General features: G+C 66.0%; 54 protein-coding genes and 3 pseudogenes (2 of these 57 running past the window's edge). 35 read left to right on the forward strand and 22 right to left on the reverse strand.

Going from position 1 to position 55,464, the window contains the following annotated elements; genetic code table 11:
* A protein-coding gene (locus AC3WLE_RS09215) for a LysR substrate-binding domain-containing protein (RefSeq protein ID WP_492317206.1) crosses the window boundary here: on the reverse strand, positions 1–884 show its 5' portion. It extends 19 nt beyond the left edge of the window; the window shows 884 of its 903 coding nt (coding positions 1–884); it begins with the start codon at positions 882–884; its stop codon lies off the left edge, out of view.
* 103 nt (positions 885–987) lie between these two features.
* Here AC3WLE_RS09215 and dkgB point away from each other — a divergent pair, with 103 nt between their 5' ends.
* On the forward strand, positions 988–1,791 hold the full coding sequence (dkgB, locus tag AC3WLE_RS09220) for a 2,5-didehydrogluconate reductase DkgB (RefSeq protein WP_492317207.1): 804 nt from the start codon (positions 988–990) through the stop codon (positions 1,789–1,791).
* 7 nt (positions 1,792–1,798) lie between these two features.
* The gene (locus AC3WLE_RS09225; protein ID WP_492317208.1) at positions 1,799–2,920 is read left to right on the forward strand and encodes an alkene reductase; all 1,122 of its coding nucleotides are present in this window, start codon (positions 1,799–1,801) and stop codon (positions 2,918–2,920) included.
* Positions 2,921–2,981: 61 nt separating this feature from the next.
* On the opposite strand, the gene AC3WLE_RS09230 is transcribed toward AC3WLE_RS09225, so the two are convergent.
* Positions 2,982–6,398, reverse strand: coding sequence for an adenylate/guanylate cyclase domain-containing protein (locus AC3WLE_RS09230; RefSeq protein ID WP_492357094.1), 3,417 nt, complete (start codon positions 6,396–6,398; stop codon positions 2,982–2,984).
* A 100-nt stretch (positions 6,399–6,498) separates the two neighbouring features.
* Positions 6,499–7,704 (reverse strand): CaiB/BaiF CoA transferase family protein, encoded by a 1,206-nt coding sequence (locus tag AC3WLE_RS09235; RefSeq protein ID WP_492352139.1) that lies wholly within the window; start codon positions 7,702–7,704, stop codon positions 6,499–6,501.
* A gap of 90 nt (positions 7,705–7,794) precedes the next feature.
* Here AC3WLE_RS09235 and AC3WLE_RS09240 point away from each other — a divergent pair, with 90 nt between their 5' ends.
* The 6 genes from AC3WLE_RS09240 to AC3WLE_RS09265 all read left to right on the forward strand — a co-directional run bounded on the left by AC3WLE_RS09240 (position 7,795) and on the right by AC3WLE_RS09265 (position 13,619).
* The gene (locus tag AC3WLE_RS09240; RefSeq protein WP_492352138.1) at positions 7,795–8,934 is read left to right on the forward strand and encodes an acyl-CoA dehydrogenase family protein; all 1,140 of its coding nucleotides are present in this window, start codon (positions 7,795–7,797) and stop codon (positions 8,932–8,934) included.
* Between the two features lie 8 nt (positions 8,935–8,942).
* Complete coding sequence (locus AC3WLE_RS09245) at positions 8,943–10,088, forward strand: acyl-CoA dehydrogenase family protein (protein WP_492352137.1); 1,146 nt, start codon at positions 8,943–8,945, stop codon at positions 10,086–10,088.
* The gene (locus AC3WLE_RS09250; protein ID WP_492352136.1) at positions 10,081–10,863 is read left to right on the forward strand and encodes an enoyl-CoA hydratase/isomerase family protein; all 783 of its coding nucleotides are present in this window, start codon (positions 10,081–10,083) and stop codon (positions 10,861–10,863) included. The genes AC3WLE_RS09245 and AC3WLE_RS09250 overlap by 8 nt, the downstream gene beginning before the upstream one ends.
* Positions 10,864–10,908: 45 nt before the next feature.
* Positions 10,909–11,871: a tripartite tricarboxylate transporter substrate binding protein gene (locus AC3WLE_RS09255; protein ID WP_492352135.1), complete on the forward strand. Its 963-nt coding sequence runs from the start codon at positions 10,909–10,911 to the stop codon at positions 11,869–11,871.
* 279 nt (positions 11,872–12,150) lie between these two features.
* Positions 12,151–12,759, forward strand: coding sequence for a TetR/AcrR family transcriptional regulator (locus tag AC3WLE_RS09260; protein ID WP_492352134.1), 609 nt, complete (start codon positions 12,151–12,153; stop codon positions 12,757–12,759).
* Between the two features lie 134 nt (positions 12,760–12,893).
* Complete coding sequence (locus tag AC3WLE_RS09265) at positions 12,894–13,619, forward strand: IclR family transcriptional regulator (RefSeq protein ID WP_492352133.1); 726 nt, start codon at positions 12,894–12,896, stop codon at positions 13,617–13,619.
* A gap of 22 nt (positions 13,620–13,641) precedes the next feature.
* On the opposite strand, the gene AC3WLE_RS09270 is transcribed toward AC3WLE_RS09265, so the two are convergent.
* Positions 13,642–14,544 (reverse strand): HpcH/HpaI aldolase/citrate lyase family protein, encoded by a 903-nt coding sequence (locus AC3WLE_RS09270; protein ID WP_492357093.1) that lies wholly within the window; start codon positions 14,542–14,544, stop codon positions 13,642–13,644.
* 250 nt (positions 14,545–14,794) lie between these two features.
* On the opposite strand from AC3WLE_RS09270, the gene AC3WLE_RS09275 reads away from it, so the two are divergent.
* The 7 genes from AC3WLE_RS09275 to AC3WLE_RS09305 all read left to right on the forward strand — a co-directional run bounded on the left by AC3WLE_RS09275 (position 14,795) and on the right by AC3WLE_RS09305 (position 21,783).
* Positions 14,795–16,165, forward strand: coding sequence for an MmgE/PrpD family protein (locus AC3WLE_RS09275; RefSeq protein ID WP_492363567.1), 1,371 nt, complete (start codon positions 14,795–14,797; stop codon positions 16,163–16,165).
* Positions 16,162–16,698 (forward strand): MaoC family dehydratase, encoded by a 537-nt coding sequence (locus tag AC3WLE_RS09280; RefSeq protein ID WP_492352130.1) that lies wholly within the window; start codon positions 16,162–16,164, stop codon positions 16,696–16,698. The genes AC3WLE_RS09275 and AC3WLE_RS09280 overlap by 4 nt, the downstream gene beginning before the upstream one ends.
* Before the next feature lie 26 nt (positions 16,699–16,724).
* Positions 16,725–17,939: an acyl-CoA dehydrogenase family protein gene (locus tag AC3WLE_RS09285; protein WP_492352129.1), complete on the forward strand. Its 1,215-nt coding sequence runs from the start codon at positions 16,725–16,727 to the stop codon at positions 17,937–17,939.
* A complete protein-coding gene (locus tag AC3WLE_RS09290; RefSeq protein ID WP_492352128.1) occupies positions 17,936–18,424 on the forward strand; it encodes a MaoC family dehydratase in 489 nt (162 codons plus the stop codon). The genes AC3WLE_RS09285 and AC3WLE_RS09290 overlap by 4 nt, the downstream gene beginning before the upstream one ends.
* Before the next feature lie 14 nt (positions 18,425–18,438).
* Positions 18,439–19,686, forward strand: a complete 1,248-nt coding sequence (locus tag AC3WLE_RS09295; protein WP_492352127.1) for a CaiB/BaiF CoA transferase family protein — start codon at positions 18,439–18,441, stop codon at positions 19,684–19,686.
* A gap of 62 nt (positions 19,687–19,748) precedes the next feature.
* Positions 19,749–20,660 (forward strand): HpcH/HpaI aldolase/citrate lyase family protein, encoded by a 912-nt coding sequence (locus tag AC3WLE_RS09300; protein WP_492352126.1) that lies wholly within the window; start codon positions 19,749–19,751, stop codon positions 20,658–20,660.
* A gap of 85 nt (positions 20,661–20,745) precedes the next feature.
* Entirely contained in the window at positions 20,746–21,783 is a 1,038-nt protein-coding gene (locus tag AC3WLE_RS09305; RefSeq protein WP_492363568.1) for a Bug family tripartite tricarboxylate transporter substrate binding protein, read from the forward strand.
* An 88-nt stretch (positions 21,784–21,871) separates the two neighbouring features.
* On the opposite strand, the pseudogene AC3WLE_RS09310 reads toward AC3WLE_RS09305, so the two are convergent.
* From AC3WLE_RS09310 to AC3WLE_RS09320, 3 genes and pseudogenes are all read right to left on the reverse strand, one after another.
* A pseudogene (locus AC3WLE_RS09310) lies at positions 21,872–22,162 on the reverse strand (carboxymuconolactone decarboxylase family protein); the annotation flags it as partial.
* Between the two features lie 182 nt (positions 22,163–22,344).
* The gene (locus AC3WLE_RS09315; protein ID WP_492317209.1) at positions 22,345–23,118 is read right to left on the reverse strand and encodes a helix-turn-helix domain-containing protein; all 774 of its coding nucleotides are present in this window, start codon (positions 23,116–23,118) and stop codon (positions 22,345–22,347) included.
* Positions 23,102–23,440, reverse strand: a pseudogene (locus tag AC3WLE_RS09320) (EamA family transporter); the annotation flags it as partial. The pseudogene AC3WLE_RS09320 and the gene AC3WLE_RS09315, both read right to left, overlap by 17 nt.
* Here AC3WLE_RS09320 and AC3WLE_RS09325 point away from each other — a divergent pair.
* Positions 23,341–24,321 (forward strand): Bug family tripartite tricarboxylate transporter substrate binding protein, encoded by a 981-nt coding sequence (locus AC3WLE_RS09325; RefSeq protein WP_492357091.1) that lies wholly within the window; start codon positions 23,341–23,343, stop codon positions 24,319–24,321. The pseudogene AC3WLE_RS09320 and the gene AC3WLE_RS09325 overlap by 100 nt on opposite strands.
* Before the next feature lie 88 nt (positions 24,322–24,409).
* Here AC3WLE_RS09325 and AC3WLE_RS09330 read toward each other — a convergent pair.
* The 3 genes and pseudogenes from AC3WLE_RS09330 to AC3WLE_RS09340 form a co-directional block, all read right to left on the reverse strand.
* Positions 24,410–24,700 (reverse strand): annotated as a pseudogene (locus AC3WLE_RS09330) (carboxymuconolactone decarboxylase family protein); the annotation flags it as partial.
* A gap of 182 nt (positions 24,701–24,882) precedes the next feature.
* Positions 24,883–25,656 carry a helix-turn-helix domain-containing protein gene (locus AC3WLE_RS09335; RefSeq protein ID WP_492317209.1) on the reverse strand — a complete coding sequence of 258 codons (774 nt, stop codon included), beginning with the start codon at positions 25,654–25,656 and terminating at the stop codon, positions 24,883–24,885.
* Complete coding sequence (locus tag AC3WLE_RS09340; RefSeq protein ID WP_492357090.1) at positions 25,640–26,563, reverse strand: DMT family transporter; 924 nt, start codon at positions 26,561–26,563, stop codon at positions 25,640–25,642. The genes AC3WLE_RS09335 and AC3WLE_RS09340 overlap by 17 nt, the downstream gene beginning before the upstream one ends.
* Before the next feature lie 198 nt (positions 26,564–26,761).
* On the opposite strand from AC3WLE_RS09340, the gene AC3WLE_RS09345 reads away from it, so the two are divergent.
* Positions 26,762–28,351 (forward strand): DUF1800 domain-containing protein, encoded by a 1,590-nt coding sequence (locus AC3WLE_RS09345; protein WP_492317432.1) that lies wholly within the window; start codon positions 26,762–26,764, stop codon positions 28,349–28,351.
* A gap of 13 nt (positions 28,352–28,364) precedes the next feature.
* The gene (locus tag AC3WLE_RS09350) at positions 28,365–29,687 is read left to right on the forward strand and encodes a DUF1501 domain-containing protein (protein WP_492363569.1); all 1,323 of its coding nucleotides are present in this window, start codon (positions 28,365–28,367) and stop codon (positions 29,685–29,687) included.
* 29 nt (positions 29,688–29,716) lie between these two features.
* Here AC3WLE_RS09350 and AC3WLE_RS09355 read toward each other — a convergent pair whose 3' ends face one another.
* The gene (locus AC3WLE_RS09355; RefSeq protein ID WP_492363570.1) at positions 29,717–32,296 is read right to left on the reverse strand and encodes a penicillin-binding protein 1A; all 2,580 of its coding nucleotides are present in this window, start codon (positions 32,294–32,296) and stop codon (positions 29,717–29,719) included.
* Between the two features lie 310 nt (positions 32,297–32,606).
* Between AC3WLE_RS09355 and AC3WLE_RS09360 the strand changes: the two genes are divergently transcribed.
* A complete protein-coding gene (locus AC3WLE_RS09360) occupies positions 32,607–33,677 on the forward strand; it encodes a porin (RefSeq protein ID WP_492317213.1) in 1,071 nt (356 codons plus the stop codon).
* Positions 33,678–34,500: 823 nt separating this feature from the next.
* On the opposite strand, the gene AC3WLE_RS09365 is transcribed toward AC3WLE_RS09360, so the two are convergent.
* Entirely contained in the window at positions 34,501–34,986 is a 486-nt protein-coding gene (locus tag AC3WLE_RS09365; protein ID WP_492357423.1) for a DM13 domain-containing protein, read from the reverse strand.
* A 153-nt stretch (positions 34,987–35,139) separates the two neighbouring features.
* Here AC3WLE_RS09365 and AC3WLE_RS09370 point away from each other — a divergent pair, with 153 nt between their 5' ends.
* The gene (locus AC3WLE_RS09370; protein ID WP_436224843.1) at positions 35,140–35,373 is read left to right on the forward strand and encodes a CDP-diacylglycerol pyrophosphatase; all 234 of its coding nucleotides are present in this window, start codon (positions 35,140–35,142) and stop codon (positions 35,371–35,373) included.
* Positions 35,361–36,170: a CDP-diacylglycerol diphosphatase gene (locus AC3WLE_RS09375; RefSeq protein ID WP_492317215.1), complete on the forward strand. Its 810-nt coding sequence runs from the start codon at positions 35,361–35,363 to the stop codon at positions 36,168–36,170. The genes AC3WLE_RS09370 and AC3WLE_RS09375 overlap by 13 nt, the downstream gene beginning before the upstream one ends.
* A gap of 22 nt (positions 36,171–36,192) precedes the next feature.
* Here AC3WLE_RS09375 and AC3WLE_RS09380 read toward each other — a convergent pair whose 3' ends face one another.
* Positions 36,193–37,755: a TAXI family TRAP transporter solute-binding subunit gene (locus AC3WLE_RS09380; RefSeq protein ID WP_492317216.1), complete on the reverse strand. Its 1,563-nt coding sequence runs from the start codon at positions 37,753–37,755 to the stop codon at positions 36,193–36,195.
* A gap of 1 nt (position 37,756) precedes the next feature.
* Complete coding sequence (gene gltS, locus AC3WLE_RS09385; RefSeq protein WP_492340405.1) at positions 37,757–38,947, reverse strand: sodium/glutamate symporter; 1,191 nt, start codon at positions 38,945–38,947, stop codon at positions 37,757–37,759.
* 384 nt (positions 38,948–39,331) lie between these two features.
* Here gltS and AC3WLE_RS09390 point away from each other — a divergent pair, with 384 nt between their 5' ends.
* The 14 genes from AC3WLE_RS09390 (at position 39,332) to AC3WLE_RS09455 (ending at position 48,292) form a co-directional block, all read left to right on the forward strand.
* Positions 39,332–40,648, forward strand: a complete 1,317-nt coding sequence (locus AC3WLE_RS09390; RefSeq protein WP_492357422.1) for a tyrosine-type recombinase/integrase — start codon at positions 39,332–39,334, stop codon at positions 40,646–40,648.
* Positions 40,649–40,833: 185 nt separating this feature from the next.
* Entirely contained in the window at positions 40,834–41,136 is a 303-nt protein-coding gene (locus AC3WLE_RS09395) for a hypothetical protein (RefSeq protein WP_492357421.1), read from the forward strand.
* Positions 41,137–41,203: 67 nt separating this feature from the next.
* Positions 41,204–41,578 carry a hypothetical protein gene (locus AC3WLE_RS09400; RefSeq protein WP_492357420.1) on the forward strand — a complete coding sequence of 125 codons (375 nt, stop codon included), beginning with the start codon at positions 41,204–41,206 and terminating at the stop codon, positions 41,576–41,578.
* 3 nt (positions 41,579–41,581) lie between these two features.
* On the forward strand, positions 41,582–42,310 hold the full coding sequence (locus AC3WLE_RS09405; RefSeq protein ID WP_492357419.1) for a hypothetical protein: 729 nt from the start codon (positions 41,582–41,584) through the stop codon (positions 42,308–42,310).
* A gap of 4 nt (positions 42,311–42,314) precedes the next feature.
* A complete protein-coding gene (locus AC3WLE_RS09410) occupies positions 42,315–42,671 on the forward strand; it encodes a hypothetical protein (protein WP_492357418.1) in 357 nt (118 codons plus the stop codon).
* Complete coding sequence (locus AC3WLE_RS09415; RefSeq protein ID WP_492357417.1) at positions 42,659–43,045, forward strand: hypothetical protein; 387 nt, start codon at positions 42,659–42,661, stop codon at positions 43,043–43,045. Before AC3WLE_RS09410 ends, AC3WLE_RS09415 begins: the two co-directional genes overlap by 13 nt.
* A gap of 22 nt (positions 43,046–43,067) precedes the next feature.
* Positions 43,068–43,388: a hypothetical protein gene (locus AC3WLE_RS09420; RefSeq protein ID WP_492357416.1), complete on the forward strand. Its 321-nt coding sequence runs from the start codon at positions 43,068–43,070 to the stop codon at positions 43,386–43,388.
* Between the two features lie 75 nt (positions 43,389–43,463).
* Entirely contained in the window at positions 43,464–43,688 is a 225-nt protein-coding gene (locus tag AC3WLE_RS09425) for a hypothetical protein (protein ID WP_492357415.1), read from the forward strand.
* Entirely contained in the window at positions 43,685–43,996 is a 312-nt protein-coding gene (locus AC3WLE_RS09430; protein ID WP_492357414.1) for a hypothetical protein, read from the forward strand. The genes AC3WLE_RS09425 and AC3WLE_RS09430 overlap by 4 nt, the downstream gene beginning before the upstream one ends.
* Positions 43,997–44,009: 13 nt before the next feature.
* Positions 44,010–44,996, forward strand: a complete 987-nt coding sequence (locus AC3WLE_RS09435; protein ID WP_492357413.1) for a phage major capsid protein — start codon at positions 44,010–44,012, stop codon at positions 44,994–44,996.
* A 10-nt stretch (positions 44,997–45,006) separates the two neighbouring features.
* Positions 45,007–45,279, forward strand: a complete 273-nt coding sequence (locus tag AC3WLE_RS09440; RefSeq protein ID WP_492357412.1) for a hypothetical protein — start codon at positions 45,007–45,009, stop codon at positions 45,277–45,279.
* Entirely contained in the window at positions 45,228–45,506 is a 279-nt protein-coding gene (locus AC3WLE_RS09445) for a hypothetical protein (RefSeq protein ID WP_492357411.1), read from the forward strand. Before AC3WLE_RS09440 ends, AC3WLE_RS09445 begins: the two co-directional genes overlap by 52 nt.
* A gap of 118 nt (positions 45,507–45,624) precedes the next feature.
* The gene (locus AC3WLE_RS09450) at positions 45,625–45,903 is read left to right on the forward strand and encodes a hypothetical protein (RefSeq protein WP_492357410.1); all 279 of its coding nucleotides are present in this window, start codon (positions 45,625–45,627) and stop codon (positions 45,901–45,903) included.
* A gap of 697 nt (positions 45,904–46,600) precedes the next feature.
* The gene (locus tag AC3WLE_RS09455; protein ID WP_492357409.1) at positions 46,601–48,292 is read left to right on the forward strand and encodes an AIPR family protein; all 1,692 of its coding nucleotides are present in this window, start codon (positions 46,601–46,603) and stop codon (positions 48,290–48,292) included.
* 28 nt (positions 48,293–48,320) lie between these two features.
* Here the strand turns inward: AC3WLE_RS09455 and AC3WLE_RS09460 are convergent, their stop codons facing one another.
* The 8 genes from AC3WLE_RS09460 to AC3WLE_RS09495 all read right to left on the reverse strand — a co-directional run.
* Positions 48,321–48,875 (reverse strand): hypothetical protein, encoded by a 555-nt coding sequence (locus AC3WLE_RS09460; RefSeq protein ID WP_492357408.1) that lies wholly within the window; start codon positions 48,873–48,875, stop codon positions 48,321–48,323.
* Between the two features lie 400 nt (positions 48,876–49,275).
* Positions 49,276–50,442 carry an ABC transporter permease gene (locus AC3WLE_RS09465; protein ID WP_492352363.1) on the reverse strand — a complete coding sequence of 389 codons (1,167 nt, stop codon included), beginning with the start codon at positions 50,440–50,442 and terminating at the stop codon, positions 49,276–49,278.
* A gap of 15 nt (positions 50,443–50,457) precedes the next feature.
* Positions 50,458–51,612, reverse strand: a complete 1,155-nt coding sequence (locus tag AC3WLE_RS09470) for an ABC transporter permease (RefSeq protein ID WP_492317219.1) — start codon at positions 51,610–51,612, stop codon at positions 50,458–50,460.
* Between the two features lie 6 nt (positions 51,613–51,618).
* Complete coding sequence (locus tag AC3WLE_RS09475) at positions 51,619–52,311, reverse strand: ABC transporter ATP-binding protein (protein WP_492317220.1); 693 nt, start codon at positions 52,309–52,311, stop codon at positions 51,619–51,621.
* 10 nt (positions 52,312–52,321) lie between these two features.
* Complete coding sequence (locus tag AC3WLE_RS09480; RefSeq protein WP_492317221.1) at positions 52,322–53,536, reverse strand: efflux RND transporter periplasmic adaptor subunit; 1,215 nt, start codon at positions 53,534–53,536, stop codon at positions 52,322–52,324.
* A gap of 99 nt (positions 53,537–53,635) precedes the next feature.
* Positions 53,636–53,992: an ArsR/SmtB family transcription factor gene (locus AC3WLE_RS09485; RefSeq protein ID WP_492317222.1), complete on the reverse strand. Its 357-nt coding sequence runs from the start codon at positions 53,990–53,992 to the stop codon at positions 53,636–53,638.
* Complete coding sequence (locus AC3WLE_RS09490; RefSeq protein WP_011617667.1) at positions 53,973–54,437, reverse strand: SRPBCC family protein; 465 nt, start codon at positions 54,435–54,437, stop codon at positions 53,973–53,975. Before AC3WLE_RS09490 ends, AC3WLE_RS09485 begins: the two co-directional genes overlap by 20 nt.
* Before the next feature lie 103 nt (positions 54,438–54,540).
* Positions 54,541–55,464: the 3' portion of a PDR/VanB family oxidoreductase gene (locus tag AC3WLE_RS09495; RefSeq protein WP_492356069.1), read on the reverse strand. Its footprint extends 30 nt past the window's final position; the window shows 924 of its 954 coding nt (coding positions 31–954); the start codon falls outside the window, past its right edge; the stop codon is at positions 54,541–54,543.

Here is a 55,464-nt window from a genome sequence, read left to right on the forward strand (position 1 = left end):
TGCCCGAGCACCTTGACCACATACTCGACAAAGCAGGTGATGCGGGACGCCAACGCGGTGTTGCGATAGTAGACCGCGTTGATCGACTGGCGCACATCGAGGGTCTGTTTCGCAAACAGCTGCACCAGCCGCCCGTCCTGCCGATCGTCGCGCGTCATGAAGTCCGACAGGCAGGCAATGCCCTGGCCGTTCAGGGCCAGGCTCCTGAGGGTCTCGCCGCTGGACGAGGCGATGGTTGGCTTGATATGCAGCACGCTGCCGTCGTCGTCGCGCAGCGGCCAGTCGTTCAGCGATTCCGGTTGCGTGAAGCCCAGCAGCGCATGCTGCGCGAGCTGCGCCGGTTTGGTGGGCGTGCCGTGGCGCTTCAGGTAGCCGGGACTGGCCAGGATGCGGATGCGGCTGGTGCCGATGGGGCGCGCATGCAGCGTTGAGTCCTTCAGCTGGCCGATGCGGAACGCCACATCGGTGCGCTTTTCGATCAGGTCGATGATGCCTTCGTTCGAGTTGAGTTCCAGTTCCACTTCCGGGTAGCTGGCGCGAAAGCCCTCCAGCAGCGGCACGATCACATGCAGCATGAACGGCGTTGCCGCATCCACCCGCAAGCGCCCAACCGGCCGCAGGCGGCGCGCCGCGATCTGCTCTTCCGCCTCGTCAACCATCGCCAGGATGGCGCGGGCGTGTTCCAGGAATGCCGCCCCTTCCTCGGTCAGCTCCAGCCGCCGCGTGGTTCGCCGCAGCAGCGTGGTCTGCAGCTTTTCCTCCAGCCGGCCCAGGGTGCGGCTGGCGGCGGAGACCGTCAGCTTGAGCTGCTCGGCGGCCGCCGTGATCGAGCCGGTGTCCACCACGGCGGCAAAGGCCAGCAGTTCGTCGATGGTCGTCTTCATTGTTGATTTTAAATCAAATGAATTTCCCTTATACACGGCTTTATCCGCAAAGGTAAGGGCGGCAAACTGCGTGCATTCGAGTTTCCTTCAGAGGTGTTGCACCATGAGCGTTCCTTCATTTGGTGTTGGTACTTTCCGCCTGACCGGCCAGGCCGTGATCGATTCGGTGCGCAACGCGCTGGACCTGGGCTATCGCGCCGTCGATACGGCACAGATCTATGGCAACGAGGCCGACGTCGGCCAGGCTATCGCCGAGGCCGGTGTGAAGCGCGACGAACTGTTTGTGACCACCAAGATCTGGACGGCGAACTACGCCGCCGGCAAGCTTGTGCCAAGCCTGCGCGAAAGCCTGGACAAGCTGCGCACCGACTACGTCGACCTGACCCTGATCCACTGGCCGGCGTCGGGCAATGGCGTGGCGCTGCCCGAATACATGGCGGCGCTGGCCGAAGCCAAGGCGCTGGGCCTGACGCGGCAGATCGGTGTTTCCAACTTCAATATCGCGCTGACGAAGCAGGCGCTCGATGCGGTCGGCAAGGGCGAAATCGCCACCAACCAGATCGAACTGAGCCCCTATCTGCAGAACCACAAGCTCACCGCGTTCCTGAAGGAGCAGGGCATCGCCGTGACGTCGTACATGACGCTGGCCTACGGCAAGGTGCTGAAGGACCCGGTGCTGGCGCAGATCGCGGACAAGCACCGCGCTACCGTCGCGCAGGTTGCGCTGGCATGGGCGCTGCAACTCGGCTATGCGGTGATTCCGTCGTCGACCAGGCGCGAGAACCTGGCCAGCAACCTGCTGGCGCGCGACCTGAAGCTCGACGCCGACGACATGGCGCAGATCGCCGCGCTGGAGCGCAACGGCCGCGAGGTCAGCCCCGAGGGCCTGGCCCCGGCCTGGGACTGAGGAGGCCATGATGTCCGATACACGCAATCCGCTGTTCCGGCCGCATTCGCTGGGTGCCCTCTCGCTGCCCAATCGTATCGTGATGCCGCCGATGACGCGCTCGCGCGCAAGCCAGCCCGACGACGTGCCGAACGAACTGATGGCCGAGTACTACGCGCAACGCGCCAGCGCCGGCCTGATCGTCAGCGAGGGCACCTGGATTTCGCCGCTCGGCAAGGGTTATGCGTGGACGCCCGGCATCCACACGCCGGCGCAGGTCGCCGGCTGGCGCAAGGTCACCGCTGCCGTGCATGAAGCGGGCGGGCGCATCTTCGCGCAGCTCTGGCACGTGGGCCGCCTGAGCCATGTCAGCCTGCTCGATGGCCACGCGCCGGTGTCGTCGTCCGCCATCCAGGCGCACGGTGTGAACGTGTTCGTTGCCGAACCGGATGGCAAGCCGGGCTTCGTGCAGGCATCCCGGCCGCGCGCGCTCAAGGTGGAAGAGATCCACGCCATCGTCGACGAATTCCGCCAGGCCGCGCGCAACGCGATGGCGGCCGGCTTCGACGGTGTGGAACTGCACGCGGCCAACGGCTATCTGGTCAACCAGTTCATCGACTCGGAAGCCAACAACCGTACCGACGAATATGGCGGCTCGCTCGCAAACCGCCTGCGGTTCCTGGGCGAGGTGACGCAGGCGCTGATCGAGGGCACGGGCAGCAAGGACCGGGTCGGTATCCGCCTGGCGCCGCTGACCACGCTCAATGGCTGCGTCGACGCCGATCCGGAAACCACCTATACGGCCGCGGCAAAGCTGCTCGGCGAGCTGGGCGTGGGCTACATCCATATCGCCGAGGCCGACTGGGACGATGCGCCGCATATGCCAGCCGCATTCAGGCAGCGGCTGCGCGAGGTGTATCGGGGCACGCTGATCTACGCCGGCAAGTACACCGCGGAACGCGCGCAGGCCGCGCTGAACGAGGGATGGGCCGATCTGATTGCCTTCGGCCGGCCGTTCGTGGCCAACCCCGACCTGCCGGAGCGCCTGCGCGCTGGCGCGACGCTCAACCCCCATGACCGCGACACGCTGTTTGGTGGTGGCGCACGCGGGCTGACCGACTATCCCGCACTGGCCGCCAACGCGGCCTGAGTGGAAATCAGGAGATTCAGAATGAAAACACTGGCGCAAAGCGCCCCTGGCCGCGAAATCGTCATCGACGGCATGCCGCCACGACGTCGCGCATGTCCGCGCTGTCCAGCCCTTCGGTAAACGCGCTGCGGATCTGGTCCAGCAGTTGCCTGGCCGGCTCGGGCCTGCCCTGGCGTTGCCAGAGCCGTGCAAGGCTCAGTGAGGCCCGCAACTCCAGCGACCTGGCATTCTGCTTGCGGGCTACCGCGATCGCCTGGTGAAAGCACGCTTGCGCGTCATCTTCAGACAGAAGGCCATCAGAACGGCAGCCGTGAAGGATCATCTCGCCCTTGATCCGATGCCACTCAGCTTCGCAATAGTGCTCACCGGTCCCTTGCACCGCGTCTTGCGCTTCGGCTAGCGCGTCCAGGGCCGCATCGACCTGTCCCATGCGTGCGTAGATCTGCGCCAACAATTGCTGGAAGTGCGATTGCCCCAGCGCCGCGCCCGTGGCGCGGTACGCCGCCAGCCCCTGGCGCATCTGCGCGATGCCTTGCTCATGCTGCCCTTGCTCGGCCAGCGCCCAACCGCGCAGGAAGGTCGACCAGGCAAGCCACACGGGGAAGCCCTGCTCGCCTGAGAGCGCGATGGCCGCGTCGGCGCACTCGAGCGTGAGCCTTGGGTCGCAGCGGAACTGGTGCAGCTCGGCCGCCAGGCAGAGGCCATGCGCGAGACTGAAGGGATGGCACAGCTGCCGGGCCAGTGTGAGCGAATTCCGTGCTCGCTTGCAGGCCTGGTCCGGATAGCCGAGATTCCACAGGACCAATGCCGAAAAGGATAGCGCCCGTGACTCCGGCTCGACGCCATGCATATTCACATGGACGTGATCCGGTTTGGCGCCATAGAGGGCGAGCGCATCTCGCAGGTGGCCATCGGAGGCCCTGAACTTCCCGCAGTAATACAAGGTCGTGGCGAGCGAGACATGGGCCTCGCCCAACAGCTCCGGGTCCTGCGACTTCCTGGCCTGGGCAAGCAGTTGCTTGCCCAGCTGGTAAGCCTTGCGATGCTCGGCGCGCAGGGAGAAATACGTGCGCAGGCCGACTAGCGTGGGAAAGAGCTGTGGGGTCTCCCCAACCTCGCCGCACAGCGCCAGGGCACGGCTGTAAGTGGCTTCGACCTCGGACGAGGCAAAGCCCCTGGCGGCGATCAGCGCCGGCCCGATGGCAAGGCGCAGCGTGAGTTCCTGGCGGGCGCGTTCGGGCGAATCGGGCTGGCGCTGGAGCAATTCCAGCGCGGCATTCAGGTGGCGGATCGCTTCGTGGTACGCGGAGCGCTGCACTGCCTGCTGGCCGGTGCACTGCAGGTACTCGACCGCCTTCGGCTCATTGCCGCTCAGGCTGTAGTGCCGGGCCAGCTCGCTGTAGTGATCCTTCAGCTGATGCTGGAACAGGGCTTCGATTGCCTGCGCCGTGCGCTGGTGCAGCGCGGTGCGCTCTTCGGTCAGCAGCGAGCTGCCGGCGACTTCCTGGGTCAGCGCATGCTTGAACATGTACTCCGTATCCGGGAATGCGGGCCGCTCGTAGATGAATTCGCCGGCCTCCAGCCTGGCCAGCAGCGGCTGCAACTGTTCCTCCGGCTGGGAGACCACGCGCTGGATCAGGCTCAGGGAAAACTCCTTGCCGATCACGGCAAGGCTCTGCAGCAAGTCTTTCTCGGCGCTGGGCAGCCGGTCGATGCGGGCGGCCAGCACGCCCTGGACCGTGGTGGGAATATGCAGCGCGATCGGGGTCTGCTCGATGCGGTAGTGGCCAGGTACGCCGAGCAGGGCCTTCTCCTCGGACAAGGTCTGCACCACTTCCTCCATGAAGAAAGGATTGCCCTCGGTCTTGTCCAGGATGAGCCGCTTGAGCGGCATCAGCGCGGGATCGTCGCCAAGCAGCGCGGCGAGCAGTTCCTGGGCCTCGGCCTGGCCCAACGGATCGAGCCGGAGCTCGGTGTAGCCGTCCAGCTGATGCCGGCCATGCTGGTACTCGGGCCGATAGTTGAGCAGCAGCAGGATCCTGGCACCTGGCAGGTGGCTGGCGAGGACATCCAGGAACGCCTCGGTCTCGCTGTCCAGCCATTGCAGGTCCTCGAAGACCAACTCGAGCGGCTGGTTGTGGCTCTCGCGGACCAGCAGGCGCGTGATCGCGTCGAACGTGCGCTGGCGCCGGATGCGGGGATCCATGTTCGGCAATGCCGAACCCGGCTCGCTGATGCCCAGCAGGAAGAGCAGGTAAGGCAGCAGCTCTTCCAGCGTGCGGTCCAGCATCAGCATCCTGCCTGCGACCTTCTCGCGGCACCTGCGCTCATCATCGAGCGGCTCGATCTGGAAATAGTTCTTCACCAGGTCGATCAGCGGCAGGTACGCGAACGACTTGCCGTGCGACACCGAGAAGGTCTCAAGCACCATGCAGCCGCGCTGCGACAGCACCTTGAACTCATGGAACAGCCGTGACTTGCCGACCCCGGCCTCGCCGACCACGCCCACGATCTGCCCGTGTCCCGCCTTGGCCCGCTCCAGCGCGTCACGCAATTGCGCCAGCTCGCCCTCGCGGCCTACGAACTGCGCCAGGCCTCGGCGTTGCGCCACCTGCAGGCGCGTGCGCAACACGCCCAGGCGCAGCACCTCATACACGGCAAGCGGCTCCCGAATGCCCTTCACCTGGGTCGCGCCCAGGGCCTTGAAGTCGAAATACCCCTCCGTCAGCTTGCAGGTCGCCTCGCTGACCAGAATGGAAGACGGCGTGGCGATGCTTTCCATCCGCGAGGCGATGTTGATCGTGTGTCCTACCGGATCGTAGTCGGTATGCAGGTCGTCCCGGCGGATGGACCGCACCACCACCTCGCCGGTGTGGATGCCCACCCGGATCTGGAGCGGTATGCCTTGCTCCAGGCGGATGCGGTCGCCGTGGCGGCGCATCGCTTCCTGCATCCGCAGCGCCGCATACAGCGCGCGCTGCGGGTGATCTTCATGCGCGATGGGCGCACCGAACAGGGCCAGTATGCCGTCGCCCAGCGACTTGGCGACATAGCCTTCGTAGTGGTGCACGGCCTCCATCATCAGCGCGATCACGGGATCGATCAGGCGGCGCGCTTCTTCCGGGTCCAGGTCATGGATCAGCGCCGTGGAGCCCGCCATGTCGGCGAACAGCGCCGTGATGGTCTTGCGCTCGCCGGCGGTCGCGCCGCTGGCTTCCATTGCCGCCTGCTGCGCCAGGATGCGTTCGACCAGGTGGCGTGGGGTGTAGTCGATGGGAGCGGGCGCCGCCGTCGGCTGGTTTTCATCGGAAGGGCCGGCAGTCGGTAAGGTCAGCGATGCGCCGCATGCGGTACAAAACCTGTCGGCCGAACCCGAGTCGTGGCCACAGTGCGGGCAGCGTCGGCCCAGTCGCGATCCGCAATCCTTGCAGAACCTCGCGTCAGGAGGGTTCTCGGAACCGCAGTTTGTGCAATGCATATTGACCTCGTCACTTCAGGTCCCTTCTCTGGATGATTAGACGCTTTCTCCACTTTGGGATCAATGGGCGGCAGCCTGGCCGTGTTTTTCAGGTTCGGCTTCAATTCGAACATTTCACGGACCTGGAACCCAAGACCCGCTCGGTATCCTCGCCGAGACGAGGGGCAGGCTTATGGATGGAAGCAGGCGTCCTGGAGAACAGGGCCGTCGGGCGGGTGGTTACCACGTCGCCTTCGGTGGGGTGCGTCATGGTCTGGAACAGCCCGGTGCTTTGTACCTGGGGATGGGTCTGGATGGTGTGGATGGAATACATTTCCGCGACCGGGATATCCATCTCGCGGCACACGTCCATCATCTCCTTTGTGGTGTACTGCGCGGTAATGTTGCGCAGCTCCGCATAGATCGCCTGGATGTTCTTGTTGCGCTCGATCCGGCTGCTGATGTTGAACTGTTCGATGAATTCGCCGCGCCCGAAGCGGTGAAAGAAGGCCTTCCAGTGCTGCTCCGTATAGGGCAGCAGGGCGATGTACCCGTCCCTGGTGGGCGAGGGCTTGCGGCCGCCCTTGAGCAGGCGCGCATAGCCGGCGTCGCCAATGGGCGGCTGAAAGCCGTGGCCGCCCAGATGCTCCGTCATCGTGAAAGCGACCATGGTCTCGAACATCGGCACTTCGACGTACTGGCCTTCGCCGGTGCGGACCTTGTGGACGATCGCGCCCAGGATGGCGTTGGCCGTGGCCAGGCCCGCGATCTTGTCGGCCAGCAGGGTGGGCGGGTAGTCAGGGACGCCGCTTTCGTGTCCCACCAGATGGGCCAGTCCGCAGGCGCCCTGGATGATGTCGTCGAATGCGGGCTGGCCGGCAAACGCGCCGCCCTCGCCAAAGCCGGTGGCGGCGCAGTAGACGATGCCCGGGTTGATCTGCGCCACCGCATCGTAGCCGAACCCCAGCCGCTCGATCGCCTTGACGCGGATGTTGTGCACCAGCACGTCGCAGCGGCCGATCAGCTGGCGTAGCTGCGCCTTGCCTTCTTCCGTCTTGAGGTCGATGCACACCGAACTCTTGTTGCGGTTGATATTCATGAAGGTGGAACTCATGCCGGGCGTGCGGCTCACGCCGTTCGCACGCATCAGGTCGCCCTCGGGCGGTTCAACCTTGATCACCTCGGCGCCATAGTCCGCCAGCACCTGGGTGGCGACGGGACCCAGTACCACCGCGGTCAGATCCAGTACGCGGATACCGGCAAGAGGGCCTCGGGGAGCGGTGGCGTCCGGCTCCTTCTGGTCGTTCGTCATGTCGCTTGCGTTCATGGTTGCCTCGCTTCTCATCGTTATTACCTAGAGCAGATTCGTTGTATCCACTCTATAGTTTTGCTTGTCAGCAAGCAAGTAAGGATAAACATGGATACGTTGCACATCACGGTCGGGGACCTGCCACCCAAATGCGAGGCGCTCCGGCAGGAGGCACGAGCCTTTGCCAGGGAGCACATCACAAAGTATTCACGCGTCGAGCGGGCGCACAACTGGGCCGGCCGCGACCCGGATTTCTCCAGGAAGATGGGCGAAAAGGGGTGGCTCGGCATGACCTGGCCAACCGACATCGGCGGCGGCGGAAAGAGCATGCTGGAGCGCTATGTGATGCTGGAGGAACTGCTGGCCGTAGGTGCCCCGATGGGCGCGCACTGGGCCGCCGACCGCCAGATGGGGCCGCTGCTCATCCGCTACAGCCGCGACCAGCTTGCTCCCAAAATCATTCCGCAGATCCGCCGGGGCGAGGCCTTCATTTGCATCGGCATGAGCGAGCCGGACTCGGGCTCGGACCTCGCTTCCATCCGTACCCGCGGCACCAAGGTTGAAGGCGGCTGGAAGATCAACGGCCGCAAGGTGTGGACCTCGGGCGCGCACCATGCGCACTACATGGTGGCCCTGGTGCGCACCAGCGAACGTGGCGATGACCGCCACGCCGGCATGAGCCAGATCTTCATCGAGATGGACCGCCCCGGCGTGACGGTGCGGCCCATCGTCTCGCAACTCGGCACGCGCATCTTCAACGAGGTGATCCTCGACGATGTGTTCGTGCCCGATGACCACCTGGTGGGCGAGGAGGGCAAGGGCTGGAGCCAGGTGATCAATGAACTGAAGTACGAGCGATCGGGCGCGGAGCGCTTCCTGAGCAGCACGCAACTGCTGCTGGAGATGCTCGATGCGGCGCAGGCAGGCAACCGCCAGCAGGCCGTGGCCATCGGCAAGGTGATCGCGCGCTATGCCACCTTGCGCCAGATGTCGCAGGGCATCGCGCTGATGATGGCCGAGGGGCAGGACCCGTCGCTGGCCGCCTCCATCGTCAAGGACCAGGGGGCGCTGCTGGAGCAGTCGCTGCCCGACATTGCCTACGAGGTATTCCCCGACCGGCTGGGGGATGGAAGCGAGTTCGACCAGGTGCTGAACCTGGTGACGCTGGCGGCGCCATCGTTCTCGCTGCGAGGAGGGACGAGAGAGATTTTGCGCGGAATTATTGCGAAAGGACTGGGGCTGCGATGAGCGACAACATGATTGAAGAAACCGTCAAGCGACTGCTGGCCAACGAGGTGAGCCGCGAGCTGCTGACCGCTGTCGAGGCCGGTGAATTTGCCGGCGCACTGTGGCAAGCCATCGCCGACGCCGGCATGACCAAGATTCTCTGCCGCGAGGCGCATGGCGGCATCGAGGCCTCGTGGCCGGAAGCGTTGTCCCTGTTCTACCAGGTCGGCTATACCCAGGCGCCGGTGCCGCTGTCGCAGGCGGTGGTGGGGCAGTACCTGGCATCGCGCAGCGGGCTGGACCTGGCGGCCGACGGCGTGTTCGCGCTGGCCGCCGGCGCGCAGACGCGGGCACTGGCACTGACCGGCAATGAGGCGGGGACGCCCGCCACCCTCACCGGCACGATGACAGCGGTGAAGTGGGCGCGCCATGCCCATTGGCTGGTGGTGGAGGCGGCAGGCCACGTCTGCCTGGTGGATGCCAGGGGGACTGGCGTGCGGGTGGAGCCAAAGGCCGATGCCGCATCGCTGCCGGCCGACACGGTGGTGCTTGACCATGCCCCCGTGGCGCATGTGCTGCCTGCTGGCATTTCCGGGCTGAGCCGGCCGCTGGAAGTGTTCTACGCTGCCACCACCGCCGCGCAGCTGACCGGCGCGCTGGAATACGCGCTGGACCTGGCGGTGCAGTATGTGAAGGACCGCGTGCAGTTTGGCAAGCCCATCGGCAAGAACCAGGCTATCCAACAGCAGCTTGCCGTGCTGGCCGGCGAGGTGGCCTGCAGCTACGCGGCTGCGACCACGGCGCTGCGCGATCTGCCCGCCATGCAGGAGGACAGCGCGCCCCAGGCTGAATTCAGCGCCGCCGTAGCCAAGGTGACGGCCAGCGACGCGGTGCGCACGGGTGCCTCGATTGCGCACCAGGTGCATGGCGCCATTGGCTTTACCCACGAATACCCGCTGAACTTTGCCACCCGGCGCTTGTGGGCCTGGCGTGCCGAGGCCGGCAGCAGCACCGAATGGGCAGAGCGCCTCGGCCAGGCGTTCATCCAGGCAGGCTCGGATCAGTTCTGGCCGCACCTGACCGCGCGCACCCTGCCGTCGGCGGATGCCCCGGCAACGCCGGCTGACCCCCAAGCCCGACCCACGCATGCAGAAAGGACCGCCACCCATGTCTGAGACGCCGAACCAGGCCATCCTGACCAGCCGCGACGGCCATGTCGCCATCATCGAGCTGAACCGCCCGCCGCACAATTTCTTTGATGTGGAAATGATTGCCCGGATTGCCGACGAGCTGGACCGGCTGCAGGCCGACAAGACCTGCCGTGCGGTGCTGCTGCAGGCGGGCGGCAGCGCGTTCTGCGCGGGGGCGGATTTTTCGCGGCGCAATGGCGCTGAGGCGCCGCGTAGCGCCTCGCGCATTAATCCCATCTACCTGGAGGCACTGCGCATCTTCAGTTTCAGCAAGCCGATTGTGGCCGCCATCGAGGGCGCGGCCGTGGGTGGCGGCCTTGGCCTGGCGCTCGCGGCGGACTTCCGGGTGTCATGCGCAGAGGCCCGGTTCTCGGCCAACTTCAACCGGCTCGGGATTCACCCTGGCTTCGCGCTCTCGTACACCCTGCCTTCGCTGATCGGCAAGCAGATGGCGGCGTGGTTGCTGTACACCGGCGCCCGCGTGGATGGCGCCCGCGCCAGTGAGCTGGGGCTGGTGGACTTCATCGTCCCCAAGGCGGAGGTGCGCACCGCCGCGATGGCACTGGCCCGGGAAATGGCCACTTCATCGCCGCGTGCATTGCAGTCCACCCGCCAAACCTTGAAGGCGGACTCGCTCAGCCACATCCGCAATGCCATCTCGCGCGAGAGCGCGGAGCAGGCTACCCAGTTTGCGGGGCCGGACATGGCCGAGGGCGTGAAGGCCATGGTCGAAAGGCGGCTGCCAGTCTTTGAAGACTGAATCCGGCCAAGGCCAATCCATTTCGATATACAGGAGACAAGCACCATGCAACGGAGACAATTTGGCGCCACGCTGCTGGCTGGCGCGGCAGCGTTGGGTTTCCCCTACATCGCCCGGGCGCAGGGCAAGGTGATTCGCGTCATCGTGCCCTTCACGGCGGGCAGCGGCTCGGACGAGGGCGCGCGCTTTTACGCGGAGCTGATCTCCAAGGCGCTGGGACGCTCCATCGTGGTCGAGAACAAGCCGGGGGCCAGCGGCCTCATCGCCGTGCGCACTGTGCTGGCGGAACCGGCGGACGGCAACACCATCCTGCTGGGCAGCAACTCGCTGATCGCGGTGAACCCGGTGATGGTGAAGGACCTGGGCTACGACCCGTTCAAGGACCTGGTGCCGCTGCACGGCCTGGCGATCTCCGCCGCCGCCTTTGTGGCCGGCAACGACTCACCCTACAACAGCATTGCGGATGTGGTGGCCCGCTACAAGGCCACGGGCAACCCGATCTCGATCGGCAATTATTCCGAAGGCTATCGCCTGGTAGGCGAGTGGCTGGCGCAGGTAACGGGTATCAAGACCACGCCCGTGCCCTACAAGGGCGGAGCGCCCATGGTGACGGACCTGATCGGCAACCGGCTGGACATCGCCCTTAACGACATCACCGGCATCGCCCCCATGGAAAAGGCCAAGAAGCTCCGCGTGCTCGCCATCACCGGCGGGGCGCGCGACAAGCTGTTGCCGAATGCCCCGACGATGAAGGAACTGGGCTACACGGACTTTGAATCCTACGTGTGGTCGTCCTTCTCGATGAAGGCCGGCACCGCGCAGGACAAGCTCAAGGCGCTTGCCGCAGCGATTTCCGCCGCGCAAGGGACCGAGGCGGCAAAGGCATACCAGTCCAAGCGCGCGGGTACTTTTTTGAACAAGGCGCTCGGCGAATTGGGGGAATTCCAGCGTGCGGAATACCTGCGCTTCAAGCGTGTGGCGGAAAAAGCCAATATCCGGCCGAGTTGAGCGCCTGGCCTTACTGCTGCGCCGGAAACTGCGCACGCAGGGGCTTGTGTCGACGCAGTTCTGGAACGTGGCCCTTTCGCTTCGGTACAATTTGAGCTGCCGTGCAGCTCCGCGTGAATGGATCCAAACCCTGTTCAACGCAAGCCACAACGGCGCCATGGACCATTACCACTGCTTCGAGACATAGCCGGCCGATCCGTGCATCGGTCGGCGAGCCCGCGCCAGGCGCAGCCCCGGACCATGCGGGGCGGGCCGCGGGCGACAAAACGTTCACTACCTATGAAACAGCAAACCAGTCGCACCCAGGAGCAACGGCGTGAGGAGTCTGTCAGCCGTATGGTGCAGGCCGCTATCGAGCTGATTTCTGAAAAAGGCCTCGCCGGGCTGACGATGAATGAAGTCGGCACCAAGGCGGGCTATAGCCGCGGCCTGGCGCACAATCACTTCGGCTCCAAGGAAAAGCTGCTGGAGGAATGCCTGGAACAGCTCTCGCGTGAATTCAATGCCCAGCGCAAGAAGGATGGCAGCGATACCCGCGGCATTCACGGCATCTATTCGCTGGTGGACGCCTACACCCAGCGGCCGGAAAACGCGGTCAACAGTATCCGTGCGATGTTTTTCATCGTGCTTGACTCGTCCGTTGCCGACTCGCCGCTGCACGGCTTTGTCCACGACTACAACGAAAAGAACATGGCCTACGTCGAGTACAAGCTCAACGAGGCGAAAACCCTTGGGCAGATCCGGGCGGACGTGGACGCAAAATCCGCGGCCTTCATCCTGATGAGCCTGCTGCGCGGTATCTCCGTGCACCGCCTGAACCGGGCCTCCATGGACCCTGCAGCCGTGAAGGCGGAAATCCTGCGGATGATCGGGGAGTGGCTGGTGTAGAAGAACCATCGCCATGGCGATGTTGAGGGTGGGCTGAAAGGCAAGCACTTGGGAGACGCCGGCCGGTCCGAAGCATGGCAAAGACAGCGCCGGAGACGCGCGCGGGCCAGGGAGGGACTGCTATGGACAGCGGCATGGTCAAGTCGGCAAATCGGGTGTTCGATCTGCTGGAGTTGTTCGAGCGGGTGCGCCGGCCGCTGCGCGTCGGCGAGATCGCCGAGCGCCTCGGCATCCCGCAGTCCAGTGTCTCGATGCTGCTGCGGACCATGGTGGCGCGCGGCTACATGGAGTTCGACGCTCAGATGCGAACCTATTGCCCGTCGGTCCGCGTCGCGTTCCTGTGCGGGTGGACCACGAGAATGCACGGTACCGGCGCCTCGGTCCACGACGCCCTGCGCCGGCTTTCGAGCGAGACCGGCGAGACGGTGCTGCTGGGCCGCCAGAGCGGCAATATGCTGCAATACCTGTCCGTCATCGAATCCAGTCATGCTTTGCGCCTGTCGGTATCGTCGGGCACCATCCGGCCGATGCATCGCACCGCGATCGGCATCATGCTGATGAGCCGGATGGAAGACGAACAGATCGGGCGGCTGCTGCGCCGCTACAGCGCCGAGGTGGCCCCGGGCGAGCCGCCGGTACGCACTGACGAGATCATGCGCGAGGTGGAGCAGGCGCGCCGGCAAGGCTACTACGAGTCGGCCAGCCTGGCGTCGCCGGGGGCCGGTGTGATCGCCACGCTGGTGGCCACGCCGATACGCGGCCAGTGGCTCGGCATCGGCACCGGCGGCCCGGTAGCGCGTTTGCACGCACGCCGCAAGAAGTTGCTGGCCGCCGTGCTGGCGGTAGCGCAGGACTGCTGAACGCCGCCGCGGCGGCGCGAAATCAGCGGCCGGGCCGTTCCCTGCGCGCCCGGACGGCATCGAGCCGCGCCAGCAGGCGCGTGGCCTGCGCCAGGTGCAGGCGCTCGACCATGCGCCCCGCCAGATTGATCACACCCGCCGCGGCATGCTCGGGCCGCGCGAAGGCCGCGACGATCGCCTGCGCCTCGGCGATGGCGGCATCCGACGGCGTGAACGCCGCGTTGGCCGGATCCACCTGCGACGGATGGATCAGCGTCTTGCCGTCAAAGCCCATCCTGCACGACTGCAGCACTTCATTGTCGAAGCCGGCGCGATCGCCGAAGTCATTCCATACACCGTCGAGCACGTCCGTGCCATAGCGCTTTGACGCCAGCACCACCGACATCAGCCAGGGAAGCAGATACGCACGGTTGTCGCCCGGATACACGCCGGTCTCCTTGGCGAGATCGTTGGTGCCCACGACCAGGCAGTCGAGCTGCACCTGCCGGCGCTGGCCGGCTTGCAGGATGCCATCGAGGTGATGGATCGCGGAAGCCGTTTCGATCATGGCCCACAGCTTGGGGGCAGCGCCATTGGCAATGGCGTCGATCGCCTCGGCAAAGCGTTCCAGGTCTGCACCGGTGTCGACTTTCGGCAGCAGGATCGCATCGGCCCCGCAGGCGGCGGCAGCGCGCAGGTCGGCATCGAATTCGGCGGTTCCCAGCGCATTGACCCGGATCACAGTCTCATGCGCCGCAAACGGCTGCGTGGCAAAGGCGCTGGCCAGGTTGTCCCTGGCCTGGCCTTTCATGGCCGGCGCCACGGCGTCCTCCAGGTCGAACACGATGACGTCGCAGGGCAGGTTGCGGGCCTTCTCGATGGCGCGGGTATTGGTCGCGGGCACATACAGCACGGAGCGGCGGGGCTCGGTCTTGTTCATGGTCATGAGATATAGCGTCGCCGGTGGCGACGTGGACGTGAAGCGTTGAGGGCAGTGTGGCCATGGCGCGGCGCCGTGCGCCGCGAATGGCCGCGGACAAGAGTTTCGATCCCGCACGCACCGGCTTCCATCACATATGTGATCGATGCCCCGGCGTCGGCATCCATCACATATGTGATGCCGGGCCCGTCGGCGTTCGCCAATACTCGCTCCATCGACAACAACACGGCGCCGGCCAACGCGGCGATGCTTCCGAGTGGAACCTGACCATACCATCGACAAGACAGCGGACAGCACCGGCTTCACCCGGGCGCTGGCCGGCTGGATCAGCACGGTCGACGATGCCGAGCTCGGCGCGCCGGCTTTCGCCTGGGCACGGCACGCCATGCTCGACTGGATCGCCGTTACCCTCGCCGCCGCCCGCGAGCCGCTGGTCGAAATGCTCGTCGCCGAATATGCCGGCTCGCGCGATTTGCCGTGCGCGCTGGTGGGCAGCCCGTTGCGCGCCGATCCGGCGCAGGCCGCGCTGATCAATGGCGCTGCCGGCCACGCTCTCGACTTTGACGACGTCGCCTCGGCGATGCACGGCCATCCGACCGTGCCCGTGGCACCTGCCGCACTGGCGGTGGCGCAGGCCGCCGGCGCCAGCGGCAAGGACCTGCTGCGCGCGCTGATACTGGGGCATGAAGTCGAAAGCCGGGTCGGAGAAGTGGTTGGCGCCGAGCAGTATCGCCTCGGGCTGCACCCGACCGGCACCACCGGCACGCTGGGCGCCGCCGCTGCCTGTGCGCGGCTGGGTGGACTCGACCCGGAGGGCACGGCCCACGCGCTCGGGCTCGCCGCGACGCAGGCAGCCGGGCTCAAATGCATGTTCGGCACCATGGCCAAGCCGCTGCATGCAGGCAAGGCCGCCATGAATGGCGTGATGGCGGCCCGCCTGGCGGCGCGCGGGTTCACTGCCAACGCCAGCGGCATCGAGTGCGAGCAGGGCTTTGGCCGCACCCAGGCGCCCGCTGCGCCGGCGTTCCCGGCCACCTTCGAGCGCCGCGCAGGCATGGCGATCGAACGCACCCTGTTCAAGTTCCATGCGTCCTGCTACCTGACGCACTCCACCATTGAAGCCGTGCGCCAGGCTTGCCGTGAGCACCGTATCGACCTCGATGCGCTCGAGTCGATGACCATCTTCGTGTCGGGTGCGCATCGTGGCGTGTGCGATATCGCCAACCCGCAGACCGGCCTGGAGATCAAGTTCGCGATCCAGCATCTTGCGGCGCTGGCGATGGACGGTGCGCCCACTGCGTCGCTCGCCCTGTATTCGCCCGAGACCGCGCTCGCCCCACGCTATGTCAGGGCGCGGCAGCGGACCGCCCTGCAGGTGGTGCCCGGCCCGGACCGCAACGCCGCCACGGTCGAGATCCTGACGCGCGACGGCCGCACGCTGCGCGCGCAGGCCAATGTCGCGGTGCCGGCCGCGGACCTTGCCATGCAGTGGCGGCGCCTGGTCGACAAGGCGCAGGCCATCGTCGTGGCGCGCATCGGCGCGGCCAAGTTCGCGAAGCTGGTGTCGGTGGTCGACACGCTGGACCAGCTTCCTTCCGTCGAACCTTTGTTTGAGGCAATTCAATGACATCCACCCATCCCGCCATCGAGCGCGCTCCCGAGATCCCCGCCGATCCGGTCGTCGCCCGCCTGAAAGCAGAAGCCCGGCTGCGCGCCCGCGGCAACCGCTACGAGGATTTCGAGCCGGGCCGGCGCTTCGACCATCACTGGGGCCGTACCGTCACCGCGTCGGACAACACCATGTTCTCGGTGCTGACGCTGCACTACAACCCGCAATACACCAACGAGGCGGTGGCGCAGGCCAACGGCCACGCGGGCGTGCCGGTCAATCCGCTGCTGGTGTTCAACACCGTGTTCGGCCTGTCGGTGGAAGACCTGTCCGAGGGCGGCGGCCCCTTTCTCGGGGTCGACGAGCTGGCCTATCTGCGGCCGGTCTACCCCGGCGAGACGCTCTATGCCAGCTCCGTCGTGGTGTCGCGCAGGCCGGCCAGCAACCGCCCCGGCTACGGCATCGTCACGTGGCACACGCATGGCACCAATCAGCAGGGCGATGTAGTGATCGAGTTCAAGCGTACCAATCTGGTCAGGATGAGGGGATAAGCATGTCAGGAGACGGTCTGGGTTACATGACGGAAGCGCGTTGCATGATCCGCGATGCGGCGCGCGATTTCACGATGAAAGAGGTGCTGCCGGTTGCCAACGCGCTGGACGGCCCGGATGCGGAGATCCCGATGTCGCTGCGCGACAAGATGGCCGAGATGGGCTACTTCGGCATCACGATCCCGGAGGAGTACGGCGGCCTGGGCCTTGGCATTTTCGAGTATTGCCTGATCTGCGAGCAGCTGTCGCGCGGCTGGATGTCGGTGGCCTCGATCGTGGCCCGTGCGCAGGGCGGCTGGATCATGAAATCGATGCCCGAGGACATGCGGCGCGAATACTTGCCGCGCGTGGTTCGTGGCGACTTCCTCAATGCCAGCGCGCTGTCCGAGCCGGATACCGGTTCCGACCTGGCGTCGATCTCGTGCCGCGCCGTGCTGGATGGCGATGAGTGGGTGCTGACCGGCAACAAGTACTGGTGCACCTTTGCCGACGGCGCCGACTACCTGATCCTGTTCGCGCGCACCTCGGCGCCGCCATCGCCCGACAAGCGCTGGGAAGGCATTTCGTGCTTCATGATCGAGAAGCAGCGGGGCGGCTTCCCCGCTGGCATGACCGGCTCGCCGATCCCCAAGATCGGGTATTTCGGCTGGAAGACCTTCGAGCTGGCGCTCGACGGCGTGCGCGTGCCGAAGCGCAACCTGATGGGTCCGGAAGGCAAGGCCTTCCTGCTGATGGCCAAGGGCCTGGAGGGCGCCCGCGCGCATACCGCCGCACGGGCGATCGGCCTGGCGCAGGGCGCGCTGGAAGACGCGATCGCCTATTCACTGGAGCGGCGCCAGTTCGGCATGCCGATCGCCGAATACCAGGCGATCCGCTTCAAGATCGCGACCATGGCCACCGAGATCGAGGCCGCGCGTCAATTGCTCTACTTCGTCTGCAACGAGATCGACAGCGGGCGCCGCTGCGACAAGGAGGCGTCGATGGTGAAGTACTTCGCCTCGGAGATGGCCGAGCGCGTGACCTCGTCGGCGCTGCAGATCTTCGGCGGCGCGGGCTATACCAGGCTGTTCCCGGTGGAGCGCTACTGGCGCGACGCGCGCCTCACCAAGATTTTCGAAGGCACTTCCGAGATCCAGCAACGCATCATCGCCAACAGCCTGCTTGGCAAGTCCGAGGTCGAGGGCATGATCGCCAGCCGCGCGTTCGGCGGGCAGGTCCGACAGTCGAAGGAGGCGGCATGAAGCTCTGCGCACTCACCAGCCCCGACGGATACTTCGAGCACTTCGAAGCGGGCATGCTGATCCGCCATGCGCGCGGCAAGACCGTGACCGAGATGGACAACGTCATGCTGACCAACATGGTCATGAATACGGCCGAAGGGCACTTCAACGAAGACGCCATGCGGCGTGCCGCCGGCGGCATCTTCGCGCAGCGCGTGGTCTTTGGCGGGATCAACCTGTCGATGGTGCTCGGGCTTGCGGCGCAGGACACTGCCGAGCAATGCCTGCGCGAACTGACGCTGGACAAGATCCGCCTGTCGCATCCGGTCTTCCACGGCGATACGCTCTACGCCTTCACCGAGGTGCTGGGCAAGGAGGACGGCGACCGCGAGGATGCCGGCATCGTCCGCTTCCGGCACTACGGCGTGAACCAGGACGACAAGCTGTGCGTGCAAGCGGAGCGCACCGCGCTGATCAAGCGCGAGAGCCACTGGGGCGGGCGATGAGCGCAGAGGGGAGCATGGATGGCCATGCAGATGGCCGCCCCAAGGGCGCGCTCGACGGCATGGTGGTACTCGACCTGACCCAGATGCTGGCGGGCCCCTATTGCTCGATGATGCTCGCCGACCAGGGCGCGCGCGTGATCAAGATCGAGCCGCCCGGGGGCGACCAGACCCGACGCAACGGCCCGCACCTCGAGGGCGCGTTGCGGATGGAGTCCGGCGGGTTTGGCGGCTACTTCGGCTCGATCAACCGCAACAAGGAATCGCTGGTGCTGGACCTGAAGCAGTCCGCCGGGCGCGAGACCCTGTTGCGGCTCGTGCGCAGCGCCGACGTGCTGGTCGAGAACTACCGCGCCGGCGTGATGGAGCGCTTCGGGCTGGGCTATGAACGGCTCGCCGAGGAGAACCCCAGGCTGGTGTACGCGGCGCTGCGCGGCTTCGGCGACCCGCGCAGCGGCGAGAGCGCCTACGCGGGCTGGCCCGCCTACGATCCCGTCGCGCAGGCAATGGGCGGCATCATGGGGATCACCGGCCCGCAGCGCGGCGGCGCGCCGACCAAGATCGGCCCGGGCGTTGGCGACATCGTGCCGGCCATGTTCCTGGCCTACGGCATCGCAGCGGCGTGCTGGCACGCCCAGCGCACCGGCCGTGGCCAGTTCGTGGATGTGGCCATGGTCGATGCCGTGCTGGCGGTGTGCGAACGCATGGTGTTCCAGTACAGCGCCTCGGCGCAGGCGCCGGGACCCGAGGGCAACGGGCATCCGCTGCTCTGCCCGTTCGGGCTTTTTCCGGCCAGTGACGGCTTTATCAGCCTTGGGGTGCCGAACGACCGCTTCTGGCGGCTGCTGGTGGAGCGGATGGGCAATCCGCCATGGGCCGGCGATGCGCGCTTTGCCACCAACGAATCGCGCGTGCGGCACCGGGCCGAGGTGGAGCAGGCGGTCGCCGCCTGGACGGTGCGCCACACCAAGCGCGCGCTTGCCGAGATGCTGGGCGGCGAGGTGCCGTTCGGCCCGGTATTCGATGCCGCAGACATCTTCGACGATCCGCATTTCCGCATCCGCGGGATGCTGGTCGAAGCCGAGCAGCCAGGCGCAGCGCGCGGACTGACCATCGCCGGCAGTCCGGTGCGCATGAGCGCCACGCCCGGAGGCGTACGGCATCGGGCCCCCATGACCGGCGAGCACACCGACCGCACCCTGGCCGACCTCGGCTTCGATGCCGGCGAGATCGCCGCGCTGCGCGCGGACGGCGTGGTGCAGTAGGCGGTGGCGCCACGCCGTGACGACTACAGACAACACTAGTACAACAAGCAGGAGACAACATCATGCAGGAAAAAGCCAAGCGGCTGCGCCGCTGCCAGCTGTCCGTGCCGGGCTCGAGCGAGAAGATGATGGCCAAGGCCGCGGGCATGGGCGTGGACTTCATCTTCCTTGACCTGGAAGACGCGGTGGCACCCAGCGAAAAGCGCCCGGCACGGCGCAAGATCGTCGACGCCCTCAACGGGCTGGACTGGGGACGCACCACGCGCTGCGTGCGCATCAACGACCTGACCACCGAGTACGCGTACGAGGACATCATCGAAGTGGTGGAGGGTGCCGGCCGCAATCTCGATGTCATCATGCTGCCGAAGGCCATGTCGGCGGCGGATGTGCAGTTTGTCGACAAGCTGTTGTCGATGATGGAGAAGAAGCTTGGCCTGCGCCACCGCATCGGCATCGACGTGCTGATCGAAGAGGTGGAGGCAATGATGAACGTCGAGGCCATTGCCGCGTCGACGCCGCGGCTGGAATGCCTGATCTTCGGCATGGGCGACTACTCGGCCAGCCAGGGCGTATCCATGCGCGACATTGGCGGCAGCGGCGGCTATCCGGGCGACATCTGGCACTACCAGCGCCAGCGCCTGACGATTGCCGCGCGCGCGCACCGGCTCGACGCCGTCGATGGCCCGTTCGCCGACTTCCGCAGCCCCGACGCGTTCCGCGAGGAAGCGCGCCGCGCCATGATTCTAGGCATGGTCGGCAAGTGGGCCATCCATCCGTCGCAAGTCGAACTCGCGCAGGACGTCTTCTCGCCGACCGCCGCCGATGTGGCGCGTGCCCGCGACATGATCCGTGCCTATGACGAAGCCCTGTCGCAAGGACTGGGCGCCGTCCAGTACGAGGGCAAGATGATCGACATCGCCTCGGTCCGCATCGTCAGGAACCTGGTACAGCGGGCCGACCAGATCGGCATGTAGCGGCATGTAGCGGCATGCCGCGCCGGCCACCCGGGTGTCCGCGAGCCATCGCGGGCGCAGGCTTGAAGCATTCCGGAGAATACCCATGCGTTCTTCTTTTCGTCCGGGCAACGACTTGCCCGTGGATACCATCGACCTTCGCCGGCGTCGGGTGCTCGGCGCAGCGGCGGGAGCTGCTGCATTGCCCTGGCTGCTGCCACGCCATGCGCTTGCCAGCGACTGGCCCTCGCGCCCGATCCGGATCATCGCGGCGCAGGCGCCGGGCTCTTCCAACGACAGCACCGCGCGTGCATTCGCGGAGTTTTTCTCCACCAGGCTGAAGGTGCCGGTGGTGGTGGAAAACAAGCCCGGCGGCATCGGCATGATTGCCGCCGAGGCGGTGGCGCGCGCCAAGCCAGACGGGAGCACGCTGCTGTGCACCTTGCACAGCCAGCTGGCGCAGGCGCCAGTGTTGCTGAAAAAGCCGCCCATCGATCCGTCGCGCGACCTCACGCCGGTGGCGTCGATCAGTACCGGCGTCGGCGTGATGGTGGCGACCAAGGGGCTGCCGGCCAACACCTTCAAGGAATTGCTCGCCCTCGCGCACAAGCGGCCGGTCAGCGTCGGCAACTACGGCATCGGCTCGGGCTGGCAGCTGATGGTGGCCCAGCTGAAGAAGCTGACCGGAGCGCAGTTCGACATCATCAACTACCAGGGCACCGGTGCCATGATCGGCGACCTGCTGGCTGGCCATATCGATATCGGCGCCGGCTCGCTGCTCGGGATGTCCGGCGGGCTGGCTTCCGGCGGATTGAAGCCGTTGCTGCTGATCTCCGGGTTGCGGAGCGCGAAATTGCCCGGGATACCGACGTGGGCGGACGAGGGCATATCCGACCCGGTCTTTGCCAACCTGGCCGAATGCAATATGCTGCTGGGCCCCGCGGGGCTGCCAGCCGGCATCGTCAACAGCCTGGCCACGCTGGTGCGGCAGTCGGTCACGGAAACGGCGGCGGTCAGGAATGTGCGGGAGCAGCTTGGCAGCCAGGACACGCCATTGACCGGCGAAGCCCTGCAGCGCTTCATCGCGCGCACGTGGCAGACCTACCAGGCCATGACCAGGACGGTAGGGCTCAAAATGGAATGAGTAGGCTGCGAACCGCAGCGAAGTGGTGATGTCGTGCCTCAAAAAGGGAAACGCGCCTTAAGGCGCGCTTCTCAACTGCCTTGACCCCTCATCCGAGGGACGACAAGCACCAGTCTTTCGCGGCCAGTGCGGATTCGGGGGCGCGCCGGAAGCTGATGGCGAGCCGGTTATAGGCGTTCATCAGGCTGATAGCCATCGTGAGGTCAGCGAGCTCTTTCTCATTGAACGCCGCGGCCGCGACTTGGAATTCCGTCTCGGGCACGTGTGTGTCCGCCACCAGGGTGACCGACTCGGCCCATGCGAGTGCGGCCTTTTCACGGTGAGTGAACAACGGCCCCGCTTCACGCCAGGCTTGCACGAGCGCAAGCTTCTCGGGCGTATTGAAACTGTTGTGCCCATGCGGTAGCGAATGTCCTGCTCATTAGCATTTCCGACTCCGCGCAGACCCGCGCAGCTCCGTCGGCCATGATGCTCTGCGTCGCATCTCTGCCCCATACTTACTGTGCGCCGGCGGCATCAGCCGCGTCGGCGCGAAGCCGGCCCGCGCGCAACGAACGGGCGTCAGTCGGGATGGACGCGTGCGGCCGCGCGCCACGCCCCGGGCGGCTGCCCGAAACGCCGCGTGAAGCTGCGCGTGAAGGTGGTCTGGTCCGGGTAGCCTGACGCCAGCGCGACCTCGGCCAGCGGCAGCGCGGATTGCGTCAGCAGCTGCAGCGCGCGGTCCAGCCGCAGCCGGGTCTGGTAGCGGTGCGGGGTATCGCCGAAGGCCTCGGCAAACAGGGTCTGGAAGCGCCGCACGCTCCAGCCGAAATGCCCGGCGACTTCCGCCGCGCGCAGGGGCGCGGCCAGGTTGGCGCGCAGGTAGGCATCCACGGCCATCAGCGGGAATACCTGCTCGTCGCCGGGCATGCCGAGGCAGTCCGCCAGCGCCGCGGCCAGCGTGGCCGCCAGTTGCCAGTCGGTCTGCGGCCCGCGCGCTGCCGCGGCGGCGCGCCACGCCGACAGCGCGCGCACGCGGCTGCCGAAGGCGCCGTCCAGCGGGAACGTGCGCGGGCGCGCCATCAGCCGCGCGGGCAGCGCCACCGAGCGCGCCGGGAAGTCCGCCACCAGCTGCAGGTTGCCGTCCAAGCCCAGGAATTCATGATGGCTGCCGGCCGGCACGATCAGGCCGCTGCGGTCGTCCACGCGATAGACGTGGCCGTCGATCTCCAGCTCGGTGGCGCCGGCCAGGCCGAACAGCAACTGGTGGTAGCCGTGCTGGTGGCCGTCCGGCTGCGGGCGGTAGCGCCGGTGCTCGACCAGCGGCGAGGCGTGGGGTTCAGCGGGCTTCGGCATGCCGCAACCTGCCACGGGTCTGGCACAGCCAGACGCCCGCGCCGGCCACCGCCATGCCCAGCGCCTGCACCGCATCCAGCCGTTCGCCGAACAGCAGCCAGGCCTGCAGCGCGGCCAGCGGCGGCGCCAGGAACATCAGCGCCGCGGCATTGGCGGCCTGGCCGCGCCGCACCAGGCTGACCAGCAGCCAGGTGCCGGCGCCCGACAGGCCGATCGCCGCCCATGCCAGCCCGGCCCACAGCGCCACGCCGCCATGCCAGTGCAGCGGCGCGTCGGCGGCCTGGATCGCCACCATCGCGGCGGCTACCAGCATGGCGCCCAGGCATCGCGGCGCAGGCGCCGGGCTCTTCCAACGACAGCACCGCGCGTGCATTCGCGGAGTTTTTCTCCACCAGGCTGAAGGTGCCGGTGGTGGTGGAAAACAAGCCCGGCGGCATCGGCATGATTGCCGCCGAGGCGGTGGCGCGCGCCAAGCCAGACGGGAGCACGCTGCTGTGCACCTTGCACAGCCAGCTGGCGCAGGCGCCAGTGTTGCTGAAAAAGCCGCCCATCGATCCGTCGCGCGACCTCACGCCGGTGGCGTCGATCAGTACCGGCGTCGGCGTGATGGTGGCGACCAAGGGGCTGCCGGCCAACACCTTCAAGGAATTGCTCGCCCTCGCGCACAAGCGGCCGGTCAGCGTCGGCAACTACGGCATCGGCTCGGGCTGGCAGCTGATGGTGGCCCAGCTGAAGAAGCTGACCGGAGCGCAGTTCGACATCATCAACTACAAGGGCACCGGTGCCATGATCGGCGACCTGCTGGCTGGCCATATCGATATCGGCGCCGGATCGCTGCTCGGGATGTCCGGCGGGCTGGCTTCCGGCGGATTGAAGCCGTTGCTGCTGATCTCCGGGTTGCGGAGCGCGAAATTGCCCGGGATACCGACGTGGGCGGACGAGGGCATATCCGACCCGGTCTTTGCCAACCTGGCCGAATGCAATATGCTGCTGGGCCCCGCGGGGCTGCCAGCCGGCATCGTCAACAGCCTGGCCACGCTGGTGCGGCAGTCGGTCACGGAATCGGAGGCGGTCAGGAATGTGCGGGAGCAGCTTGGCAGCCAGGACACGCCATTGACCGGCGAAGCCCTGCAGCGCTTCATCGCGCGCACGTGGCCGACCTACCAGGCCATGACCAGGACGGTAGGGCTCAAAATGGAATGAGTAGGCTGCGAACCGCAGCGAAGTGGTGATGTCGTGCCTCAAAAAGGGAAACGCGCCTTAAGGCGCGCTTCTCAACTGCCTTGACCCCTCATCCGAGGGACGACAAGCACCAGTCTTTCGCGGCCAGTGCGGATTCGGGGGCGCGCCGGAAGCTGATGGCGAGCCGGTTATAGGCGTTCATCAGGCTGATAGCCATCGTGAGGTCAGCGAGCTCTTTCTCATTGAACGCCGCGGCCGCGACTTGGAATTCCGTCTCGGGCACGTGTGTGTCCGCCACCAGGGTGACCGACTCGGCCCATGCGAGTGCGGCCTTTTCACGGTGAGTGAACAACGGCCCCGCTTCACGCCAGGCTTGCACGAGCGCAAGCTTCTCGGGCGTATTGAAACTGTTGTGCCCATGCGGTAGCGAATGTCCTGCTCATTAGCATTTCCGACTCCGCGCAGACCCGCGCAGCTCCGTCGGCCATGATGCTCTGCGTCGCATCTCTGCCCCATACTTACTGTGCGCCGGCGGCATCAGCCGCGTCGGCGCGAAGCCGGCCCGCGCGCAACGAACGGGCGTCAGTCGGGATGGACGCGTGCGGCCGCGCGCCACGCCCCGGGCGGCTGCCCGAAACGCCGCGTGAAGCTGCGCGTGAAGGTGGTCTGGTCCGGGTAGCCTGACGCCAGCGCGACCTCGGCCAGCGGCAGCGCGGATTGCGTCAGCAGCTGCAGCGCGCGGTCCAGCCGCAGCCGGGTCTGGTAGCGGTGCGGGGTATCGCCGAAGGCCTCGGCAAACAGGGTCTGGAAGCGCCGCACGCTCCAGCCGAAATGCCCGGCGACTTCCGCCGCGCGCAGGGGCGCGGCCAGGTTGGCGCGCAGGTAGGCATCCACGGCCATCAGCGGGAATACCTGCTCGTCGCCGGGCATGCCGAGGCAGTCCGCCAGCGCCGCGGCCAGCGTGGCCGCCAGTTGCCAGTCGGTCTGCGGCCCGCGCGCTGCCGCGGCGGCGCGCCACGCCGACAGCGCGCGCACGCGGCTGCCGAAGGCGCCGTCCAGCGGGAACGTGCGCGGGCGCGCCATCAGCCGCGCGGGCAGCGCCACCGAGCGCGCCGGGAAGTCCGCCACCAGCTGCAGGTTGCCGTCCAAGCCCAGGAATTCATGATGGCTGCCGGCCGGCACGATCAGGCCGCTGCGGTCGTCCACGCGATAGACGTGGCCGTCGATCTCCAGCTCGGTGGCGCCGGCCAGGCCGAACAGCAACTGGTGGTAGCCGTGCTGGTGGCCGTCCGGCTGCGGGCGGTAGCGCCGGTGCTCGACCAGCGGCGAGGCGTGGGGTTCAGCGGGCTTCGGCATGCCGCAACCTGCCACGGGTCTGGCACAGCCAGACGCCCGCGCCGGCCACCGCCATGCCCAGCGCCTGCACCGCATCCAGCCGTTCGCCGAACAGCAGCCAGGCCTGCAGCGCGGCCAGCGGCGGCGCCAGGAACATCAGCGCCGCGGCATTGGCGGCCTGGCCGCGCCGCACCAGGCTGACCAGCAGCCAGGTGCCGGCGCCCGACAGGCCGATCGCCGCCCATGCCAGCCCGGCCCACAGCGCCACGCCGCCATGCCAGTGCAGCGGCGCGTCGGCGGCCTGGATCGCCACCATCGCGGCGGCTACCAGCATGGCGCCCAGGTTCTGCCAGGCGGAACTGGCGCGCAGGTCACAGGCGGCGATGACGGATTTCTGCAAGAGGGTTCCCATGGTGATGGAGACAATGGCCAGCACGCCCAGCAGCACGATCCAGGGCGACAGCGCCGGCGCGGCCGGGTGCATGCCGGCCTGCATCGCCGGGGCGACCACCAGCGCGACGCCGAGCGCACCCAGCGCCAGGCCCTGCCACGTCCGCCTGGAAGGTAGCTCCTTCAGCAGGGGAATGGCAAGCAGCGCGGTCAGCAGCGGCTGCAGCGCGCCCAGCAGGGCCATGATCGCCGGCGGCAGGCCCCTGGCCACGGCGCCGTAGCCGGCGCACAGGTAGATGCCCTGCATCAGCGCGCCGGCCAGCAGGTGGCGCGGCGCCTCGCGCAGCGGCGGCCAGGCCGCGCGCGCGGCCAGCGACCAGGCCACGAACATCAGCGCCGCCACGGCAAAGCGGCCCAGCAGGAACAGGCTGGTATCGGCCAGCGGCACGATGGCCTTGCCGACGATAAAGCCGGTGGACCAGATCAGGACAAAGGCAACGGTGGGCAGCCAGGCGGCAGCGGACAGGGGGCGCGACATGCAAGCAGGCGTTTCCGCCGGGGGCGGGATCGGAGGGACAGAGCGCGAGGCTAGCCAGGCAGCGCGCCGCTGTCTTGGCAAATCCGGCAATCGGCATGCTGAAAGCATTGGTAACACTCCGGCGGCGCCTCCGGGTCAACCAATGTGCGCTTGCCACGTAACATAGTGATGTTGATCGAACAGGGCGAGGAGCAAGGCATGAATCCGGCGCAGCATTCGAGACAATCCGGCCCGGGCCGGCTCGCCGCCTGGCGGGCCGCCGCGGCACTGGCACTGGCAGCGTGCCTGGCCGCCTGCGCACAGGTGCCGGCCGAGGCTGGCGGCAGCACCGCCGCCACCGACCTGCGCTGGCTCAACACCGTCACCTACGGCGCTGACCAGGCCACCCTTGGCCACCTGCGCCGGCTGGGCCGCAAGGGCTTCCTCGACCGGCAACTGACGCTGCCGCTGGCCGATCCGCCCGAACTGGCGGCTGCCATCGCAGCCTTGCCCAACCTGCAGGCCGATGCCGCCGCGCAGATCCAGGCCGCACGCGACGCGCGCCAGCGCATCGACGCATTGCCCGACGACGACCGCAAGCAGCAGGCCCGCCAGGCGCTGAACGCGCAGGGCCGCGAGATCGTGGCCGATGCCGCGCGGCGCCACCTGCTGCGCGCGCTGTATTCTCCGGCGCAGCTGCGCGAGCAGATGACGTGGTTCTGGATGAACCATTTCAACGTCTACTCGGGCAAGGGCCAGGTCCGGCTGCTGCTGGCCGACTACGAAGAGCGCGCCATCCGCCCGCACGCGCTGGGCCGCTTCCGCGACCTGCTGATGGCCAGCGTGACCGGGCCGGCCATGCTGGTCTACCTCGACAACGCCCAGAGCAGCGCCAACCGCATCAACGAGAACTACGCGCGCGAGCTGATGGAGCTGCATACCATGGGCGTATCGGGCGGCCCCAGCGGCTCCCGCTACACCCAGCAGGACGTGCAGGAGCTGGCGCGCGTGCTGACCGGCGTGGGCGTCAACCTGCGCGGCACGCCGCCGCCGCGGCTGCCGCCGGCGCGCGCGGGGCTGTACCGCAGCGAGGGCTTGTTCGAATTCAACCCCGCGCGCCATGACTTCGGTGCGAAGACGCTGCTGGGCCAGCGCATCGAGCCGGCCGGTTTCGACGAGGTGGCGCGCGCAGTGTCGATCCTGGCGCGCGAGCCGGCCACCGCGCGCTTTATCAGCGCCAAGCTGGCCGCCTATTTCATCGCCGACAACCCGCCGCCGGCGCTGGTCGAGCGCATGGCGCAGACCTTCACGCGCACCGATGGCGATATCGCCGCAGTGCTGCGCACCTTGTTCCTCGCGCCGGAACTGGACCGGCAACTGGCGGCGCCCACGCGCAAGTTCAAGGATCCGATGGTCTATGTGGTGTCGTCGATGCGGCTCGCCTATGAAGGCCGTCCCGTAACCAACCTGCGCCCCGTGATGAACTGGCTGAACCAGCTCGGCGAGCCGCTCTACGGCCACGTGGCGCCGGACGGCTACCCGTCGTCGGAAAGCGCGTGGGCCAGCTCGGGCCAGATGGTGCGGCGCTTCGAGATCGCGCGCGCGATCGGCTCGGGGCCGGCGGGATTGTTTGCCGGCGATGGCGCGAGGCCGAGCGGCGCGCGCTTCCCGATGATCGGCAACAAGCTGTACTTCGACACCATCGAAGCCACCCTTGGCCCCGCCACGCGCGCCGCGCTGGCGCAGGCGGAATCGCAGGCCGAATGGAATACCGTGCTGCTCGGTTCACCCGAGTGGATGCAGCGCTGACAGGGAGCAGACCATGCAACGCCGACAATGGCTGAAAACAATGGGCGGCGCCACGCTGGGGCTGGCGCTGCCCGCCATCGCCTCGCGTGTCTATGCGCTGCCGGCGCAGGCCGATGCGCGCTTCCTGCTGGTGTTCCTGCGCGGCGGCTATGACGCCGCCAGCGTGCTGGTGCCGGCGGGCAGCGACTTCTACTATGCCGCGCGGCCCAATATCGCCATCCGCCGCCCGCCCGCGGCCGGTACGGACGCTGACCCCAACGCGGCAGTGGCGCTGGCGCCGGCTTTTGCCGCCGACAGCGCCGCGCGCGGCATCGGCGACTGGGCGCTGCACCCGGCATTGGCCGCGACCATGCTGCCGTTGTGGCAGCGCGGCCAGTTGGCCTTCGTGCCGTTCGCCGGCACGCACGACCTGTCGCGCAGCCACTTCAAGACCCAGGACGGGATCGAGGCCGGTTTGCCCGGCGAAGGCGAGGACCGCAAGTCCGTGGCCTCGCTGCGCGGCAGCGGCTTCCTGAACCGCCTGGCGCAGGCCATGGGCGGGCAGGCCGCGCCCGTGGCCTTCACCGACGGCTTGCCGATGGTGCTGTCCGGTCCGCGCGACGTGCCCAATGTCTCGCTCAAGGGCAGCGGCCGCACCCCGTTCGATGCGCGCCAGGCGAAGCTGCTGGCGCAGATGTACCGTGGCACGCGTTTCGAATCGCTGATCGATGAAGGCTTCGAGCTGCGCGAAACGGTGGCGCGCCAGGCGCAGCCGCAGCCCGGCAGGTCAGGCAGTGACGCCGGCACCATGGCCGCGCGCATGCAGGAAATGCAGGCCGCCAACCGCCGCTCGCTCAGCGCGCGTGGTTTCGAGGTCGAGGCCCGGCGCATGGCGGGCTTGATGCGTGAGCGCTTCAACCTGGGCTTTATCGACGTGGGCGGCTGGGACACCCACGTCAACCAGGGCGGCGCGCAGGGGCAACTGGCCGGCCTGCTCGACAACCTCGGCCGCGGCCTGTCTGCTTTCGCTGCCGAGATGGGTCCTGTATGGGACAAGACCACCGTGGTGGTGCTGTCCGAGTTCGGCCGCACCTTCCGCGAGAACGGCACGCGCGGCACCGACCACGGCCACGGCACGGTTTACTGGGCCGCGGGCGGTGCGGTGCGCGGGGGCCGCATCGCCGGTGAGCAGGTGGCGGTAGAACAGGCCACGCTCAACCAGAACCGCGACTGGCCGGTGCGCAATGAGTACCGGGCGGTGCTGGGCGGGGTCTTCCGCAGGCTGTACGGGCTGGATGAGGCGCGGCTGGCGCAGGTGTTTCCGGGGGTGCGGGGGCGGGATATCGGGTTGGTGTAGCCCCCGCGCCGCGCTCTCCGGAGGGGCGTTCAGTTGCTGCGGTTGGCTGGGGTGATGACGGTTGGCGCGAGGGGCGTGATGGGCGCTGGGGGCGCAGGCGGTGCGGGCGGATTTGCGGAAGCCGGGGAGGCAGGGGCGGCGTTAGGCGCTGGTTCGGCCTGAGGGGGTGGCGCAACCGGAGCGCTGCCCGCGCTCATGTCCTGCGGCACCGCAATCACCGTCTCCCCCCGGTCCAGCGCCAGGCTGGGCTCATCCGGGCCGGCATCCGCCGCGGCAGACGATGCCGCACCGGCCGGCGGTGCGGCATCAGCCTCCGGCGCGGGCAGCGCCGGCCGACGCGGTGCCGGGCGCGGCGCCGGAGTCTCGCTGGCCTTGTCGCGTGTGAACAGCTGGCTGAACCAGCCGCGCAGCTGCGTTCCCAGCGATGCGAACAGGCTGGTCTCTTCGTGCTCGGCAAAGCGCGCGCGGCCGTCGACGATGCGCGAGCGCAGCGCGCGCTGGTAGAAGTCGCCCACCATCGGCAGCGCGCTGTGCGCGCCCTGGCCCCAGTAGTCGCTGCGCAGCGTGACGCGGCTGTCGTTGAAGCCGACCCAGGCGCCCGCCACCAGCTCCGGATGCATCAGGATGAACCAGCCGTCGGCATTGTCCTGGGTGGTGCCGGTCTTGCCGGCCACGTCGGCGCGGATGCCGAAGCGCGAGCGGATGCTGGCGCCGGTGCCGCGGTCGATCACGTCGCGCATCACGTCGAGCAGGGTTTGCGTGGTGGCGGCGGGCAGCGCGTGCTCGGCGCGCGCCGGCCGGAACACCTGCAGCACATTGCCCTGGCGGTCTTCGATGCGCGTCACCATGGTGGGCGCGATATAGTCGCCGGCGTTGGCGATGGTGCCGTAGGCGGCCACCATCTCCTTGAGCGTGACCGGGCTGGTGCCCAGCGCCAGCGACGGCACCACGTCGAGCTGGCTGTCGCGCACGCCCATGTCGCGCGCCAGCCGCGCCACGCGCGTCGGCCCCACTTCGTGCATCAGCTGCGCGGTGATGGTGTTGCGCGAATAGACCAGGCCGTCGCGCAGCGTCATGGCGCGGCCGGTGGGGCGGCCTTCATCGGTGGGGCGCCAGACCTCGCCGCCGGCCAGTTCGATTTCCACCGGCTGGTCCACCAGCGTGTCGTCGGGGGTCTTGCCTTCTTCAAAGGCCGCGCCGTAGACAAAGGGCTTGAAGGTCGAGCCCGGCTGGCGGCGCGCCTGCTGCACGTGGTCGAACGCGTCCTGGGTGTAGTCGCGGCTGCCGACCCAGGCGCGGATCTCGCCGTTGCGCGGATCGATGGCCAGGAAGCCCGCCTGGATGCGCGTCTTCTGCTGGTGCAGCGCGCGCATGAAGGCATGGTCGGACATCAGATGGCGCAGCGCCTCTTCCGGCGCGGTGCCGGCGGCGATGGCGGCACGGTACTCCGGGGTCTCGCGCACGAAGGCCTGCACCAGCGGCAGGTTGGCGGCCCAGCCCGCGCGCGGCGCCCAGGCCGCGTTGGCGATGGCCTGCAGCCGGTTGCCCTGCTGCACCACGGCCTGCGTGGCCATGGCCTGCAGGCGCGCGTCGATGGTGGTATGCACCACCAGGCCGTCGGCGTAGATGTCGTAGCCATTGCGGTCGGCCCAGCCGATCAGCCACTTGCGCAGCTGTTGCGCGAAATGCGGCGCGGGGCCGGGCGGCTCGGTCTGGCGCTCGAAGTCGATGCGCAGCGGGCGCTTCTTCAGCTGCTCGTAGCGCGCCGCATCCAGCTTGCCGCGCTTGACCATCTGGCCCAGCACGATATTGCGCCGGTCGAGCGCGCGCTCGGGGTTGAGCACCGGGTTGTAGTAGCTGTTGCCCTTGAGCATGCCGATCAGCGTGGCGCTCTGCAGCACGTCGAGCGAGCGCGCCGGGCGGTCGAAGTAGGTGCGCGCCGCCATCTCGATGCCGAACGCGTTGTACAGGAACGGCACCGTGTTGAGATAGGTCTCGAGGATCTCGTCCTTGGTATAGAGCGCCTCGATCTTGAGCGCGGTGATGGCTTCCTTGAGCTTGCGCGTCAACGTGGGCGCGCGGCCGATTTCATCGGGATACAGGTTGCGCGCCAGCTGCTGGGTGATGGTGGACCCGCCCTGGCGGTCGCCGGAGAAGGTATGCACCGCGGCCGAGGCCAGCCGGCGCCAGTCCAGCCCATGGTGCTGGTAGAAGCGGTGGTCTTCGGTGGAGATCAGCGCAGCCACCACATTGGGTGAAATCTGCGACAGCGGCACCCAGTCGCGGTTGGCCCACTTGAACACCGCCAGTTCCTTGCCGTCGGCGGACAGCACCTGGGCCGGCTGCTCGGACTTGGCCTTGCGGATATCGCTGATGCCCGGCGTGAACGGGATCAGGACCAGCACATAGAGCAGGAGGGCCGCGGGGATGGCGGCCAGGCCCACCAGCACGCCGCGCCGCGTGGGGCGCAGCGACCCGGGCCGGGTCAGGCCGGCGCGTGCAAGGCGCGCGGCCATGCCTGACAGGCGTTGCTGGAGGGGGGCAGGCAATGAAGCCTGCAGCGAGGCGAGCAGCGGGGCAAGCCGGGTCTTGATCTCAGCCAGCCTCATGAGGCGAAGCGGTCGAGGCACAGGCACATGGCGGCACGGAGCACTGGCATTACCGTCGTCGGAAAAGCATGCATCCTACCAAAACGTTCCCCTTGGTTACAGGGAAAACCCCCATTCGAGGGTTATCCGCCACTTGTTGCTGCGAAGCAAGGGTCACAAAGCTTTCATATTGCGCCACGACAATGCCGGAGCCGCACTTTGTGCGGACGATGCGCCGTTGCCGGGTTGCCCGGCGGACCGGGTTGGCCTTGCCGACCCGGCCTGGGTCCGGCGCGGTGTCGTGCCTCAAACAGAACACAGAGAAATCACAGTGAAGAAAGCTCTCCTTGCAATGACGGCAGCAGCGGCCGCGTCGGCCGTATCCGGGGTGGCGTCGGCCCAGTCCGCGTCGAACGTGACGCTCTACGGCATCGTCGATGCCGGCGTCGAAGTGATCAGCCACGTGCCGGGCAGCAACGGCGCCCAGGGTACGGCAACGCGCCTGAACTCCGGCAACCTGTCCGGCTCGCGCTGGGGCCTGCGCGGCACCGAAGACCTGGGCGGCGGCCTGAAGGGTATTTTCGTGCTGGAGAGCGGGTTCGACATCGATACCGGCACCTCGGGCCAGGGCAACCGCCTGTTCGGGCGCCAGGCCTACGTCGGCCTGCAGGGCGGCTGGGGCGCGGTCACGCTGGGCCGCCAGCAGAACGCGCTGTACGACCTGTTCGGCGCCTTCGACCCGATGGGCGTGGGCCCGCGCTACTCGCTGAACAGCGTTGACTCGGCCTTCAACGGCCGTGCCGACAATGCCATCAAGTACACCGGCAAGTTCGGCGGCCTGACCGCCACCGGCTTCTACAGCTTCGGCCGCGACAACAACGGCGAAGTCGCGGGCGAGCCCAAGGTCGCGCGCAACTTCGGCGGCGGCCTGTCGTACGCCGCGGGCGGCTTCTCGGTCGGCGCTGCCTACGACCAGTACCAGGGCGCCACCGTGGCGCTGCAGGACCGTGCCGCCAAGCGCGCCGCGGTGGGTACGGCCTATGCCTTCGGCGGCGCCAAGGTGTTTGCCGGCTATCGCTGGCTGAAGGACGACGGCGTGTCGAGCGCCAGCGCTGCTTCGACCCGCAGCAATGTGTACTGGGCTGGCGCGCAGTACCGCTTCACGCCTGCCTTCCAGCTGACCGGCGCGGCCTACTACAACGACACGCGCAATAGCGATGCCGATCCGTGGATGTTCGTGCTGTCGGCGGACTACTCGCTGTCCAAGCGTACGGATGTGTACCTGAATGTTGGGTACTCGAAGAACAAGTCGGGGTCGGCGCTGGGGCTGAATGGGGTTGGTACGGTGGTGGCTGGTGAGAACCAGACCGGTGCTACCGTTGGTCTGCGTCATCGCTTCTGAGCGTAACTGTCTGATGCCCGCCTGGCAGGTTGTGATGCCTGCATGGGTGGGCGATTAACTGTCATATCGACACCTGCGGATTGCATTGCGGGGTTCGTTGGGCCGGTTGGTTTGATCGGCCCTTTTTTCTCTGGTCCCCGCCCTTGGTTGCGGCGTGTTTCTATTGTTGCCATGCGGTCGGTTGTCGCCCTTGGCGGGCGTGGCTGTTTCGCCGGCGTAGCCGGCGAGTCACTTTTTGTCCGAGCGACAAAAAGTAACCAAAAAACGCGTCGCCTATGCGGCTGGCAATAAATTTCACGGTGTTGGTGGTTCGCACGGTGGTGGTTGCCGTTCGGCGTGGGTGCCCGTTCGACCCTGCTACGCCATGTGAGTGTGAGCCAGTGCCTCCGTTAACCCACTATTGAACAATCCCCATGCAGGGCGTAGGCCGCCTGCTGCCAGCCGCATCGCGGGGACGCCTACGGCTGCTGCGCAGGCTCAAAATGCGTTGACGGTCATTGGGCGCTTGCGCGGTGCGCAGCCGAAGGCGTTGATGCGATATCGCTCGAGAGCGCGGGCCACCGCCCGACTTGGGGATCGTTCAAAAGCCGGTTATCGCAGGCACTGGCACACACTCACATGGCGTAGCAGGGTCGAACCGCGACCACATCCAAACGGCAAGCACCGCCGCCCATATGACCGACGCCGCGTAATTGATTGCCAGCCGCATAGGCGACGCGTTTCTTGCCTACTTCTTGTCGCTTGGACAAGAAGTAGGTCGCCGGCTACGCCGGCGAAACAGCCCACGCCCGCCAAGAGCGACAAGCCGGTCGTATGGCGATGACTACCGATACCTTGCCGCCCCAATAAACTGCCCAAACCTCTCACACCAGATCACCACCGCCCCATACCGCGCCGGATCCACGCCAGCCGGCAACGCCACGGTGAAGTTGCCAAAGGTCTTCAGCTCACCAACCTGCAGCGACCGATCCTTGATCCGAAGGAAGGCCTCCTTGTTATCGACAAACTCCGGCGCCAGGTAGATCCGATAATCCGGCCCCGGCGCAACGCTGCCTTCAAAGGCAAGCGCCTGCGGCGAAACATGGAGCCGGCCGCTGACCCAGTGCAGCGCGTCGCTGCCCGCCAAGTCCTTGCGGAATGTGCCGGTGTAGCGCGACTGTTGTGACACAGCCTGCACTTGCTCCGCACTGGCGCCAGCCTGTTCTGTCAGGATCGGCAAGACATAGATGCCCGCAGCAAAGCCCACGGCCAGCGCGGCAAGGTGGGTCAGCACAAGGATGGCGGACTTGCGGAGCGGGTTGGCCGGCATGTTTTTCTCCCGAAGGCATGAGGATGCGGGTATGTCGTCGCCGGAGCCGGATCCTGACAGATCTGTGGTGCCTTAGCACATTCGCAACGGTTTCACCAATCCAACACACGGAAGTGGTTATGATTTGGTAGTCGCCTAGTCGAGAAGCTGCCTATGACCCTCCACGTCACGATCCGCACCATCCGTACCGGCACGCTGCAATCCGCCCGCTATCAGGCGCGGGTTTATCTCACCACCGATGCCGAAGCCCTGCCGTTGCTTGCAACGGACTGGAGCGAGCGCGAGGCCGATGCCTTCCGTACCGCGCAGTTCTGGGCGCAGCGCCACGCCTATGTGGTGTCTAATCCACGCGCCGGGACTTTCTACGGAGTTTCGTGCCGGCGCTGAAGCCGGCCCGCGGTTGGCGCGGTGCCCCCGCGTTGTGGCTGGCGGCCATCCTGGCCCTGGCCGGCTGCACCGCCGAAAACGTCGTCGGCGTCCTGTCGGGCGGCCGCGATGGCTTGTGGCGCAACGTGCAGCAGCGCTGCCTTGGCAGTACAGCGGCGGCTCATCCCGATTGCGCGCAAGTGGACCGGTCCCAGGGACTGGTGCTCTACAAGGACGCGATCGGCAAGTCGCATTACCTGGTGATCCCGGCACGGACGGTGACCGGCATCGACGACGCCAGAGCCTGGGACGGCGCAGGCGCCAACCCCTGGGCCTTCGGCTGGGCCGAGCGCGGCATCGTTGGCCGCTCGCTTGGCAAGGCCGTGCCCGACGACATGCTGGGCCTGGCGATCAATTCCCGCGCCTCGCGCAGCCAGGACCAGCTGCATATCCATCTCGATTGCATCAGCGCGGCCGCGCGCGCCGTGGCCAATGGCGCGGCCGGGCCGATCGGCACCGGCTGGACCACGCTGCGGATCGAGGACAAGCCGGTGCGCGCGATCTTTGTGCCGGCCAGCGCGCCGGTGCTGGCGGTCGACCCTTTCCAGCTTGTGCGTGACGGCACCAAGGGGGTCGCCGCCGCAGCGCCGCCGGACCGCGGCATCTTTGTCACCTATGTGCGGGAGCGGCAGGGCGGGGCAGGCTTTGTCGTGATCGACCAGCCCGTCGACAGCGCGGCCGGCAGCAACGGCCACGCCAGCGATTTCCTGGACCGGCGCTGCCGGCTGGCTGAAGGCCTGGCGAGCGCGGCGGGCTGATCGGCGGCCCGCCCGCCGGGCCTTACTGCGCACGGGCGCCCGAAGCCGCAGGCGTTGCAACGGGCTTCGCGGGCGTTCCGCCGGGCTTGGCGGGCGGAATGCCGGGCGTCGCCAGCGCGTCCAGCGTCTTGGCCGCCGCCAGGTGCTGCGGGATCATCAGCCCTTCACGCGCCGTTGCCACGGCGATCTGCGCGCCCTGGGCGCTGCCGCGGGCGACAAAGTCGCGTCCGTGGCGGTAGACCAGCCGCGTCAGCTCGGCCACTTCGGTATCGGACAGGTCCGGCCCGGTCACCAGGATCGCCGCCGTGGCGATGGTGCGCACCGGCGTGTGCAGGCCGGGATAGGTGCCCGGCGCGATGGTGGCGCGGAAATAGCCCGCCTTCTGCCCGACCATCGCGGTGATGACCCGTTCGTCCAGCGGCAGCAGCCGCAGCGGCATTTCGCCGAGCGCGTCGCGGATGCTGTCGGCCGGCACGCCGATCACCTGGATCACCGCGTCGACCTGGTTCTGGCGCAGTGCCACCAGCCCGGTGCCCAGCCCCACTTCCTCGGCCTTGAAGTCCTTGTCGGTCAGGCCATGCGCAGCCAGCACGCGCAGCGCGGTCACGCGCGAGGCTGAGCCGCGCTCGCCCACGGCGATGCGCTTGCCGCGCAGCTCTGACACCGAGCGGGCGGGATCGGCGTCGCGTACCAGCACGTGCACGGGCTCGGGGTAGAGGCTGCCGATGGCGCGCAGCGAGGCTTGCGGGCCGTCGGCGGCAAACACGCCCTTGCCCTCGTAGGCTTCCAGCGCCGCATCGCCCTGCGCCAGCGCCACCGAGACCTTGCCGGCGCGCAGCAGCCGCAGGTTCTCTTCTCCGCCGTGCGTGACCAGCGGCATCGCGCGCACGCGCGCCCCGTCCACCAGCGCCTTCGCAAAACGCAGGTACTGGCCGTGTTCGGCGCCGGCGGCAATGGCATAGCCCTCGTTGACCCGTGCCAGCCGCGCGCGGATGTTGGCGTGCGCGGTGGTCAGCTCCTGCTCGATCACGGCGCGCTGTGCCGGCGAGGCATCCTTCTGCACGGACTCGATCACCTTGCGCATCGCGTCCAGGATCGCCGCCGGGCCCCTTTGCGCATCGGTGGCGACGGTCGGGGCTTCAGCGGGGCGGTAGCCGGCCGGCAGCACGCCGACCCAGCGCTCGCCGTCGCGCCGGTACAGCGCCGTGCCATGCGCGCGGATGATGTCGCCGGCCTTGTTGCCGCCGCTGGTGATGCCGGTGATGCCGCGCGGGCCCGCGCCCAGCGCCGACACCAGCCCGGCCACGCCGGGCGAGTCCCAGGCGCCGAAGTCGTAGTCGCGCAGCAGTTTCAGTTCCGCATCGAAGTACACCACGCGGCGGGTTTCACCGGCCGGGGCCTTGGTGTCTGCCTGCGAGCCGCGCCGGTCCAGGCCGGCCAGTTCCACCGTGCCCGGCGGCAGCGCCTGCGCCAGCCGCTCGTTGATGCCGGCGCGGATGCCGTCGGCGGGCGGGCCGCCGCCGCAGCCTGCCAGCCAGGCGCTGGCCAGCAAGGCGATGAGGAGGGTGAAGAGGGCGCGGCGCATGTCAGCCTCCGATCAGCGGCAACGCCAGCAGCATGGTCAGCACGAAGGCGTTCATCAGGTCGACGAAGAACGCGCCTGCCAGCGGCGTGATCAAATAGCTGGTGGGTGCCGGCCCGTAGCGGGACGTGATGGCGCGCATATTGGCCATGGCGGTGGCGGTCGACCCCATGTTGAAGCCGATAAAGGCGGCCGAGGTGACCGCGGCCTCGTAGTCGCGCCCCATGAAGCGGAAGCACACCAGCACCACATACAGGATGATGAAGACCACCTGCATGGCGATGATCAGCAGGAAGGGTCCGGCGGACAGCGCCACTTCGGCCAGGTCCAGCGCCATCATGGTCATCACCAGGAACAGCGACAGGCAGATATTGGTGATCAGGTCGGTGGCGCGGTCGTCAAAGCGCACGCCGGCAAAGGGCAGCAGGTTGCGGATGGCGATGCCGAGCATCATGCACCACAGGAAACCGGGGATGGTGATGGCGCCGGTGGGCATCTGCGCGGCGATCCAGCGCCCGCCGATCACCGCGGCCAGGATGCCGGCGAGCGAGGCCAGCGCGCCCACGGTGGTGATGGGCGAAACCGCGGCGGCTTCTTCCTCGGTGTCGCCGGCCTCGCGCGCGGTCGAGCGCAGCTTGTAGCGCGAGATCAGGTACTGCGCCACCGGGCCGCCGATGATGCCGCCCACGATCAGGCCGATGGTGGCCACCGTCATCGACAGGTCCATCACCGCCTGCAGGTTGTTGACTTCGGCAAAGCGCTCGGCATAGGCGGCGCCGGTGCCGTGGCCGCCCACCAGCGTGATCGATCCGCTCACCAGCCCGAAGATGGGATGCAGGTCCAGCGTCCTGGCCATGGCCACGCCCACCACGTTCTGCACCAGGATATAGGGCAGCAGGATGATCAGGAAGATCACCAGTGCCTTGCCGCCGCGCTTGAGCATGCGCAGGTCGGCGCAGAGCCCGACGCCGCCGAAGAACATCAGCAGCAGCACCGGCTTCATGCCGGGATCGATCACCACGCGGAAGTTCGCTGCCGCCAGCGCCACCGAGGCGATGATCGCGAACAGCAGGCCGCCGGTGACAGGGTCGGGAATGTTGTAGCGCGACAGCACGCCGACGCTGCGGTTGACCAGCGTGCCGATCAGCAGCACCACGACGGCAGTCAGCAGCGAGCCCAGCAGGTCGAGGTTCATCGGGGGCGTCCTGGCGGAGAGGGTTGCGGGGGTACCTTGCCATCGGGCGCCGCTGGCCGTGCCGGGGGTGCACTGGCCGCCGGCAATGCCTGACGGGGAGCATGCATCACTACGGGTTGTAGACGCGCGGGTGGAATAAGGCAAGGAAAGGATGGGGGTGGGGCGCAGCGACTACCGGGCCGTGAATGCCGATGCCGTGCCCCCTCTCCCGCTTGCGGGAGAGGGGATCGCACTTGGGATCGCCTATTATAAGGGTATGAGGCACGGTAAGGCATTGATTCGTTTGCCTTTTCCGTGCTTTTTCTGTGCAGCCGTGTGAAATCGTCCCCTACAAATCGCCGCCTCGCTTGTAGGCAATTTGTGGGCAGAACCGGAAGCCGCCACATGCCCAAGAACCTCACCACCCGCCAAATCAGCCGCCTGCCCGACGGAACGCACCGCTGCGCGCCCGGCCTGTACCTGCAAGTCCGTGGCGGTAGCCGCGTCTGGATGCTGCGCTATTCCATCGCCGGAAAGGCCCGCACAATGAGCCTTGGCAGCATCGAAAACGTGACCATGGACGAAGCCATGGCCGCCGTTGCTGCTGCTCGCCTGCGTGTGCGTCGTGACCGCGTGGACGTGCTGGTAGAACGCCGCACCCAACGCGTTCAAGAAGTCGCCACCCTGCGCGCGGCACACGCGGCGGAAGTGGTACCGCTGCGCAAAAGCGGGCACACGTTTGGCGAGGCGATAGACATTGCCGTGGAGGCCGAAGCCAAGGCGAAGTCATGGAAGCCGAATCCTGACGCCGCTGCGCGGTGGACTTCCCCGATCAAACGCTACTGCGGAATGCTGGTGAGTCGGGACGTGACGCAGATTACCGAAGCGGCCATTGTCGAAGCCCTAGCGCCGCACTGGGAAACCAATCATGTGATGGCCGTTCGCACTCTAGGCCGTTGCATCATCGTGATGGGCCACGCGCGCCGGCTGAACTGGATCGCCGGTGATAACCCGCTGGTCCTTGAACGGATCAAAGAGAAACTGCCGCCCGTGGCGAAGACGAAGGGAAGGCACCACCCAGCCATGCCGCTGCAAGTGCTGCCCGACTTCATGCGCAAGCTTGAAGCGACCGACACCACCATGGCCGAGCTTTTCCGATTCCTGATCTTGGCCGGAACGCGCAGCAACGAAGCGGCCGGCATGCGCTGGTCCGAAGTGGACATGGCCAACCGCACGTGGACGATTCCGGGCGGCACGCCGCAATCTCGCTTGAAGCGTTGGCAGCATGGGGACTTCCGTGTGCCTCTGTCCGATGGCGCCTTGGCGATTCTCGAAGCCCGCATGGCGGTGCGTGGCGATGATGTGGACCCGCTGGTGTTTCCCGACCCGAAGGGCAAGCCGTACAACGCGGACAAGCTGACGAAGCTGTTGCGCGATGCGGGGTTTGCCAAGGGCATGGCGTCAGTCCACGGCATGCGCTCGACACTGCGGGGATTCTTGGCCGAACACTGCGAGGGGGATCGCGTTGCAAAGGAATTGTGCTTGGCCCATGAGACGCGCGAGGATACCGAGGTCGCCTATGATCGCGGCGATTGCCTACGCGAGCGACGCGGCATGATGGCCGCATGGGATGCCTACTGCGCGGGCCGTGTGTCACTCGACACCACCACCAATTCCAAAGTCGTCTTGCCATTGCGACACGTGCTTGCCGTGGCCGCCTGATAATCTCTTTTCGTATCACCAAGGCCCGGCCAAGCGCCGGGCTTTTTTATTGTGGGCGCGGTTTCTAGCGATAGTGTCCGCTTTACTTGCCACGTGTGGAAAGGGATTTTTCCTTTCCGGTTTCCACATGGCTGCATATGCTTTGCTCGCACGGAAAAAGCACTGACCTGCACGGAGAAATCCTCATGGCTATCCGAGACGAAAGCGGCGTGCCCAAGCGTGGCCCGGGCCGCCCGCGCAAGCAACCGCCGAGCGTTGCACCGCTGTTCACAGACCGCGATGGTCTAGCGCACCTCATAGGCGTGTCCCGCAGACTCACCTATGACCTTGAGCGTGACGACCCCGACTTTCCGGTCGGCGTGACCATTGGTAATCAGACGAAATTCGGCACTGCTGACGCCGAGCGCTACGCCGCCCTCAAGATAAAGCGCGCCCGCGAAGAACGGCGCGCCAAGGCGAAGCAACGCGACACCGAAACCGCCGCATAGCCACATCACCACTGCGCGCGCCATAAGAGCGCGCCAGCGCAGCACCACCAATAACAAGGAACGATCCATGGACGAAGACCCGCCCGGCATTGGCCGGGCGGAATGGGCGGCCTTTCGCTCTGAATTTCGAATTGGGTTCTTCACCATGATTGACGATGAATACCTGACACGTGTTTGCGTAGAGCCAGTACCTGTGGACGTGGATGTACACCACCACAAATGCCCGGCCTGCGGTGGGCGAGCACTCGCACGAAAACGCAGTGATGGATCGGGACAGCTGCATTGTTTTGCGCGCTGTACGGATACGCAGATGCTTGCCGCCGTTGGACTGACACAGCGCACGCTGTATTCACAGGACGGAAGGATTCGCCCCGATGATGACCCGTACTGGTGGCGCGAGATTCCGCGTAGGCGTGGACAGCGGCCAATGTTGGAGCAATAGGTTATGGGCAACGCACCGAAGCGTAAGGCCAAGGCCGCGCCGGAAACATTTCATGGCGACTACAACGCGTTTCCGCGCGCCGTGGAGCATTCCGCCGCCGTGGTCAGCCTTTCCGATTCGGCCTATCGACTATTGCACGCGGCATTGGACATGCACCGGGGGGCGAACAATGGGCATATCGCTCTGACCCTCGCCAAGTTGGCGGCATACGGGTGGAACAGCAACCGGAAGTTGACGCGCGCCACCCACGAACTGTTGGACCGGGAATTACTGATCCTGACACGGCAGGGTGGCATGGGCGTGGGTCCGTCCCTATTCGCGTTGGGGTGGTTGCGCATCCATGACTTCAAGGGGCTGGACATCGGCCCGCAGTCATATCGGCAAGGTGCTTGGTTGAACTATCAGCACGGTGGACCTGCTGCACCCGGAACGGGTGCGGGCAACGTACCACGATATGGAAAAACGGGCGAAACGCTGTACCCGGAGCGGGTGCGACAACGTACCCGGAGCGGGTGCGGGACTGAACCCGGAACGGGTGCGGCAACTTCGCCGCTGTACCCGGAGCGGGTGCAGAAACCCCCAAAAAAATTAGATCGCCCACACCCGCTCCGGGGGACAGTTACAACGTTGCCAGTTGGGGCAGGAAACGAAGCCGGGAAAGAACCACCATTGGGTGCATCGCAAAAAGACGCCCGCCCCGATGATCCCGAAGTAGCGGGAATGCTGGGTTGATGCCATGGCCGACCAACTGCCCTCATTCGAAGACGTGGCCTTGGCGTTGACCCAATGCAAGCAATGGGCCGCCGAACTGGCCGACCTCGAATCATGGCCGGCAGACCTGCGTGCGGACATTCTCGACCGCCTACGCCGGGCACCGGCTGTTTCCCTGCAAGCCCAAGCCGAACACTTCCGGGTGCGAATACACGAAGCGCGGACGCGTGCCGGGATCGTTCCGGCAGTCCGCCGCCTGGAACGCGAACCACCACCAGCGCCGCCACGACCACCGCCGAGATGGAAGCGCGAGTGGCAGCGAAAGAAGGCCGAAGAGCGCATGAACGCCAACCACCAGCAGACGGAGCTATGGAACCCATGACGAACCAGAATGAAGCCACACGCGGGCCGCGCTGGCCGGACAGTGCCGGCGCACTGCTGCTGCACATCGAACACGCCGGCACCGCCGGGGAGTGGGTTGTATCGACCGATCCCGCCGACCCGCGCGACCTGTGCTGCCGGCTGCGCCGAACCTTTCGCCTCGCCGCGTTGGCCGACGCGGAATGCGCGCTAGTCGCGGAATACGGCGCGCTTTTCATTGTGATCGGGTCCACAGACATGCGCCTGTGCGACCTGCACCAACCGGGCGCGGTGGAGCGCATCACGGATGACCAGCACTGCGGCCCGGCCGAACGCGCGTTCCTGCAATCCGTTTGGGCTTTGTTTCCGCCTGAACAATTCGCATCCGCCACCTGATCCAACCACCGGAGACACCACCATGACCACGGAAGACAAGGCCACCGCCGCACGTACCGCCCGGCTGGCACACACGCAGTCCATCGGCCGCAATCTGCTGGCCCGCTGCTATGACGGCACCGCCAGCCCACGGCAGGCCATCAAGGCGTTCTGTGTGGCCTGTGTCGGGGAACGGCGCAGGGACGTGTCCGCCTGCACGTCCTTCGCCTGCCCGCTGTATCAGTACCGCCCGGTTTTTTCTACAGACCCCCGGGAGAGCGACGCGGATGCGCTGGAATCGTCCGAATCGACGCGGGACATGGTGGAGGACCACCCCGACCGAAAAACGATTCTGGAACGCTAGATCGCCCGCTAGGGGGCTGATTCGCCAAACACGATTCCACCGCCTACGGTGGATCACAACAGCGGAGGACATGGCATGGCAGAAACCACACCGCCCGCCTTTGGCGGCTTAACCCAACAGGACTTGGATTGGCTGGCCGTGTTCAAGGCGGCCAACCCGGTGCAGGCAGCGGACCTTGCGGCCGCATTTGACATGGCCTGCAACGTGCTGCGCGAACGCGGCTACACCTGCGCCACCGATGACCGGGCGGACAAACTGCGCGCGGCACTGGCGCGGTACGTCAGCGAATCCCAACAATGACCGCCGCTCTAAGGTTGATTCTGACGATGACTGGCCCGAACCTTTTCGGCCTGCGCATTGAACGGGCCGCGCACCGTTGGGACGCCGAAGACCTGTCTCTCCCCGAGTTGGAAGCCGTGGCCCTGACATGCGGCACGGCCTTGTTCCACGAATCACGTGGTGAAGAAAAATTGCCGCCCGATCTTATCGAAGTCCTAGTGCCTCCGGAATTGAGCGCGGATATGGGAAGCGCGCTGCGCCGGATGATTGTTGCCGCCGTCAAAGTCGGGTTCATGCGCACTGCCACCACGTTATCCCCACGCCAATAAAGGAGTACAGCAAATGCAAGTGACCGCCACCAAAGGCCGCAACGTGCCCCCCTTCGCTGCCGTACTGGCCGCCACCGTACGCGCATACGCTTCGGGTGACACAAGCCGCAACACCGATGTGGGCGCGATGCTCAAGGCCGTGCAGGCACCTGCCGATACCGTGACGCCGGGATGGGCGCAAGAACTGGTGCCGGAAAGCATCGCGCAGTACATCACTAGCCTGTCCGATAGCGTCCTTGGCCAACTTCTGGCCAACGCCATCAAGGTGAACGCGGACAGCGGTATCAGGGTTCCCACGCGACTGGACAGCGTGGCGGCCGCGTTCGTCGGTGAAGGCCAGCCCATCCCGGTGATGGCCGGTGCCTTCGGTGGTCCGAATTTCCGTACGCAGAAATTGGCCATCATCGCGGCCTATTCGCAGGAACTGGCCAACGTCCCCGGCGCCGCGCCGCTGGTGGAAAGCATCTTGCGCGAGTCAGTCAGCGCGGGCGGTGATGCGGTGCTGCTGTCCGACGCTGCCGGCACCGACGCGGCACCGGCCGGCCTTTTCGCTGGTGTGACCCCGATTGCGGGCAGCGCCGATGCAGCGGCCGACCTTGGCAAGTTGGTCGCGGCGGTGCCCAACACCATCCGGCCCACGTTTTTGATGAGCGATCTACAAAGCATCGGCGCGGCGGCGGCCAACATCATGCAAGGCGGGACCGTCGGCCGTGCCCAAGTCATCGTGTCCGGTCATGTACCGGCAGGCACTGTCGCGTATCTGGACGCGCAAGATCTTGTTTTTTCCGTGGGTGACGATGTGGAAGTTTCGCGCACGGACGAAGGCGTGATTCACGCCGACGATGCCCCGGCCGCGCTGGTGGATGGTGCCGGCACTATCGGAAGTCCCATCACATCCTTGTGGCAAATCGGCGCCTTCGGCCTGCGCATGGTGCTGCCGGTGTCGTGGACGCTGCGCCGTGCCGGCCGCGTTGCCCTGCTGACCGGCGCAACGTGGTGATGCCATGGGCATGAACGCGAAGGAACGCGAAGCCGTGGGCGGACTGATGGCCGCCTACGCTGAACGCTTGCGCGAATGCGAAGCACAACAGCGCATCATGGCCGAACTGATCGCCAAGCAAGGCGCCGCATTGCGCGAGTTGGGCCGCCACGTGTCCGAACTGGTGAACACGATACCAGGCCGCAGCGCAACGCAATGCCGCCGAACGCGCCGAATAAAGGGGTACGAAAAATGTCCTTTGAAACCGACTTTAAAACTGACAACCCGATTCTTTCCGGCTTAACGCCAAAACAATGGCGTGCCTTGGAGCCAGTGATTTACGCATTAGTGGAACTCATCGTGGATGCAGAAAACCGGCTTGATGCACTGGAAGCGGCCACCGGCATCAAGGCTACCAAGCCGCGCATTCGCGCGTTGGGCGTGGCCACCGTACCGACACCACCAGACCGGGATGCCCTGCTGTCCAAGATTCGCGGCACGTTGAATCAAGCCAGCATCGTGGAGTCCTGAACCATGCTGACGCCTGCGGCAAATGGCCATGATTCCCTAACGCGTTCGGGCCGAAAGCCTAGCCGCAGATTGGAGTATCGAAACTACACCGAACAGCTCCCCGAGCTTGTATGTGTGCGTGGGCCACTGGTACGGCGGCGAAGGCTTCGCCCTGTCATCAGAACGCAGGGTCACGACAGCGGCCCGGCCCGCCTGGGTGCAATGCGTCCGCAGTGCCAATGCCGGCGCATTGCTTGCCGCCGTTGCTGCGCTGGCCCAAGACATCGCCGCCGACCCGCCTGAACGCCTGCGCATCGTGGCGTGCGACACCCTGGACGGCGGTGTGGCGGCGCGCGCCGTGCTGCTGTTGCTGGCCGCCATGTCCCCACAGTCCGATGACGAATTACTGGCGGCCTGACCTTGCACGCACCTGATCCCTTCTATGCCTCGCGTGCGTGGGCCAAAGTCCGTGGTGCGGTCCTGCGGCGTGAGTCATACACCTGCCGGCAGTGCGCGCGGCACGTTGGCTTCCGGGTGGTCCACATCAAACCGCGTGACACGCACCCGGAGTTGGCACTTGCGCAGTCCAACTTGAAGTTGGTGTGCTGGTGCTGCTGGGCCGCAGGCCGCCGGGCCGTTGGCCATGACAATACCCCAGCGGCTTGAATGCCGAGCCGTGACGCTGCGAAGTCCGCGTGCCAGCCCCCCCGGACATCCACCGCAGCAGAAAAATTGCCCACAGCGGCGTTTAAAAGCGGCTGGGCGAGTAGCGCGGGGCAGCACACGGGCGGGGGCGGTGTCGAAACCACCACAAAAACGCGCGAGCGGGCCTCGAAGCTCCTTCAACAAAAATTCCGAAAAAAAGCCCCCAATTCTGGGCCTCACCAACTAACGGTCCGACTTCGATGAATTGCAAAGACCCTATCGACTTCATCCATCGATTCTTTTTCGCTATGGGTGCACGTTTTTGTGCTGGGAGTCAATCCCGCGTCAGTATTAAGTAGGCTGAGGTACGCTCTCCTCAAGAAAAGGGAGTCCAGCATGTATGATCTTGCGATTCCCTCTTTGTGTCTGTCCGAATTATGCACATCATACTAAAGAACCATGTCACCGCATTGGCAAATGATTTCGAACATGAAGAGTTATCAGAGTCAAAACTGTTCGAGTTATTTTGCAACTACTGTGTAGTGTCTAAGCATTTTTTGGGTCGCTTCGATCCTATTGACGTTACCACTGACGAAGATGATGCCTCATTGGATGGGGTTGCAATAATTATCGATGGGGACCTGATTAACACGATCGATGACGCAGTTGAGTCATTCAATACCCACAAAACAAATTTATCCGTAGATGTCATCTTTACTCAGGCCAAGTCCGGCGAAAAATTCAAAAAAGAAGAAATAGCGAATTTCAAGATCGGCCTGGAAGATTACCTGTCGCTCGAGCCAAAACTTCCGAATGGTGAACTAAATTCGAATTCCATCGAAATTCTCAAGGTTGTTTTCAACAACCTCAAAAAGATTCGCAATAGGCGCCCTAATGCCCACGTTTATTATTGCACCGGCGGCGTTTACAGCGCAGATCGAGAAATCAAAGCGACATTCGACATAATTGAGCGTTATGTCAAAGAAACTGACCTATTTTTTGAGGTAACAGTTCGGGCCTTGGGTCGCGGCGAGTTACTGAAACTGTACGCTGATTTATCGGAAAAGAATGAGGCAAAGCTGAAACTTCTTGATTATTTTGGAATGCCTGCAATGCCGGGAATTCCGCAATCTTATGTAGCTGTCGTAAATGCTCAAAAATTCGTCGAAGGACTATTAATCGATGGCGACGGCAATCTGCGTCAATCCGTTTTCGAAGAAAATGTCCGATCATACTTGGGCAACGAAAATGACGTTAACCTCGCCATTCAGAACACGCTTGAAAACCCGGAAAAGAGAAGCTTGTTCTCTGTTCTAAATAACGGCATTACCATTGTGGCACCGGAGCTTACCCTCACCCCAAACACCAAAGAGGTCGAACTCACGAACTACCAGATCATAAACGGCTGCCAAACCAGCAGCACCCTCTATGAAAATAGGCTTCGCCTTGATGAGTCCGTCAATGTCGTAATCAAGTTTATTGAATCTCCCGATAACGAGGCATCCACCGACATTATTGCGGCGACAAATAGTCAGTCTGATATTTCAAAAGAGTCGTTTTTTGGCCTACGCAGTAAGGCGAAGTTGGTTCAAAAATACTTTGATGCACAGAATCATCAAGTTCAGCCCGAAAATTTCATTTATTTTGAACGTCGTCAGGCTGAATTTAACAATGCAGGCTATCAGCTAACTCGCATCTTCGATGTAAGAGAAATGGCTCGTTGCTACGCGGCAATGTTTCTTGATGCCCCCCACAACTCAGCGAGATATGTTGCGAAAATATTTTCGGTGACAGGAGAAAATCTTTTCCGTGAAGATGATCATGAATCTTACTATTATGCATCCTGCCTGACCCTCTACAAGTATCAGGCTCTAATTAATGGACGGAAGATCGGTGCTCACAACCACCTCAAGCTCCGCTGGCACATACTTCAGCTTTTCAAATGGCTGTGTCACGAGAAGACCGATACACCTGCACCAAACTCGAAAAAAGCGGAATCCTATGCGTTAAAAATAATCGAGATACTCAACTCGAATGACAAAAAATACTTGAAGATTTTCGAGCGATGCCAAAAGATTATTAGCCAAGTAGGGCTCCCTACCGACGACGCACTAAAACGCGGCAGATATTCGGCCGAATTGCTTGCTGCCGTTCAAAAATAGCACACCAAAGGTAGCCTCCTTGGGGGGGCTAGCGCCCCCAATAGCGCCGACCAAACTCACGCAAACAATACAGCGTGTCGATTCCACCAATGTGGGCGAAGTCAAACGGCTGTCCATTAAGGTTTGTTAGGTCAACCGTGATGCGGGCCATGTCTTCTACACGATCAACCATGTACCGGCACCGTCGTAACGGATTCCGGATTTCCCAACGGGGTTCCGAAATGTCGTGCGCAAAAGCATTCCGAATCTGACATACCAGCTCGGCAAAGTGTTCGTCTTCCGTTTCCGGTGCGTCGCCATTTCTTGCCCGCATTGGTTTTTCTGTAGCCTCCTCGAATTCTTCGCGGCACCTGTTCAGCGTGATTGCCGCTGCCCCGAAGGCAATCAGAACTTGATTGCCGCACGCGATGCGCAAGTCGTCGTAAGAATGGAAGATGTGGTCAGGCAGCACCCACACGGCCCGACCGTCCGCACACGTCAAGGGCTTGTCAAATTGAGCCAAGTCGAGTTTCCCCTGTTCGGCATAGTCATACAGCTTTGCCGCAAACGCCAATTGAGCAAACGCCGTGTCTAGGTAGTTCATTTGGGTGCCGTCCCCTTCTTATTTTCCGTAGTACACAATTCTAACGGGTGGGACGGGTGGGACGGAAAAAGGACCGGGCCACCCCGCGAGGCATAGGCGGCCACGGTGTGCCCCGGGTCCATGGTGCGCCGTTGCGGCGCGGGTGGCTGACCCGGACGGGCAAAAAAAGGGGGCGGTTCACCCGCCCAATGTGCTGCCCCTCGCTACGTCTACAAGTGTAGGCCAGCGGTCAGCCGGGCCACGGTGGGCGAGTCCTTCCGGAGCGCCCCCGAATTTCGCGTAAAATTCAGGCCAGTTGGCTGCCCTGTTTCCCTGTAGGCAATCTTGTAGGTAGGAATCCCCAATTCCCCGGAAACCGCGCCAGATAAGGCTTCGGTGTTAGAGGGGAGCAAACCCTCGCTCAGCGCGCCCGCAACGCGTCCACGATATTCATCCGCGCCGCCCGCACCGCCGGCAGGAATCCGCCCGCCAGCCCCATCACCATCGAGAACGCCAGCGTCTGCAGCGCGATGGCCGGGGTCAGGATGAAGCGGAACGAGAGGTCCGCGAAGGTCTGGAAGTTGGTGGTCGAGAACGACGCGAACTGCATCAGCGCGGCGCATGCGAGGCCCGCGATGCCGCCCACCAGCCCCAGCAGCGCGGCTTCGATCAGGAAGGCGGTCAGCACGTTGACGCGCTTGAAACCCAGCGCGCGCAGCGTGCCGATCTCCGCCACGCGGTTGGCCACCGAGGCGTACATGGTGATCATGGCGCCGATCATCGCCGCGACCGAAAAGATGGTGGACAGCGTGAAGCCCAGGATATTGATAAAGCTGGACAGCGCCTTGGACTGGTCGCTGTAGAAGGCCTGCTCGCGCTTGGCCTCGTCGGCCAGCCGCGGGTCGACGTCGATCTCGGCGCGAAAGCGGTCGAACAGCGCCGAATCCGCCAGACGCACCACCATCGACGAATACGCATTGCGCCGGAACGACTGCATCAGCTGGTCCACGTCGCCCCAGATCTCGGAGTCGAAGCCGCTGCCGCCGGCGTCGAAGTGGCCGGCCACGGTCCAGTCGCGCTGGGCAAAGCGCAGGTGCTCGCCGATCTGCACCCCGGCAAAGCCGCCGGCGATGCTGCTGCCGACGATGATCTCGGACGAGCCCGGCCGGAACATGCGTCCGGCCACCAGCCGCACCTGCGGGCGCAGGTCCATGCCCGGCGGCGAGATGCCGCGGATCACCACGTTGGACGGCTGCCCGGTGCTGGTCTTGGTGAGCGAGATCAGCACCACCGCCTCGCGCGAGGCCAGCGGCCGGCCCGCGCCGCTCATGGCCACGGCCGGGTGCATCTCCATGATGCTGGCCTGGTCGCGGTTGACCGAGCTCTGGATCTCGGTCTCGGCGCCCTTGCGGATCAGCACCACGTTGTTCTGCTCGCCGGTGGTGACCAGGGTCTTCTTCAGGCCGGCGTCCAGCATCAGCATGGTGGCAAAGACAAAGACCACCAGCGCCAGCCCGCCCGCGGTCAGCGCGGTGGTCAGGCGCCTGGCCCACAGGTTGCGCGCGATATAGGTCAGCGGGATCGCCACGTCAGTCTCCGCGCGCTAGCCGATGGCCCGCAGGCCCTCGACGATACGCACGCGCGCAGCCTGCACCGCCGGCACGATGCCGGCAAAAACGCCCACCGCCAGCGCGCAGGCCGCCTGCAGCTGCATGGTCTGGGGCGACACGGTGAAGACCGGGAACACGCCGCCCACGGCCTGCTTGAAGGCGCTTGCCACCGGCGGTGTCGCCAGCATGCCGAGCGCGCCGCCGGCCACGCAGATCGCCAGCGACTCGCCGAACACCAGCAGCGCCAGGAAGCCGGGGCCGAAGCCCAGCGCCTTGAGTGTGGCGTATTCCACGGTGCGCTCGCGTGCGCTCATCGCCATGGCGTTGGCCATCACCGCCATGATGATCACGATCACCACATAGGACACCACGCGGATCGCCGCGATGATCTGGTTGGACATGGCGACAAAGCCCAGCTGGAAGGCCTGCTCGGTCTCGGTCAGCGTCTCCGCCAGTGAATTGCGGAACACCGCATCGACATTGCGCGAGATCGCGGCGGTGTTGTCGGGGTTGTCCACGCCCAGCACAAAAACGCCGACCTGGTCGGCCTGGCGCGGGGTGCGCTTGCGCACGGTCTCGTTCAGGTATTCCCAGTGGAACACCATCTGGCGCGTGATGGTGCTCTCGTCGCGCCCTTCCATGATGCCGCGCACCACGAACTCCCAGGTGCCGGGGTAGATGGTGCCCTTGATCGGGACCACGTCGCCAAGCTTGAAGCCGAACTGGTCGGCCAGCTGGCGCCCGACCAGCGCGCCCTTGCGGTCGCGCTGGTAGTCGGCGCGCTGCTGGTCGGGCACGATGAATTCCGGATAGAGGTCGAGGTAGTTGTCGGATACCGCGAACTGCGCGAAGAAGTTCTTGGGATCGCGGTAGACGCCGCCGAACCAGTTGGAGCGCGCCACCGAGCTCACGCCGTCGACGCCCTTGATGCGGCTTTCGTAGCTCAGCGGCAGCGGAAACACCAGCGAGATCGCATTGCGCGTGACCAGGCGCGCGCTGGAAGCCGCCGATGCGCCCGCATACCAGGCGTCGATCACGGTCTGCAGCAGCCCGAACGCCAGTACCGCGATCACCAGACCGAACACCGTCAGCGCGGTGCGCAGCTTGTGGCGCAATGCGTTGCGGGTGATCAGCTTGAGTGCGTACATGACGACTTAGGCAATCTCGCCACGGATCAACTCTCCCTTCTCCAAGTGCACCAGCGACCCCGCCGCGGCCGCGGCGTGCGCATCGTGCGTGACCATGATGATGGTCTTGCCGGCATCGGCATTGAGCCGCTGCATCATCGCCAGGATCTCGGCGGCGGAGGTGCGGTCGAGGTCGCCGGTGGGCTCGTCGGCGACGATCAGGGCCGGGTCGGTGATCAGCGCGCGTGCAATCGCCACGCGCTGCTGCTGGCCGCCCGACAGCTCCGACGGGTAGTGGCGCATGCGGTCGGCCAGGTTGACCATGTCCAGCACCAGTTCCACGCGCGCACGACGCTCCGCACGCGGCAGGCTGGTCAGCATCAGCGGCAGCTCCACGTTCTCGAACGCGGTCAGCACCGGCATCAGGTTGTAGAACTGGAAGATAAAGCCGACATTGGCGGCGCGCCAGTCGGCCAGCTCGGCTTCCGGCAGCCGCGTGATGTCCAGCCCCGCCACGTGCAGCGTGCCGCTGTCGGGCCGGTCGATGCCGGCGATCAGGTTCAGCAGCGTGCTCTTGCCCGAGCCCGACGGTCCCATCAGCGCAACAAATTCGCCTGCGCCGATATCGAGCGAAATATCGGTCAGCACCGGCACGGTCTGCACGCCGCGCCGGTAGGACTTGGCGACGTGGCTGATCTGCACCAGCGGTGCTGCGCTCATGCTGTCCTCTCTACGGCTTGGCCACGGTGACGCGGTCGCCGTCGCCGAGATTGTCGGCCGGCGACAGCACCAGCACGTCGCCCGGCTTGACGCCCTGCACGGCTACCAGTTCGCCCAGCTTGTCGCCGGTCTTGACCTGCACCTCATGCGCACGGCCGTCCTTCACCACATAGGCCAGCTCCCGGCCCTGGCGCGTGACCACGGCGGCGGGCTGCACCGCCACCACCGGCTGGCGGTCCTGCGCCGAGGCGGCGCGCGACAGGAAGGCGATCTTGGCGCTCATGTCCGGCAGCACGCGCGCATCGCGGTCGACAAAGCGCACCTTGACCAGCACAGTGGCCTTGGAGCGGTCCACCGTCGGCACGATGCGCGACACCTGCCCCGCCAGCCGCAATCCCGGCAGCGCATCCAGCAGCAGCTCGCACGGCTGGTTGGCGCGGATCTTGCCGATATTGGATTCGGCGACATCGGCTTCCACCTCCAGCGTCTCCATGTCGGCGATGGTCACGATCGCGCCCTTGGTGTCGGCGGCGGCAGAGAAGGGCGTGATGTTGTCGCCCACGTTGGCATGCTTGACCAGCACCACGCCATCGAAGGGCGCGCGCACCACGGTCTGCTCCACCGCGACCTCGGCCGCGCGGGCATTGGCCTGGGCCGAGGCGATCGACGCGCGCGAACTGTTGACCGAGGCCCGCGCCTTGTCAAAGCGCGCCACGTCGGCGTCGTACTGGGTGCGCGAGATGGCGTTCGGCACGATCAGGATCTTCGAGCGGCGCAGGTTCACCTCGGCGTCCTTCAGCTCGGCCTGCTGCAGCGCCAGGTTGGCCTGCGCCACCTGGACCTGTGCCTGCGCCTGCGCGAACGAGGCGGCGACGTCCTTGCTCTCCAGCCGCGCGATGATCTCGTCCTTCTTCACGTGCGAGCCCTCCAGCACGCCCAGCCATTCCAGCCGGCCCTGCGCCTTGGACGCGACCGCCGCCTTGCGCTGCGGCACGACATAGCCGGTGGCATTGAGCACGGTGAAATTCTGCGTGGGATAGGCGGAGGTGACGGTGGCGGTCTGCACCGCCTGCGGCCCGGCCAGCTTCATGGCGATGCCGGCCAGGGCCAGCACGGCCAGCGCGATCACTGCGTAGCGCAGCCACCTGCGCCGGGGGCGGATGCCGGCGCCGGCCGCGGCGGCGCTCCGGTCGATTTTCAGCCTGGACAGGTCGTGGTCAGCCACTGCGCGCTTCCTCTCGCTGTGATGGGAGGGGCTCCCAGTATAGCGGCGAGTGAAAGGGTGTCCATTGCCCGCGAGCAAGGGTGAAAACCACCTGGGCGGCTAGTGACTGGTCTCCACCGCCAGCTTCAGCTTCGCCAGCGCGAAATCCCATTGCCGCCCGATCGCTTCCAGCGACCGGCGCGCGGCTTCGACCTGGCCGGGCTCGAGCTGCCACAGGCGCTCGCGGCCGGCGCGGCTGTCGCGCACCAGCCCGGCCTGCGCCAGCACCTGCAGGTGCTTGGTGACCGCCTGGCGCGTCATGGCGCTGCCCGCGGTCAGCTGCGCGATCGACATCGCGCCGCCCGCGCACAGCGCTGCCACCAGCCGCAGCCGGGTTTCGTCGCCAAGCGCGGCGAAGACGGTCGCAGCATCGCGCGCTTCGAGCGCGGGCGGGGTTTCAGGCTGCGCCGCTGACATGCTTGCGGATGTTTTCCATCTGCCCGTCCCAGCCGCCGCTGTTCATGCGGAAGGCTTCCATGCGGCGTTCGGGCGGGATCTGGTCGAAGCCGGATTCGACCACGGTCAGCAGCGTGCCGCCTTCGGCTTCCTTCAACTCGAACACCACCAGCGTGGGCGGTTCTGCCGAATAGTCGCGGCCGCGCTCCATTGGCGCCGGATGCCAGCGCCAGGACAGCAGCCTCGGTGGTTCCATGCGCTCGACCTCTACGTCGAACTTCAGGTATTCATAGCCGGGATAGGTGATGCTGCCCACGGCACGCTGGCCTGGGGCGAAGGTCACGCCGTCGAATTTCACGCCAAACCAGCTGCCGAAGGTGTCGGCGTCGGCCAGTGCGTGCCAGACGCGTTCGATGGGTGCGGCCAGCAGGATGCTGCGCTCGATGCGGTCGGTGGATGAAGCCATGTCCGGTCTCCTTGTTCAGGGATGAATAGGCAACGTTGTGGTTGCATGTTAGGAGACCGGGTGGGGAAACGCAACCAAAAGGTTGCGAATGACCTCAGTATGGTCAGAGATCCAGCACCAGCCGCTGGCCCTTGCAGCGCGACACGCACAGCATCATCGTCTTCTGCGCGGCTTTTTCGGCATCCGACAGGTACTGGTCGCGGTGATCGGCCTGCCCTTCCAGGATGGTGGTTTCGCAGGAGCCGCAGATGCCTTCGCGGCACATGCAGTCCACCTTGATGCCCGCCTTCTCGATAGCGCGCAGCAGCGGTTCGTCGGCGCCGACCTGCAACGTCAGCCCGCTTTTCTGCAGCACGGCCTCGAAGGCGCCGCCGGTGGCGTCGACCTCGTTGCGGAACTGCTCGAAGTGGATGCGGCCCGCGTCCCAGCCCGCGGCGCGCGCGGCGTTGACCACGGCGTCGTTCAGCGGCGCCGGGCCGCAGACATAGACGTGCGTGTCGGCAGGCTGCGCGGCGATCAGCGCGGCGAGGTCGAGCATGGTGCCGCTGTCGCTCTCGTACAGGTGAAGCTGGCCGGGCTGCAGCGTGGCGGGCAGCACCTCCAGGAAGGCGGCGGAACGGGCGTTGCGGAAGCAGTAGTGCAGTTCGAACGCCGCGCCGCGCGCGGCCAGCGCCTGGATATGCGTCATGAACGGCGTGATGCCGATGCCGCCGGCGATCAGCAGGTGGCGGCCGGCGCCGTGGTACAGGCTGAACAGGTTGCCAGGCGCGCCGATATGCAGTTCGTCGCCTTCGCTGACCTGCTCGTGCATATAGCGCGAGCCGCCGCGCGAAGCCTCTTCCAGCCGCACCGCGATCTGGTAGTGGCCGGGCTCGCCCAGCGTGCTGGTCAGCGAATAGGCATTGCGCAGCCGGCCGCCGTCCATATGGACGACCACGTGGCTGCCGCTGTCGAAGGCGGGCAGCGCGCCGCCGTCGCAGGGTTGCAGGGTGAAGCGCTTGATGCCGGCGGCCAGCGGCTCGACGCG

It is taken from the genome of Cupriavidus sp. FW306-1B-F12B (genome assembly GCF_058781795.1).

What these genes read in the sequence shown, in the direction of transcription:
- AC3WLE_RS09420 (WP_492357416.1), top strand. Translation starts at nt 43,068, where the DNA reads ATGACCACGGAAGACAAGGCCACCGCCGCACGTACCGCCCGGCTGGCA.
- AC3WLE_RS09325 (WP_492357091.1), top strand. Translation starts at nt 23,341, where the DNA reads ATGCCAGCCCGGCCCACAGCGCCACGCCGCCATGCCAGTGCAGCGGCG.
- AC3WLE_RS09365 (WP_492357423.1), bottom strand. Translation starts at nt 34,986, where the DNA reads ATGCCGGCCAACCCGCTCCGCAAGTCCGCCATCCTTGTGCTGACCCAC.
- AC3WLE_RS09345 (WP_492317432.1), top strand. Translation starts at nt 26,762, where the DNA reads ATGAATCCGGCGCAGCATTCGAGACAATCCGGCCCGGGCCGGCTCGCC.
- AC3WLE_RS09355 (WP_492363570.1), bottom strand. Translation starts at nt 32,296, where the DNA reads ATGAGGCTGGCTGAGATCAAGACCCGGCTTGCCCCGCTGCTCGCCTCG.
- AC3WLE_RS09440 (WP_492357412.1), top strand. Translation starts at nt 45,007, where the DNA reads ATGAACGCGAAGGAACGCGAAGCCGTGGGCGGACTGATGGCCGCCTAC.
- dkgB (WP_492317207.1), top strand. Translation starts at nt 988, where the DNA reads ATGAGCGTTCCTTCATTTGGTGTTGGTACTTTCCGCCTGACCGGCCAG.
- AC3WLE_RS09415 (WP_492357417.1), top strand. Translation starts at nt 42,659, where the DNA reads ATGGAACCCATGACGAACCAGAATGAAGCCACACGCGGGCCGCGCTGG.
- AC3WLE_RS09250 (WP_492352136.1), top strand. Translation starts at nt 10,081, where the DNA reads ATGTCTGAGACGCCGAACCAGGCCATCCTGACCAGCCGCGACGGCCAT.
- AC3WLE_RS09425 (WP_492357415.1), top strand. Translation starts at nt 43,464, where the DNA reads ATGGCAGAAACCACACCGCCCGCCTTTGGCGGCTTAACCCAACAGGAC.
- AC3WLE_RS09270 (WP_492357093.1), bottom strand. Translation starts at nt 14,544, where the DNA reads ATGACCATGAACAAGACCGAGCCCCGCCGCTCCGTGCTGTATGTGCCC.
- AC3WLE_RS09475 (WP_492317220.1), bottom strand. Translation starts at nt 52,311, where the DNA reads ATGAGCGCAGCACCGCTGGTGCAGATCAGCCACGTCGCCAAGTCCTAC.
- AC3WLE_RS09305 (WP_492363568.1), top strand. Translation starts at nt 20,746, where the DNA reads ATGCGTTCTTCTTTTCGTCCGGGCAACGACTTGCCCGTGGATACCATC.
- AC3WLE_RS09335 (WP_492317209.1), bottom strand. Translation starts at nt 25,656, where the DNA reads ATGCCGAAGCCCGCTGAACCCCACGCCTCGCCGCTGGTCGAGCACCGG.
- AC3WLE_RS09350 (WP_492363569.1), top strand. Translation starts at nt 28,365, where the DNA reads ATGCAACGCCGACAATGGCTGAAAACAATGGGCGGCGCCACGCTGGGG.
- AC3WLE_RS09390 (WP_492357422.1), top strand. Translation starts at nt 39,332, where the DNA reads ATGCCCAAGAACCTCACCACCCGCCAAATCAGCCGCCTGCCCGACGGA.
- AC3WLE_RS09300 (WP_492352126.1), top strand. Translation starts at nt 19,749, where the DNA reads ATGCAGGAAAAAGCCAAGCGGCTGCGCCGCTGCCAGCTGTCCGTGCCG.
- AC3WLE_RS09435 (WP_492357413.1), top strand. Translation starts at nt 44,010, where the DNA reads ATGCAAGTGACCGCCACCAAAGGCCGCAACGTGCCCCCCTTCGCTGCC.
- AC3WLE_RS09260 (WP_492352134.1), top strand. Translation starts at nt 12,151, where the DNA reads ATGAAACAGCAAACCAGTCGCACCCAGGAGCAACGGCGTGAGGAGTCT.
- AC3WLE_RS09405 (WP_492357419.1), top strand. Translation starts at nt 41,582, where the DNA reads ATGGGCAACGCACCGAAGCGTAAGGCCAAGGCCGCGCCGGAAACATTT.
- AC3WLE_RS09255 (WP_492352135.1), top strand. Translation starts at nt 10,909, where the DNA reads ATGCAACGGAGACAATTTGGCGCCACGCTGCTGGCTGGCGCGGCAGCG.
- AC3WLE_RS09490 (WP_011617667.1), bottom strand. Translation starts at nt 54,437, where the DNA reads ATGGCTTCATCCACCGACCGCATCGAGCGCAGCATCCTGCTGGCCGCA.
- AC3WLE_RS09445 (WP_492357411.1), top strand. Translation starts at nt 45,228, where the DNA reads ATGTCCTTTGAAACCGACTTTAAAACTGACAACCCGATTCTTTCCGGC.
- AC3WLE_RS09280 (WP_492352130.1), top strand. Translation starts at nt 16,162, where the DNA reads ATGACATCCACCCATCCCGCCATCGAGCGCGCTCCCGAGATCCCCGCC.
- AC3WLE_RS09290 (WP_492352128.1), top strand. Translation starts at nt 17,936, where the DNA reads ATGAAGCTCTGCGCACTCACCAGCCCCGACGGATACTTCGAGCACTTC.
- AC3WLE_RS09470 (WP_492317219.1), bottom strand. Translation starts at nt 51,612, where the DNA reads ATGTACGCACTCAAGCTGATCACCCGCAACGCATTGCGCCACAAGCTG.
- AC3WLE_RS09340 (WP_492357090.1), bottom strand. Translation starts at nt 26,563, where the DNA reads ATGTCGCGCCCCCTGTCCGCTGCCGCCTGGCTGCCCACCGTTGCCTTT.
- AC3WLE_RS09285 (WP_492352129.1), top strand. Translation starts at nt 16,725, where the DNA reads ATGACGGAAGCGCGTTGCATGATCCGCGATGCGGCGCGCGATTTCACG.
- AC3WLE_RS09395 (WP_492357421.1), top strand. Translation starts at nt 40,834, where the DNA reads ATGGCTATCCGAGACGAAAGCGGCGTGCCCAAGCGTGGCCCGGGCCGC.
- AC3WLE_RS09485 (WP_492317222.1), bottom strand. Translation starts at nt 53,992, where the DNA reads ATGTCAGCGGCGCAGCCTGAAACCCCGCCCGCGCTCGAAGCGCGCGAT.
- AC3WLE_RS09370 (WP_436224843.1), top strand. Translation starts at nt 35,140, where the DNA reads ATGACCCTCCACGTCACGATCCGCACCATCCGTACCGGCACGCTGCAA.
- AC3WLE_RS09410 (WP_492357418.1), top strand. Translation starts at nt 42,315, where the DNA reads ATGGCCGACCAACTGCCCTCATTCGAAGACGTGGCCTTGGCGTTGACC.
- AC3WLE_RS09400 (WP_492357420.1), top strand. Translation starts at nt 41,204, where the DNA reads ATGGACGAAGACCCGCCCGGCATTGGCCGGGCGGAATGGGCGGCCTTT.
- AC3WLE_RS09230 (WP_492357094.1), bottom strand. Translation starts at nt 6,398, where the DNA reads ATGCATTGCACAAACTGCGGTTCCGAGAACCCTCCTGACGCGAGGTTC.
- AC3WLE_RS09245 (WP_492352137.1), top strand. Translation starts at nt 8,943, where the DNA reads ATGATTGAAGAAACCGTCAAGCGACTGCTGGCCAACGAGGTGAGCCGC.
- AC3WLE_RS09240 (WP_492352138.1), top strand. Translation starts at nt 7,795, where the DNA reads ATGGATACGTTGCACATCACGGTCGGGGACCTGCCACCCAAATGCGAG.
- AC3WLE_RS09380 (WP_492317216.1), bottom strand. Translation starts at nt 37,755, where the DNA reads ATGCGCCGCGCCCTCTTCACCCTCCTCATCGCCTTGCTGGCCAGCGCC.
- AC3WLE_RS09235 (WP_492352139.1), bottom strand. Translation starts at nt 7,704, where the DNA reads ATGAACGCAAGCGACATGACGAACGACCAGAAGGAGCCGGACGCCACC.
- AC3WLE_RS09295 (WP_492352127.1), top strand. Translation starts at nt 18,439, where the DNA reads ATGGATGGCCATGCAGATGGCCGCCCCAAGGGCGCGCTCGACGGCATG.
- AC3WLE_RS09460 (WP_492357408.1), bottom strand. Translation starts at nt 48,875, where the DNA reads ATGAACTACCTAGACACGGCGTTTGCTCAATTGGCGTTTGCGGCAAAG.
- AC3WLE_RS09315 (WP_492317209.1), bottom strand. Translation starts at nt 23,118, where the DNA reads ATGCCGAAGCCCGCTGAACCCCACGCCTCGCCGCTGGTCGAGCACCGG.
- AC3WLE_RS09225 (WP_492317208.1), top strand. Translation starts at nt 1,799, where the DNA reads ATGATGTCCGATACACGCAATCCGCTGTTCCGGCCGCATTCGCTGGGT.
- gltS (WP_492340405.1), bottom strand. Translation starts at nt 38,947, where the DNA reads ATGAACCTCGACCTGCTGGGCTCGCTGCTGACTGCCGTCGTGGTGCTG.
- AC3WLE_RS09265 (WP_492352133.1), top strand. Translation starts at nt 12,894, where the DNA reads ATGGTCAAGTCGGCAAATCGGGTGTTCGATCTGCTGGAGTTGTTCGAG.
- AC3WLE_RS09430 (WP_492357414.1), top strand. Translation starts at nt 43,685, where the DNA reads ATGACCGCCGCTCTAAGGTTGATTCTGACGATGACTGGCCCGAACCTT.